General features: G+C 76.6%; 60 protein-coding genes and 1 riboswitch (2 of these 61 only partly in view). Of the genes, 28 read left to right on the top strand and 32 right to left on the bottom strand.

The genetic code is table 11. From position 1 onward, the window contains the following. Both ACI79L_RS07755 and ACI79L_RS07750 read left to right on the top strand, forming a co-directional pair. Positions 1 to 245: the end of a trypsin-like serine protease gene (locus ACI79L_RS07755; protein ID WP_456936220.1), read on the top strand. It extends 625 nt beyond the left edge of the window; only the last 245 of its 870 coding nucleotides appear in the window; its start codon lies beyond the left edge, outside the window; the stop codon is at positions 243 to 245. A 190-nt stretch (positions 246 to 435) separates the two neighbouring features. After that, positions 436 to 2490 carry a SpoIIE family protein phosphatase gene (locus tag ACI79L_RS07750; RefSeq protein ID WP_456936219.1) on the top strand — a complete coding sequence of 685 codons (2055 nt, stop codon included), beginning with the start codon at positions 436 to 438 and terminating at the stop codon, positions 2488 to 2490. A gap of 3 nt (positions 2491 to 2493) precedes the next feature. On the opposite strand, the gene ACI79L_RS07745 is transcribed toward ACI79L_RS07750, so the two are convergent. The 6 genes from ACI79L_RS07745 to ACI79L_RS07720 form a co-directional block, all read right to left on the bottom strand. Further along, positions 2494 to 2919, bottom strand: coding sequence for an ATP-binding protein (locus tag ACI79L_RS07745; protein WP_456936218.1), 426 nt, complete (start codon positions 2917 to 2919; stop codon positions 2494 to 2496). Positions 2920 to 3036: 117 nt separating this feature from the next. Beyond that, complete coding sequence (locus ACI79L_RS07740; RefSeq protein ID WP_456936217.1) at positions 3037 to 3618, bottom strand: thiamine phosphate synthase; 582 nt, start codon at positions 3616 to 3618, stop codon at positions 3037 to 3039. Further along, positions 3615 to 4388 (bottom strand): thiazole synthase, encoded by a 774-nt coding sequence (locus ACI79L_RS07735; protein WP_456936216.1) that lies wholly within the window; start codon positions 4386 to 4388, stop codon positions 3615 to 3617. The genes ACI79L_RS07740 and ACI79L_RS07735 overlap by 4 nt, the downstream gene beginning before the upstream one ends. 2 nt (positions 4389 to 4390) lie before the next feature. Further along, positions 4391 to 4591, bottom strand: a complete 201-nt coding sequence (thiS, locus tag ACI79L_RS07730; protein WP_456936215.1) for a sulfur carrier protein ThiS — start codon at positions 4589 to 4591, stop codon at positions 4391 to 4393. Further along, a complete protein-coding gene (gene thiO, locus ACI79L_RS07725; RefSeq protein WP_456936214.1) occupies positions 4582 to 5718 on the bottom strand; it encodes a glycine oxidase ThiO in 1137 nt (378 codons plus the stop codon). Before thiO ends, thiS begins: the two co-directional genes overlap by 10 nt. After that, positions 5715 to 7046 (bottom strand): purine-cytosine permease family protein, encoded by a 1332-nt coding sequence (locus tag ACI79L_RS07720; protein ID WP_456936213.1) that lies wholly within the window; start codon positions 7044 to 7046, stop codon positions 5715 to 5717. Before ACI79L_RS07720 ends, thiO begins: the two co-directional genes overlap by 4 nt. Before the next feature lie 134 nt (positions 7047 to 7180). Between ACI79L_RS07720 and ACI79L_RS07715 the strand changes: the two genes are divergently transcribed. The 8 genes from ACI79L_RS07715 to ACI79L_RS07680 all read left to right on the top strand — a co-directional run bounded on the left by ACI79L_RS07715 (position 7181) and on the right by ACI79L_RS07680 (position 13068). Next, entirely contained in the window at positions 7181 to 7762 is a 582-nt protein-coding gene (locus ACI79L_RS07715; RefSeq protein ID WP_456936212.1) for a thiaminase II/PqqC family protein, read from the top strand. Further along, on the top strand, positions 7759 to 8394 hold the full coding sequence (locus tag ACI79L_RS07710; RefSeq protein ID WP_456936211.1) for a TenA family protein: 636 nt from the start codon (positions 7759 to 7761) through the stop codon (positions 8392 to 8394). Before ACI79L_RS07715 ends, ACI79L_RS07710 begins: the two co-directional genes overlap by 4 nt. Beyond that, positions 8387 to 8483: riboswitch (TPP riboswitch) on the top strand. (Overlaps the previous gene by 8 nt.) Beyond that, on the top strand, positions 8476 to 9261 hold the full coding sequence (thiM, locus tag ACI79L_RS07705) for a hydroxyethylthiazole kinase (protein WP_456936210.1): 786 nt from the start codon (positions 8476 to 8478) through the stop codon (positions 9259 to 9261). (Overlaps the previous riboswitch by 8 nt.) Then, positions 9258 to 9893 carry a thiamine phosphate synthase gene (thiE, locus tag ACI79L_RS07700; RefSeq protein WP_456936209.1) on the top strand — a complete coding sequence of 212 codons (636 nt, stop codon included), beginning with the start codon at positions 9258 to 9260 and terminating at the stop codon, positions 9891 to 9893. The genes thiM and thiE overlap by 4 nt, the downstream gene beginning before the upstream one ends. Positions 9894 to 9913: 20 nt before the next feature. Then, positions 9914 to 10720, top strand: a complete 807-nt coding sequence (gene thiD / locus ACI79L_RS07695) for a bifunctional hydroxymethylpyrimidine kinase/phosphomethylpyrimidine kinase (protein ID WP_456936208.1) — start codon at positions 9914 to 9916, stop codon at positions 10718 to 10720. A gap of 49 nt (positions 10721 to 10769) precedes the next feature. Beyond that, positions 10770 to 11771: a GNAT family N-acetyltransferase gene (locus ACI79L_RS07690; protein WP_456936207.1), complete on the top strand. Its 1002-nt coding sequence runs from the start codon at positions 10770 to 10772 to the stop codon at positions 11769 to 11771. A gap of 31 nt (positions 11772 to 11802) precedes the next feature. Continuing rightward, the gene (locus ACI79L_RS07685; protein ID WP_456936206.1) at positions 11803 to 12438 is read left to right on the top strand and encodes a class I SAM-dependent methyltransferase; all 636 of its coding nucleotides are present in this window, start codon (positions 11803 to 11805) and stop codon (positions 12436 to 12438) included. 459 nt (positions 12439 to 12897) lie between these two features. Then, the gene (locus ACI79L_RS07680; RefSeq protein WP_456936205.1) at positions 12898 to 13068 is read left to right on the top strand and encodes a hypothetical protein; all 171 of its coding nucleotides are present in this window, start codon (positions 12898 to 12900) and stop codon (positions 13066 to 13068) included. Positions 13069 to 13081: 13 nt separating this feature from the next. Here ACI79L_RS07680 and ACI79L_RS07675 read toward each other — a convergent pair whose 3' ends face one another. From ACI79L_RS07675 to ACI79L_RS07665, 3 genes are all read right to left on the bottom strand, one after another. After that, a complete protein-coding gene (locus ACI79L_RS07675) occupies positions 13082 to 14374 on the bottom strand; it encodes an Nramp family divalent metal transporter (RefSeq protein ID WP_456936204.1) in 1293 nt (430 codons plus the stop codon). Between the two features lie 112 nt (positions 14375 to 14486). Continuing rightward, positions 14487 to 15212: a Mut7-C RNAse domain-containing protein gene (locus ACI79L_RS07670; RefSeq protein ID WP_456936203.1), complete on the bottom strand. Its 726-nt coding sequence runs from the start codon at positions 15210 to 15212 to the stop codon at positions 14487 to 14489. Continuing rightward, positions 15209 to 16669, bottom strand: coding sequence for an aminotransferase class I/II-fold pyridoxal phosphate-dependent enzyme (locus ACI79L_RS07665; protein WP_456936202.1), 1461 nt, complete (start codon positions 16667 to 16669; stop codon positions 15209 to 15211). The genes ACI79L_RS07670 and ACI79L_RS07665 overlap by 4 nt, the downstream gene beginning before the upstream one ends. Positions 16670 to 16789: 120 nt before the next feature. Between ACI79L_RS07665 and ACI79L_RS07660 the strand changes: the two genes are divergently transcribed. The 3 genes from ACI79L_RS07660 (at position 16790) to ACI79L_RS07650 (ending at position 18778) form a co-directional block, all read left to right on the top strand. Continuing rightward, on the top strand, positions 16790 to 17302 hold the full coding sequence (locus tag ACI79L_RS07660) for a VOC family protein (RefSeq protein ID WP_456936201.1): 513 nt from the start codon (positions 16790 to 16792) through the stop codon (positions 17300 to 17302). A 74-nt stretch (positions 17303 to 17376) separates the two neighbouring features. After that, complete coding sequence (locus ACI79L_RS07655) at positions 17377 to 18180, top strand: SDR family NAD(P)-dependent oxidoreductase (protein ID WP_456936200.1); 804 nt, start codon at positions 17377 to 17379, stop codon at positions 18178 to 18180. Between the two features lie 22 nt (positions 18181 to 18202). Beyond that, a complete protein-coding gene (locus ACI79L_RS07650) occupies positions 18203 to 18778 on the top strand; it encodes a GNAT family N-acetyltransferase (protein WP_456936199.1) in 576 nt (191 codons plus the stop codon). Here ACI79L_RS07650 and ACI79L_RS07645 read toward each other — a convergent pair. Continuing rightward, positions 18762 to 19196 carry a rhodanese-like domain-containing protein gene (locus ACI79L_RS07645; protein WP_456936198.1) on the bottom strand — a complete coding sequence of 145 codons (435 nt, stop codon included), beginning with the start codon at positions 19194 to 19196 and terminating at the stop codon, positions 18762 to 18764. The genes ACI79L_RS07650 and ACI79L_RS07645 overlap by 17 nt on opposite strands. Positions 19197 to 19322: 126 nt before the next feature. On the opposite strand from ACI79L_RS07645, the gene ACI79L_RS07640 reads away from it, so the two are divergent. Then, positions 19323 to 19988, top strand: a complete 666-nt coding sequence (locus ACI79L_RS07640; RefSeq protein WP_456936197.1) for a GntR family transcriptional regulator — start codon at positions 19323 to 19325, stop codon at positions 19986 to 19988. Then, the gene (locus ACI79L_RS07635) at positions 19972 to 20994 is read left to right on the top strand and encodes a 1-aminocyclopropane-1-carboxylate deaminase (protein WP_456936196.1); all 1023 of its coding nucleotides are present in this window, start codon (positions 19972 to 19974) and stop codon (positions 20992 to 20994) included. The genes ACI79L_RS07640 and ACI79L_RS07635 overlap by 17 nt, the downstream gene beginning before the upstream one ends. On the opposite strand, the gene ACI79L_RS07630 is transcribed toward ACI79L_RS07635, so the two are convergent. The 6 genes from ACI79L_RS07630 to ACI79L_RS07605 form a co-directional block, all read right to left on the bottom strand. After that, complete coding sequence (locus tag ACI79L_RS07630; RefSeq protein ID WP_456936195.1) at positions 20973 to 21173, bottom strand: hypothetical protein; 201 nt, start codon at positions 21171 to 21173, stop codon at positions 20973 to 20975. The two genes, ACI79L_RS07635 and ACI79L_RS07630, sit on opposite strands and share 22 nt — an antisense overlap. Positions 21174 to 21361: 188 nt before the next feature. Beyond that, the gene (locus ACI79L_RS07625; RefSeq protein ID WP_456936194.1) at positions 21362 to 21655 is read right to left on the bottom strand and encodes a DUF1622 domain-containing protein; all 294 of its coding nucleotides are present in this window, start codon (positions 21653 to 21655) and stop codon (positions 21362 to 21364) included. Further along, positions 21652 to 22050 (bottom strand): DUF1622 domain-containing protein, encoded by a 399-nt coding sequence (locus ACI79L_RS07620; protein ID WP_456930389.1) that lies wholly within the window; start codon positions 22048 to 22050, stop codon positions 21652 to 21654. Before ACI79L_RS07620 ends, ACI79L_RS07625 begins: the two co-directional genes overlap by 4 nt. Before the next feature lie 27 nt (positions 22051 to 22077). Then, positions 22078 to 22776: a serine aminopeptidase domain-containing protein gene (locus ACI79L_RS07615; RefSeq protein ID WP_456936193.1), complete on the bottom strand. Its 699-nt coding sequence runs from the start codon at positions 22774 to 22776 to the stop codon at positions 22078 to 22080. Then, entirely contained in the window at positions 22773 to 22979 is a 207-nt protein-coding gene (locus ACI79L_RS07610) for a hypothetical protein (protein ID WP_387991279.1), read from the bottom strand. Before ACI79L_RS07610 ends, ACI79L_RS07615 begins: the two co-directional genes overlap by 4 nt. A 29-nt stretch (positions 22980 to 23008) precedes the next feature. Further along, entirely contained in the window at positions 23009 to 24031 is a 1023-nt protein-coding gene (locus ACI79L_RS07605) for an NADP-dependent oxidoreductase (protein WP_456936192.1), read from the bottom strand. Positions 24032 to 24259: 228 nt separating this feature from the next. On the opposite strand from ACI79L_RS07605, the gene ACI79L_RS07600 reads away from it, so the two are divergent. Both ACI79L_RS07600 and ACI79L_RS07595 read left to right on the top strand, forming a co-directional pair. Beyond that, on the top strand, positions 24260 to 25177 hold the full coding sequence (locus ACI79L_RS07600) for a haloalkane dehalogenase (RefSeq protein WP_456936191.1): 918 nt from the start codon (positions 24260 to 24262) through the stop codon (positions 25175 to 25177). A gap of 12 nt (positions 25178 to 25189) precedes the next feature. Continuing rightward, entirely contained in the window at positions 25190 to 26305 is a 1116-nt protein-coding gene (locus ACI79L_RS07595; RefSeq protein WP_456936190.1) for a class I SAM-dependent methyltransferase, read from the top strand. Between the two features lie 12 nt (positions 26306 to 26317). Here ACI79L_RS07595 and ACI79L_RS07590 read toward each other — a convergent pair whose 3' ends face one another. From ACI79L_RS07590 to uraD, 5 genes are read right to left on the bottom strand one after another with little or no spacing between them, the layout of a single operon-like run. Beyond that, positions 26318 to 26752, bottom strand: a complete 435-nt coding sequence (locus ACI79L_RS07590; protein ID WP_456936189.1) for a GNAT family N-acetyltransferase — start codon at positions 26750 to 26752, stop codon at positions 26318 to 26320. After that, the gene (locus tag ACI79L_RS07585) at positions 26752 to 27246 is read right to left on the bottom strand and encodes a phosphoribosyltransferase (RefSeq protein ID WP_456936188.1); all 495 of its coding nucleotides are present in this window, start codon (positions 27244 to 27246) and stop codon (positions 26752 to 26754) included. Before ACI79L_RS07585 ends, ACI79L_RS07590 begins: the two co-directional genes overlap by 1 nt. A gap of 10 nt (positions 27247 to 27256) precedes the next feature. After that, entirely contained in the window at positions 27257 to 28162 is a 906-nt protein-coding gene (gene pucL / locus ACI79L_RS07580; RefSeq protein ID WP_456936187.1) for a factor-independent urate hydroxylase, read from the bottom strand. A gap of 56 nt (positions 28163 to 28218) precedes the next feature. Beyond that, positions 28219 to 28536, bottom strand: a complete 318-nt coding sequence (gene uraH, locus ACI79L_RS07575; protein ID WP_456936186.1) for a hydroxyisourate hydrolase — start codon at positions 28534 to 28536, stop codon at positions 28219 to 28221. Further along, entirely contained in the window at positions 28533 to 29030 is a 498-nt protein-coding gene (gene uraD, locus ACI79L_RS07570) for a 2-oxo-4-hydroxy-4-carboxy-5-ureidoimidazoline decarboxylase (RefSeq protein WP_456936185.1), read from the bottom strand. Before uraD ends, uraH begins: the two co-directional genes overlap by 4 nt. A gap of 45 nt (positions 29031 to 29075) precedes the next feature. Here uraD and aceB point away from each other — a divergent pair, with 45 nt between their 5' ends. From aceB to ACI79L_RS07545, 5 genes are all read left to right on the top strand, one after another. Then, on the top strand, positions 29076 to 30647 hold the full coding sequence (aceB, locus tag ACI79L_RS07565; RefSeq protein ID WP_456936184.1) for a malate synthase A: 1572 nt from the start codon (positions 29076 to 29078) through the stop codon (positions 30645 to 30647). 80 nt (positions 30648 to 30727) lie between these two features. Beyond that, complete coding sequence (locus ACI79L_RS07560; protein WP_456936183.1) at positions 30728 to 31954, top strand: DUF6986 family protein; 1227 nt, start codon at positions 30728 to 30730, stop codon at positions 31952 to 31954. Between the two features lie 21 nt (positions 31955 to 31975). Then, the gene (locus ACI79L_RS07555) at positions 31976 to 37039 is read left to right on the top strand and encodes a SpoIIE family protein phosphatase (RefSeq protein ID WP_456936182.1); all 5064 of its coding nucleotides are present in this window, start codon (positions 31976 to 31978) and stop codon (positions 37037 to 37039) included. A gap of 122 nt (positions 37040 to 37161) precedes the next feature. Then, the gene (locus ACI79L_RS07550) at positions 37162 to 38211 is read left to right on the top strand and encodes an anti-sigma factor RsbA family regulatory protein (RefSeq protein ID WP_456936181.1); all 1050 of its coding nucleotides are present in this window, start codon (positions 37162 to 37164) and stop codon (positions 38209 to 38211) included. 32 nt (positions 38212 to 38243) lie between these two features. Next, positions 38244 to 38747 (top strand): MarR family winged helix-turn-helix transcriptional regulator, encoded by a 504-nt coding sequence (locus tag ACI79L_RS07545; RefSeq protein ID WP_456936180.1) that lies wholly within the window; start codon positions 38244 to 38246, stop codon positions 38745 to 38747. Here ACI79L_RS07545 and ACI79L_RS07540 read toward each other — a convergent pair. Next, positions 38744 to 39757, bottom strand: a complete 1014-nt coding sequence (locus ACI79L_RS07540; protein ID WP_456936179.1) for an ATP-dependent DNA ligase — start codon at positions 39755 to 39757, stop codon at positions 38744 to 38746. The two genes, ACI79L_RS07545 and ACI79L_RS07540, sit on opposite strands and share 4 nt — an antisense overlap. 154 nt (positions 39758 to 39911) lie before the next feature. Then, entirely contained in the window at positions 39912 to 41387 is a 1476-nt protein-coding gene (locus tag ACI79L_RS07535; RefSeq protein WP_456936178.1) for a SulP family inorganic anion transporter, read from the bottom strand. 197 nt (positions 41388 to 41584) lie between these two features. Between ACI79L_RS07535 and ACI79L_RS07530 the strand changes: the two genes are divergently transcribed. Further along, a complete protein-coding gene (locus tag ACI79L_RS07530) occupies positions 41585 to 42157 on the top strand; it encodes an NADPH-dependent FMN reductase (protein WP_456936177.1) in 573 nt (190 codons plus the stop codon). Here ACI79L_RS07530 and ACI79L_RS07525 read toward each other — a convergent pair. Beyond that, positions 42123 to 42704, bottom strand: a complete 582-nt coding sequence (locus tag ACI79L_RS07525) for an NUDIX domain-containing protein (RefSeq protein ID WP_456936176.1) — start codon at positions 42702 to 42704, stop codon at positions 42123 to 42125. The two genes, ACI79L_RS07530 and ACI79L_RS07525, sit on opposite strands and share 35 nt — an antisense overlap. A gap of 46 nt (positions 42705 to 42750) precedes the next feature. Between ACI79L_RS07525 and ACI79L_RS07520 the strand changes: the two genes are divergently transcribed. Further along, positions 42751 to 43236: a DnaJ family domain-containing protein gene (locus ACI79L_RS07520; RefSeq protein WP_456936175.1), complete on the top strand. Its 486-nt coding sequence runs from the start codon at positions 42751 to 42753 to the stop codon at positions 43234 to 43236. 76 nt (positions 43237 to 43312) lie between these two features. On the opposite strand, the gene ACI79L_RS07515 is transcribed toward ACI79L_RS07520, so the two are convergent. Both ACI79L_RS07515 and ACI79L_RS07510 read right to left on the bottom strand, forming a co-directional pair. Further along, positions 43313 to 43675, bottom strand: coding sequence for a nuclear transport factor 2 family protein (locus tag ACI79L_RS07515; protein ID WP_456936174.1), 363 nt, complete (start codon positions 43673 to 43675; stop codon positions 43313 to 43315). A gap of 23 nt (positions 43676 to 43698) precedes the next feature. Further along, entirely contained in the window at positions 43699 to 44103 is a 405-nt protein-coding gene (locus ACI79L_RS07510) for a hypothetical protein (protein WP_456936173.1), read from the bottom strand. Between the two features lie 87 nt (positions 44104 to 44190). Here ACI79L_RS07510 and ACI79L_RS07505 point away from each other — a divergent pair, with 87 nt between their 5' ends. Beyond that, complete coding sequence (locus tag ACI79L_RS07505; protein ID WP_456936172.1) at positions 44191 to 45006, top strand: helix-turn-helix domain-containing protein; 816 nt, start codon at positions 44191 to 44193, stop codon at positions 45004 to 45006. 33 nt (positions 45007 to 45039) lie between these two features. Continuing rightward, a complete protein-coding gene (locus ACI79L_RS07500; RefSeq protein ID WP_387991213.1) occupies positions 45040 to 45207 on the top strand; it encodes a hypothetical protein in 168 nt (55 codons plus the stop codon). Between the two features lie 129 nt (positions 45208 to 45336). Here the strand turns inward: ACI79L_RS07500 and ACI79L_RS07495 are convergent, their stop codons facing one another. The 3 genes from ACI79L_RS07495 to ACI79L_RS07485 all read right to left on the bottom strand — a co-directional run bounded on the left by ACI79L_RS07495 (position 45337) and on the right by ACI79L_RS07485 (position 50022). Further along, on the bottom strand, positions 45337 to 45987 hold the full coding sequence (locus tag ACI79L_RS07495) for a DUF6308 family protein (RefSeq protein ID WP_456936171.1): 651 nt from the start codon (positions 45985 to 45987) through the stop codon (positions 45337 to 45339). An 88-nt stretch (positions 45988 to 46075) separates the two neighbouring features. Further along, positions 46076 to 47953 carry a hydantoinase B/oxoprolinase family protein gene (locus ACI79L_RS07490; RefSeq protein ID WP_456936170.1) on the bottom strand — a complete coding sequence of 626 codons (1878 nt, stop codon included), beginning with the start codon at positions 47951 to 47953 and terminating at the stop codon, positions 46076 to 46078. Then, positions 47953 to 50022, bottom strand: a complete 2070-nt coding sequence (locus ACI79L_RS07485; protein WP_456936169.1) for a hydantoinase/oxoprolinase family protein — start codon at positions 50020 to 50022, stop codon at positions 47953 to 47955. Before ACI79L_RS07485 ends, ACI79L_RS07490 begins: the two co-directional genes overlap by 1 nt. 483 nt (positions 50023 to 50505) lie before the next feature. On the opposite strand from ACI79L_RS07485, the gene ACI79L_RS07480 reads away from it, so the two are divergent. Beyond that, a complete protein-coding gene (locus tag ACI79L_RS07480; RefSeq protein WP_456936168.1) occupies positions 50506 to 51366 on the top strand; it encodes a GGDEF domain-containing protein in 861 nt (286 codons plus the stop codon). A 66-nt stretch (positions 51367 to 51432) separates the two neighbouring features. On the opposite strand, the gene ACI79L_RS07475 is transcribed toward ACI79L_RS07480, so the two are convergent. Both ACI79L_RS07475 and ACI79L_RS07470 read right to left on the bottom strand, forming a co-directional pair. After that, positions 51433 to 51861: a DUF1707 SHOCT-like domain-containing protein gene (locus ACI79L_RS07475; RefSeq protein ID WP_456936167.1), complete on the bottom strand. Its 429-nt coding sequence runs from the start codon at positions 51859 to 51861 to the stop codon at positions 51433 to 51435. A gap of 56 nt (positions 51862 to 51917) precedes the next feature. Beyond that, positions 51918 to 52331, bottom strand: coding sequence for a MarR family winged helix-turn-helix transcriptional regulator (locus tag ACI79L_RS07470; protein WP_456936166.1), 414 nt, complete (start codon positions 52329 to 52331; stop codon positions 51918 to 51920). A gap of 64 nt (positions 52332 to 52395) precedes the next feature. On the opposite strand from ACI79L_RS07470, the gene ACI79L_RS07465 reads away from it, so the two are divergent. Further along, positions 52396 to 54243: an ABC transporter ATP-binding protein gene (locus tag ACI79L_RS07465; protein ID WP_456936165.1), complete on the top strand. Its 1848-nt coding sequence runs from the start codon at positions 52396 to 52398 to the stop codon at positions 54241 to 54243. A 31-nt stretch (positions 54244 to 54274) separates the two neighbouring features. On the opposite strand, the gene ACI79L_RS07460 is transcribed toward ACI79L_RS07465, so the two are convergent. Continuing rightward, positions 54275 to 55185 carry the 3' portion of a winged helix DNA-binding domain-containing protein gene (locus tag ACI79L_RS07460; RefSeq protein ID WP_456936164.1) on the bottom strand. It continues 175 nt past the right edge of the window, so the window shows 911 of its 1086 coding nt (coding positions 176-1086); the start codon falls outside the window, past its right edge; it ends in the stop codon at positions 54275 to 54277.

Here is a 55185-nt window from a genome sequence, read left to right as displayed (position 1 = left end):
TCGTCGGCCAGAAGCTGACCCCGCAGATCCTGCAGGTCAACGGCAACGAGCACGACAACCGCGGCGGTGGCGGCACCTGCTTCGGCGACTCCGGCGGCCCGAGCTTCAACCCGGAGACCGGGCACGTCGTCACGGTGACCAGCTACGGCTACACGTCCAACTGCCGGTACATCGACGGCCTGCAGCGGGTCGACGTCCCCGTCGTCCAGGACTGGCTGGCCGGGTTCGGGGTCACGGCCGCCTGACGCCGCACCGCCCCACCGGGAGCCCCGGTCCGCGACGCGGGCCGGGGCTCCCGCGCGTCGGCACGCGGTGTCGACTCCGGCACACCGGTTGTCGTTCCGGGCCCCGGCATGGGAGAAAGGACGGCGGACCACCGCTCCCGCACCGAATGGACCCCCGCTTCCCGTGACCGTCCCCGAGCAGCGTCCGGGGTTGACGGGAGCGCCGGCCCGCCCCCTGTCGGTGCTGCCCGACGACCTCGAGGTCGCCCGGCTGCGCTTCGAGCTGGCGATCGACGCCGCCGGCATCGGCAGCTTCGACTGGGACCTCGAGTCCGGCCGGCTCGCCTGGGACGACCAGCTCCTGGCCATCTTCGGGCTGGAGGCCGACGGGTTCGGCGAGACGATCGGGGCCTTCGCCGACCGCCTGCACCCCGACGACCGGGACCGCACCCTCGCCGCCCTGCGGGAGGCGATCGACACCGTCGGCGCCTACGACGCCGAGTTCCGCATCGTGCTGCCCTCCGGTGAGACCCGGTGGGTGCAGGGCCGCGGCCGCGCGCTGGCCGACGACCGCGGGCGGGCGGTGCGGCTGCTCGGCGCCGGCATCGACACCACCGGCCTGCACGAGGGCGACGCCCGGGTGTCCCGGATCCTCGAGACGATGCGGTCGGCGTTCTTCGCCCTCGACCGCGACTGGCGCTTCACCTACGTCAACGCCGAGGCCGAGCGGGTGCTGCGCCGCGGCCGCGACGAGCTGGTCGGCGGGGACCTGTGGGAGCTGTTCCCCGCCGCCGTCGGCAGCGACTTCGAGGTCAACTACCGGGCGGCGATGGAGCGCGGCGAGGAGCGGGTCTTCGAGGCGTACTACCCGCCGCCGCTGGACGCCTGGTACGAGGTCCGCGCGTGGCCCGGTCCCGACGGGCTGTCGGTCTACTTCCTCGAGGTCACCGAGCGCCGCGCCGCCGAGCAGCGGGCCCGGGACAGCGCCGCCCGGCTGTCGCTGGTCGCCGAGGTCAGCGCGCTCATGTCCGCGTCGCTGGGCTCCGGGGGCGCCGAGGAGCCGGCGCTGCAGCGGGTCGCCGAGGCCGTCGTCCCCGTGCTCGGCGACTGGGTGATCCTCACGCTGTCCGCCGGCGAGGACGGCCGGATGCGCGACGTCGCGAGCTGGCACCGCGACCCGGCGATGCGGGCGGCCGCGGCGGCCTACGCCGACCTGCGGCTGGCGTCGGTCCCCGCCGACGCGCCCGTGCTGCGGGCGCTGCAGTCCGGCCGGCTGCTCACCGTCGACGACGTCCCGGCGGCCATCCGCCCGACGCTCCCGGACCAGGTCCGCGAGGTCTTCGACGCCCTCGCCCCGCGGACGGCGGTGACCCTGCCGCTGCTGGCCCGCGGGCGCACGCTCGGCGCGCTGAGCGTCTACCGCGGCGCCGACCGGCCGGCCGCCAACGCCGAGGAGGTCGCCGCCGCCCGCGAGGTCGCGGACCGCGTCGCCCTGGCGCTGGACAACGCCCGGCTGTTCGACCAGCAGCGGCGGCTGGCCGAGGCGCTGCAGCGCAGCATGCTCACCGCGCCGCCGCAGCCCGACCACGCCGAGATCGTCGTCCGCTACCAGCCGGCGCTGGAGGTCGCCCAGGTCGGCGGCGACTGGTACGACGCGTTCCTCCAGCCCGACGGCGCCACCGTGCTGGTCATCGGCGACGTCGTCGGCCACGACACCGAGGCCGCGGCGAGCATGGGCCAGCTGCGCGGCATGCTGCGCGGCATCGCCTACCGCGGCGACGTCCCGCCCGACGCCGTCCTGGCCGAGCTCGACGCCGCCGTCGACGCGCTCGGCATGCGCACGATGGCCACCGCGGTGGTCGCCCGCGTCGAGCAGACGCCGGAGCAGCGCGCCGCCGGGACGACGACCCTGCGCTGGTCCAACGCCGGGCACCCGCCGCCGCTGCTGCTCACCCCCGACGGGGAGGTGCACACGCTGGGCACCGAGCGCGGCCAGCTCATGCTCGGCGTCGACCCCGGCGCCCGGCGCAGCTCGGCCGCGGTGGAGGTCCCCCGCGGCTCGACGCTGCTGCTCTACACCGACGGGCTGGTCGAGGGCCGCGACCTGCTGCTCGACGACGGGATCGGCCTGCTGGGGACCGCCCTGGCCCGCCTCGCCGACCTCCCGCTGGAGCGGCTCGGCGACGCCCTGCTCGCCCGGCTGCGCCCCGAGGGCCTCCAGGACGACGTCGCCCTGGTCGCCATGCGCCTCCACCCCCAGGACTGAAGCTCAGCGCGGGGGGAGCACCGCCCAGACGGTCTTGTGGCCGTCGTCCGCGTACCAGCCGTGCGCCGTCGACAGCTCGGCGATGAGGTACAGCCCCAGGCCGCCCTCGGAGGGGTCGCGGTCGACCGCCGGCGTGGGCGGGGTGCCGGCGGCGCCGTCGGACACCGCGACCAGGAAGGCGTCCCCGGTGTGGCGCACCACCGCCTCGACCGCGCCGCCGCCGTGGCGCAGCGCGTTGGAGGCCATCTCGTCGAGCACGAGGACCAGCCGGTCGCGCACGTCGGGCGAGTCGGGCACGACGTGCGACCGCCGCAGCTCCTCGCGCACCCGGGGCAGCTCGGCGACGTCGGACAGCTCCCAGGACAGCCCGTCCCGGGCAGGCGGAGGCGACGCCGACGGCCAGCCAGGACCGGCCGTTCCGCGTCTCACCCCGTGAACTCCTCGTGTCGGCGCCCCGTCGTGGACGCGAAGTCGAACACCTGCGTATGGCTCGCGGATCGGTTCCGTAAACCCGGCTGCGACCAGCGTCACACGTCCGGGCCAGGATCACCCGGCGGGGAGGGCCGCGCGGTAGGCCGCGACGACGGCCGGGTCGCGCATCACCGGCCCCATGACGGCGACCCCGTGCGCCCCGGCGGCCAGGCACCCGGCCACGTCCCCGGGCCGCACACCGCCGAGCGCGAGCACCGTCGGGGCGCTGCCGACCAGCGCGGCCAGCCCGGCCGCGCCCAGCGCCGGGCCGTGGCCGGGCTTGGACGGGGTGGGCGCGAAGGGGGACAGGGTCACCCAGTCGCAGCCCTCGGCCGCCGCCCGCGCCAGCTCCGCCGCCGAGTGGCAGGAGCGGCCCAGCAGCGGCGGGCGGGCGGCGGGGACCGGGTCGGCGGCGGACAGGTGCACCGCCGTCGCCGCCGGCGCTCCGGCCGCGCCGCCCCACACGAGCAGCCCGCCCACCGGGTCGAGCACCGCCCGCAGCTCGCGGGCCAGCGCCGCCCGCTCGGGCAGCGGCAGGTCCTTGTCCCGCAGCAGCACCGCCCGGGCGCCGGCCGCGACGGCGTCCGCGACCACCTCGGGCAGCGGGCCGCGCGCCTGCGTCCGGTCGGTGACGACGAGCAGGCGGGGGACGGTCACAGCGCGGGCAGTCCCTCGAACGGCGTCGACGCCTCGGCGTGCCAGCGGCGCGGGATGCGCCCGGCCAGCTTCGCCAGGCGCCCGGCCTCCACCGCCTGCCGCATGGCCAGCGCCATCCGCTCGGGGTCGCGGGCGCGGGTGACCGCGGTGGCGAGCAGCACCGCGTCGCAGCCCAGCTCCATGGCCAGCGCGGCGTCCGAGGCGGTGCCGATGCCGGCGTCGAGGACCAGCGGCACGTCGACGGCCTCCCGCAGCAGCGCGATGGCGTGCGGGTTGCGGATGCCCAGTCCGCTGCCGATCGGCGAGCCCAGCGGCATGACCGCGGCGCAGCCGGCGTCGGCCAGGCGGCGGCCGAGCACCGGGTCGTCGGTCGTGTAGGCGAGCACGGTGAAGCCCTCGGCGACCAGCTGCTCGGCGGCGTCGAGCAGCTCGACGGCGTCGGGGAGCAGGGTGACGTCGTCGCCGACGACCTCGAGCTTGACCCAGTCGGTGGCGAACGCCTCGCGGCCCAGCCGGGCGGTGCGCACCGCCTCGCGGGCGGTCATGCACCCGGCGGTGTTGGGCAGCAGCCGGACGCCGGCCCGGTCGAGCACCTGCATCATCGAGCCGGTCGCGGACGCCTCCACCCGGCGCAGCGCCACGGTCACCACCTCGGTGCCCGAGGCGCGCACCGCGGCCTCCAGCGCCTCCAGGCTGGGCACCCCGCCGGTGCCGAGCAGCAGCCGGGAGCCGAACGTCTCGCCGCCCAGCTCGAACGGGTCCTCCAGCACGGTCAGCCTCCTGCGGTCGGGGCGAGCACCTCGACGGCGTCGCCGGGGGCCAGCGGGGTCTGCGCCCAGCTGCTGCGCGGGACGACGTCGCCGTTGCGGGCGACGGCCACGCGGTCGTGCCCCGCGGCGCGCTGGGCGACGAGGTCGGCCACGGTGGCGCCGTCGGCCAGGTCGGCCGGGGCGCCGTTGACGGTCAGCTGCACTGCGTCCTCCTCGGAGGTCCGATCCCGAAGCGGTCGGCGGTGAACGGGGCGGCCACCGCGGGCAGTGCGCCGGTGGCCAGCAGCTCGGCGGTGGCCTCGGCGGTCACCGGGGTGAGCAGCACGCCGTTGCGGTGGTGGCCGGTGGCCAGCACCAGCGCGGGCAGCGACGAGGGCCCGAGCAGCGGCGCGTTGTCCGGCGTCCCCGGCCGCCATCGGGCCAGCGTCTCGGTGAGCTCCAGCTCCGAGACCTCCGGGACGACGTCGATCGCGTCGTGCAGCAGGTCGTGCACGCCGCCGGCGGTGACCCGGGCGTCGAAGCCGCGGTCCTCGCTGGTGGCGCCCACGACCAGCCGGTCGCCGGCGTAGGGGACGAGGTAGACGGGCCGGCCGCGGACCAGCGCCCGCACGGTGCCCTCGAGCAGCCCGGCCGCGCCGGCCAGCCGCAGGACCTGGCCCTTGACCGGGCGCACCGGCAGCGGCGGGACGCCGGGCAGCCGCCCGCTGCGCGCGCCGAGCGCGAGCACCGTGGCGCCGGCGGTCAGCACGTCCCCGGACGCCAGCCGCAGGCCGGCCGCGCGGCCGCCGTCGACGACCACCTCCGCCACCCGGTCGCGCAGCAGGGTCACCCCGGCCGACACCGCGGCGGCCAGCAGCGCGGCGTGCACCGCCCGCCCGTCCACCGAGTGGTCACCCTCGACCAGCAGCCCGCCGCGCACGCGGGTGGCCAGCGCCGGCTCGCGGCGGCGGGCCTCGCGCGGGGTCAGCCGCCGCGCGGCCAGGCCGAGCTCGCCCTGGAAGGCGTGCAGTGCGTCGAGCTCGCGGACGTCGTCCTCGTCGAACCCGACCACCAGCGTGCCCGCGGTGCGCAGCCCGACCGGCGTCCCGGCGGCCGCCTCGAGCTCCGCGGCGAACGCCGGCCAGCGGGCGAGGGAGTCCAGGCCCAGCCGCAGCAGCGGCTCCTCGCGGTACCCGGCCTCCGTGACCGGCGCGAGCATCCCGGCCGCCGCGGCGGAGGCGCCGCTGCCCGGGGCGTCGTCGACGACGGTCACCGACAGCCCGCGGCGGGCGGCCCGCCAGGCCACCGCGAGCCCGACCAGGCCGCCTCCCGCGACGGCGACGTCGGTCACCGCCGGCGGCCGGCCAGCACGAGCGGCACGGTGAGCACGACGGCCACGGCCAGCCCCACCAGCGACGCCGACCAGCCGTTGGCCGGGTCGATGCCGAGGCCGGCCTGCCGCGCGCCCCACCACGCCGTCCAGCCCGCCCCCGGGCCGGGGAAGTACGTGGGCAGGGTCAGCTGGTAGGCGACGAACCCGGCGGCCCACGGCAGCAGGTACAGCGGCCGGGCGGGCGCGGCGTCGGAGGTGTCCCAGCGCCCGCGCGGGGTCAGCCAGTAGGCCACGATCAGCACCCCGGCCAGCGGCACGAACACCGCGCCGATGAGGAAGAGGAACGGCTCGTAGGCGGCGACGTCGAAGGTCAGCGCGAGCAGCGTCGCGACCGCGCCCACGACGACGGCGAGCACCCGCCGGTCCAGCCGCGCGACGACGTTCTGCGCCGACACCGCCGTCGAGTACAGGTTGGCGAACGCCTCGTCGAGCTCGACGGCGACCAGCACCAGCACCGCCACGGCGCCCAGCGGGACGGCCAGCAGCGCGCCGATGACGTCGAGGCCCGCGCTGCCGTAGGCGGCCAGCGCCAGCACGCCGAGGGTGAACATGACGACGGTGGCGGCGCCGTAGCCGACCGCCGACCCGACCCCGGCCGCGCGGGCGCTGCGGGCGTGGCGGGTGTAGTCGGCGGCCAGCGGCAGCCAGGACACCGGCAGCGCGATGACGATGTCGGCGGCGGTCCAGAACGACGTCGCCCCGCCGCCCTCCAGCGGCGGCAGCGACTCGGCCAGGACCTGCACGAACAGGTAGGCGACGGCGGCCAGCGCGGCCCAGACGGCGTACCGGGCGAGCACCCGCACGACGCCGAGGGGCCGCAGCGCCATCGCGGTGGCCAGCACCCCGGCGGCGACGACGAACGGCCAGCGCGGCGCGTCCAGCACCCGGGCGGCGGCCTCGGCGATGACCACGATCTCGAACGTCGCCCAGCCGACGCACTGCACGAGGTTGAACGCCGTGGGCAGCCAGGAGGTGCGCCGGCCGAGCAGCCCGCGCAGCAGCACCATCCCGGGCACGCCCTCCCGCGCGCCGGCGGCGGCGACCAGCCCGAGCAGCGCCGACCCGAGCACGGCGCCGACGACGACGGCGGCGAGCGTGACCGCCAGCGACCGCCCCGGCAGGACGACGAACACCGCCGCCACCGGCAGCAGCAGGCTGACGCCGAGGTTGGCCCACAGGCCGAGGTTGGCGGCTAGGCCCAGCGTGCGCGGCGGCGCCTGGTCGAGGGTGAGGGGTGCGTCAGCCGTACGGACGGCGTCGGTACGGACAGGGTCCGCCGTGCTCATGGTCGCTCCCTACGCCGGCATTACCCGGTCAGGTTCCAGCGGTCGGCGGCGCGCTCAGCCGCCCTCTCAGCCCGGTTGTCCCGAGCTCCCGCACATGGCGGCGCCACCATAGCCACCCCGTAGGGTCGGGCGCCGTGCCGGTCGCCGACCTGCTCGCCCGCCACGCCGACGCCTGGGGCCGAGCCACCCGCCACCCGTTCCTCGACGCCGTCCGCGACGGCACGCTGCCGCCCGCCGCCTTCGACACCTGGCTGGTGCAGGACGCGTACTTCGTCGCCGACCTGCTGCGCTTCCAGGCGCGGCTGCTGGCCCGGGCGCCGCGCGCGGCGCAGGGGGTGCTCGCCGCGGGGTGCGTGGCGCTGGTCGCGGAGCTGGACTGGTTCGCGGAGCAGGCCGCCGCCCGCGGGCTGGACCTCGACGCCCCGCAACTGCCGGCCACCATCGCCTACGGGGACCTGCTGTACCGGCTCGACGCCGCCGACCTGCCCACCGCGCTGACCGCGCTGTGGACGATCGAGCGGACCTACCTCGACGCGTGGTCGGCCGCCCGGCCCGGCGCGGAGCCGTACCGGGAGTTCGTCGAGCACTGGACGGCGCCGGGCTTCGCCGAGTACGTGGCCGGGCTGGAGGCGGTGGCCGGCGGGGCGCCCGACTCCGTCTTCCTCGAGGTGGTCGCCGCGGAGACCGCGTTCTGGCAGATGGCGCTGGACGCGTGACCCTCGCGGCGGACCTCTGGGCGGGCAGCGCCGACCTCGCCGCCGCCGCGCGCGAGCACCCGTTCGTCACCGGGATCGCCGACGGCACGCTGCCGCGCGAGCGGTTCGCCGGGTACGTCGCCCAGGACGCGTTCTTCCTCGAGGCCTTCGCCCGCGCCTACGCGCTCGGGGTGGCGCACAGCCGCGACCGGGCGACGCTGGAGTCCTTCGCCGACCTGCTGGCCGGCGTCCGCGAGGAGCTGCGGCTGCACGACGGCTACGCCGCCCGCTGGGGCATCGACCTGACCGCCGTCGCCCCCGCCCCGGCGACGCTCGCCTACACCGAGTTCCTGCTGGCCACGGCTGCGCTCGGCGACGTCGGCGAGGTGGCCGCCGCGATGACGCCGTGCATGCGGCTCTACGCGCACCTGGGCCGGGCGCTGGTTCCACGTGCAACAGGGCCCTACCGGGAGTGGGTCGACACCTACGCCGACCCGGGCTTCGAGGAGCTCGCCGCCACGCTCGAGGCGCTGCTGGACCGGCTGGCCGCCGACACCCCGGCCGTGCGCCGCGCCTACCGGCGGGCGATGGAGCTCGAGCTGGCCTTCTTCGACAGCGCCTGGCGGACCGGGGGTAGCGTCGACGGGCAGTGACTCGGGGTGTCCGCCGGCCGGCGGGCTGAGAACACACCCGTCGAACCTGTCCAGGTCATGCTGGCGAAGGGATGTCACGGCGTGGATGCCGCTGCTCTGACCGCTGCCCGTCAGGCGCTGACGGGCGCCGCACCGCTGGTGCACTGCCTGACCAACACCGTCGTGCAGACGCTGACGGCGAATGCGCTGCTCGCCGTCGGCGCCGCCCCGGCGATGGTCGACGAGCCGCTGGAGGCCGAGGGCTTCGCGGCCGTGGCCTCGGCGGTGCTGGTGAACGTCGGCACCGTCAACCAGCGCACCGCCGAGGCGATGCGGCTGGCCGCCCGCTCGGCCGCGGCCGCCGGTACGCCGTGGGTGCTCGACCCCGTCGCCGTCGGCGCGCTGCCCTACCGCACGGGGCTCGCCGCCGAGCTGCTGGAGTCGCGCCCGGCCGTCGTCCGCGGCAACGCCTCCGAGGTCATGGCGCTGGCCGGCGCCGGGACCGGCGGCCGCGGCGTCGACTCGACCGACAAGGCCGACGAGGCGCTCGACGCCGCCGTCGCGCTGGCCGGGCGCACCGGGGGAGTGGTCGCCGTCAGCGGCGAGGTCGACGTCGTCACCGACGGGACCCGCACCGTCCGGGTGGGCGGCGGCTCGGTCCTGCTCACCCGCACCACCGGCGCCGGCTGCGCCCTGGGCGCCCTGGTCGCGGCCTACGTCGCCGTCACCGACGACCCGCTGACCGGCGCCGTGGCCGCGCACGCGCACGTCGCGCTGGCCGCCGAGGCCGCGGCCGCCGCCGCTGCCGGGCCGGGCACCTTCGCCCCGCTGTGGCTCGACGCGCTCGACGCGGTTCCCGACCTGTCCGCCGCGGAGGTGACCCGGTGAGGCCGGCCCTCGACCCGACGCTCTACCTGGTCACCGACACCGCGCTGGCCGGGCCCCGCGGCGTGCCCGACGTCGTCCGGGCCGCGGTGGCCGGCGGGGTGACCGCGGTGCAGGTCCGGGACAAGACGGCGTCGTGCCGGCAGCTGTACGCGCTGACGCTCTCGGTCAAGGAGGTCCTGGCCGGCACGGGCGTGGCGCTGTTCGTCAACGACGACGTCGAGGTCGCCCTGATGGCCGGCGCCGACGGCGTGCACGTCGGCCAGGACGACACCCCGGCCGCCGAGGTCCGCGCGCGGATCGGCCCCGACCGGCTGCTGGGCCTGTCGGCCGGGTCCGACGACGAGCTGGCCGTCGCGCTGGCGCTGCCGCCGGGCACCGTCGACGTCGTCGGCATCGGGCCGGTCTGGTCCACCCCCACCAAGCCCGACGCCGGCACCGGCCTCGGGCCCGAGGGGGTGGCCGCGCTGGCGGCGAAGGCGGCGGCCGGCGGGCTGCGGTCGGTGGCGATCGGCGGCATCGACGTCGAGCGCGCGCCGCTGGTCACCGGCGTGGACGGGATCTGCGTGGTCTCGGCGGTGTGCGCCGCGCCCGACCCGGCCGCCGCGGCCCGGGCCCTGCGGGCGGCCCGGTGACCGGGCGGGCGGGGGTGCCCGTGGCGCTGACCGTCGCCGGCAGCGACCCCAGCGGCGGCGCCGGCATCCAGGCCGACCTCAAGACGTTCAGCGCGCTCGGCGTCTACGGCACCGCCGTCCTCACCGCGCTCACCGCGCAGAACACCCGCGGCGTCACCGGCGTGCACCCCGTGCCCGGGGCGTTCGTGGGCGAGCAGGTCCGCACCCTGCTCGACGACGTGACCGTGCACGCGGCCAAGACCGGCATGCTCGGCACCGCCGACGTCGTCCGCGAGGTCGCCGCGGCGCTGGCCGGCCGCGCCGCCGGGCCGCTCGTCGTCGACCCGGTCATGGTCGCCACCAGCGGCGACCGACTGGTCGACGAGGACGCTATCGCCGCCGTCCGCACGGAGCTGCTGCCGGTGGCCGAGCTGGTCACCCCGAACGTGCCCGAGGCGGCCGCGCTGCTGGACACCGCGCCCGCGACGTCGGTCGACGAGCTCGCCGCGCAGGCGGAGGCGCTGCTGGAGCTCGGGCCCGGCGCGGTGCTGGCCAAGGGCGGGCACCTCGGCGGGGCGGAGAGCGTCGACGTCCTGGCCACCGCCGACGGCGTCGAGGTCACCCGGCGGCCGCGGGTGGACACCACCGCCACGCACGGCACCGGCTGCACGCTGTCCTCGGCGATCGCGGCGCTGGTGGCCCGCGGCGTCGGCGGGCCGGGGCAGTGGGAGCCGGTGGTCGAGCAGGCCCGCGACCACCTCCAGCGGATGCTGGAGGCGGGGGAGTCGCTGGGCATCGGCTCCGGCCACGGCCCGGTGCACCACTTCGCCGGCATCTGGCCCGCCTGAGCCCCGCCGTCCGCCGGGATCCCGTTGCGGCGGGCGGTACGACGGACGGGTGGAGATCGTGCGGACCGGCCCGGACGACGCCCGGTTCGCCGCCTGGTGCGCGGTGTGGGCGGCGGCCCAGCGCGCCGACCGTCCCGGCGAGGCCCCGCGCCCGGCGAGCGACCACGTCGCGCTGGCGCGGCGGCTGACCACCCCGGGCGGCGCGATGTCGGGCACCCACCGGGCCGCGGTCGCCGACGGGGCCGTCGTCGGCGCCCTGCGCCTGCTGCTGCCGGTGCGCGACAACACCGCGGTGGCGCACGTCGACGTCGCCGTGCACCCCGCCGCCCGCCGGCGCGGCATCGGCACCGCGCTGCTGGCGGAGGGGACGCGGCTGGCCGCGGCGGCCGGGCGCTCGTCGCTGGTGGCCGAGGTCGACGAGCCCGGGCCGGGCACGGCCGGCCGCGCCTTCGCGCGGGCGCACGGGTGGGTCTGTGGTCTGCAGGAGACCCGCCGGGACCTGCTGCTGCCCGTGGACGAGGACCGGCTGGTGGCCCTGGAGGCCGAGGCGGCCGCCGCGAGCGCGGGCTACGAGGTGCGCACCTGGCGGGACCGGACGCCGGACGAGCTGCTCGAGGACCGGGCGCTGCTCGGCCGCCGGATGTCGACGGACGCGCCGAGCGGGGACGTGCCGGTCGGCGAGGAGCAGTGGGACGCCGCCCGGGTCCGCGAGCAGGAGACCGTCGTCCTGGACCGCGGCCGCACCGTCCTGTCGGCCGGTGCGCTGCGGAACGGCCGGCTGGTCGCCTTCACCGACCTGCACGTCCCCCTCGCGCAGCCGGAGCGGGCCCACCAGGGCGGCACGCTGGTGCTGCGCGAGCACCGCGGGCACCGCCTCGGCGCCCGCGTCAAGGTGGCGGTCCTCCGCGAGCTCGCCGCGACGCTGCCGCAGGTGCGGCGGATCAGCACCTACAACTCCGACACCAACCGGCCGATGGTCGCGGTCAACGAGGCGCTCGGCTTCCGGCCCGCGGGCGGGCTGTCCACCTGGTCGACCCGCCTGCCCGCTTGACGCGGTCCCGGCGGTGCCGGGACCGTGCCGCATGGCGACCGACCGCCCCCACCCCGTCTTCAGCCGCTGCTACGACCGGCTGAGCCGGCGCCTCGAGGGCGCCGGCATGGCCGACCTCCGCCGCGAGCTGCTCGGCGGGCTGACCGGCGTGGTCGTCGAGGTCGGCTGCGGCAACGGGCTGAACTTCCGCCACTACCCGTCGGCGGTCACCCGCGTCGTCGCCGTCGAGCCCGAGCCGCGGCTGCGGGCCGCCGCCGAGCGGGAGGCGGCGACCGCCGCGGTCCCCGTCGAGGTGCACGCCGGCACGGCCGACGCGCTGCCGCTGCCCGACGGCGCCGCCGACGCCGCCGTGCTCTGCCTGGTCCTGTGCAGCATCCAGGACCGGGCGACGGCGCTCGCCGAGCTGCGCCGGGTGCTGGGCCCCGGCGGGGAGCTGCGGTTCCTCGAGCACACCGTCGCCGAGGACCAGCGGCTGCGGCGGGTGCAGCGCCTGGTCGACGCCACCGTCTGGCCGCTGTTCGCCGGGGGCTGCCACACCGCCACCGACCAGGTGGCCGACATCGAGCGCGCGGGCTTCACCGTGCGGCGGGCGCGGCGCTTCGACTTCCCGCCCGCGCGCATCCGCGTGCCGGCGAGCCCGCACGTGCTGGGCGTGGCGGTCGCCTGATCAGCCGCCGTCGCGCGGGCCGAAGAGCCGGTCCAGCCGGTGGCCGACCACGGTCAGGGCGTCCTCGACGTCGCGCTGCTGCCCGAGCACGCTGCTGACCAGGCCGTTGGTGAGCGCCGGTTCGCCACCGCCTACAGCCCGCGGGTGCCGGCGATGCGCAGCAGCGCGGCGGTGAGGCGCCGCCGCCGTTCGTCGTGGTCGACGCGTCGCGGCACGGGCACCTCCTCGGGGGTACGACCGTGTCCCCGCCGACCGGCCACGAGGGCGGGCGAGGCGCGATCGAGATCCGTTCGTGCCCGGACGGCGAGGGGTGCTCTTGCGGTGTTCCCGCCGCTCTTGCGGTGTCGCAGCACCGCAGGACCACCCGGGGCACCGCAGGAGGGCCGACGACGTCCGGGCCACCGCCGACCTCGCCGCCGCCCGTCGCGCGGAACGGGGACCCGCTGGTTGACTCGGGGGATGGTCGCGCCCATCCCCGAGCCGGACCCGCCCCTCGACCCGACCGAGCCGGTCCCCGACGACCCGGGCGAGCTGCTCCCCGACGCGCCGGAACCCCTGCCGCCGGCGCCGGTCGAGCCGACGCCGGACGACCCCGGCGGTGACCCCGGCGGCGTCCCCGAACCCGCCTGAGGATCGCGGCCGGTCAGAGGACCAGGCCCACCAGCAGGTGGGCGTTGAGGCCGATGATCAGCAGCGCGACGACCGAGCCCGCCACCGTGGTCACCCGCCGGTTCACCCAGCCGCCCATGAGGTCGCGGCGGCTGGTCAGCCACAGCAGCGGCACCAGCGCGAACGGGATGCCGAAGCTGAGCACGACCTGCGACCAGACCAGCGCCGTCGTCGGGTCGCCGCCGAGGACGAGCACCGCGAGCGCCGGGGCCAGGGTGACCAGCCGGCGGACCAGCACCGGGACGTGCCGCTTGAGGAACCCGGCCATCACGACCTGGCCGGCGTGGGTGCCCACCGAGGAGGAGGCGAACCCGCTGGCCAGCAGCGCGACGGCGAAGGCCAGTGCCGCGCCGGTGCCGAGCTGGTCGCCGAGGCCCGCGTGCACGCTCTCCAGCGACGCGATGCCGTCGTCGGCGGTGAACAGCTGCGCGGCGATCACCAGCATCGCCGCGTTGACCAGTCCGGCCAGCCCCATCGCGACCAGGACGTCGATCCGCTGGGCCCGCAGCAGCCGGCGCCGTCCCTGGTCGGTCCGCCCCGCGGTGACGACGTCGCCGTAGCGGCCCGGCGTCAGCGCGGAGTGCACGTAGATGACGTGCGGCATGACCGTGGCACCGAGGATGCCCGTGGCCAGCACCAGGCTCTCCTGGCCGTCGAAGGAGGGCACCATGCCGCCGGCCAGCCCGCCGACGTCGACCCCCGACCCGACCAGCGTGTAGCCGAAGCCCAGCCCGATCACCAGCAGCAGCCCGGTGATGACCCGCTCGAACGGCCGGTGCCCCCGCGACTGGGCGCCGAGCAGGACGAAGGCGACGACGGCGGTGATCACCCCGCCGATCGGCAGCGGCACCCCGAACAGCAGGTTCAGCGCGACCGCGCCGCCGACGATCTCGGCCAGGTCGGTGGCGATGGCGACCGCCTCGGCCTGCAGCCACAGCCCCCGGGTGACCGGCCGGGGCAGCCGCTCGCGGCAGTTGGTGGCGAGGTCGCGGCCGGTGGCCAGGCCCAGCTTGGCGGTGAGGCTCTGGATGAGCATCGCCATGAGGTTGGCCGCGACGATCACCCACAGCAGCGTGTAGCCGAACGAGGCGCCGCCGGAGAAGTTGGTGGCGAAGTTGCCGGGGTCGACGTAGGCGACGGCGGCGACGAAGGCCGGGCCGAGCAGCGGCCAGACCCGCCGTCGCCCGGTGGCGGCCGGTGGGGGCGTCTTCGGGGTGCCGACGAGCGTCGTCGGCAGGACGGCGGCCTCGGTCTTCGACAGGTACACGGGGGCCTCACAGGGGACGGGAGGGGGTTCCTGCCCCCTCGCACTGCCCGCCCGGGGTGTCACGGTGGGGCCAGGACGTGGCCCCCGCGGGCCGAGGTGAGGCTGTGCCGGGTCACCCGGCGGTGAGCCGCCGCGCGCGCTCGACGAGGGCGTCGATCCGGCGGGCGTGCGCCCCGCGCCAGTAGACGCGGCCGCAGCGCGGGCAGCGGGAGAAGTCGGTCGCGGTCCGCCGGGTGCCCGGCTCCAGCTCCCCGGCCACCTCGGCGGCGTCGACGGCGACCGGCACGCCGTTGCAGGCCGGGCAGCGGGTGAGCGGCGCCAGCGGCGGGCGGAAGCGGTCGAGGACGTCGGCGAGCTGCTCGTCCGGTGCCGCGCCGCGCACCCACGCGCCCGCGGGCAGCGCGCGGCGCATGAGCAACCCGCGGTCCTGGGTGAGCAGCACCCGGTCCTCGGCGACCGCGGCCGCGACCAGCTCGGCGTCGTCGGCGTCGGGGGCGCGGGCCTCCGGCGACCAGGCGGCGTCCAGGCCCAGCAGCCGCATCCGCCGGGCCAGGGCGCCCAGCCCGACGTCGAGCAGGAAGCCGCCGGGCGGCACCGGCTGGGGCCGCGGCGCCGGCCGGACGACGACGGTCGCGCCGGGCGGCGGCCGGGCGTCCCGGGGCCGGGGGACGCCGTCGACCAGCAGCTCGCCCACCTCGGTCAGCGGGACGCCGGTGGCCTGCACCAGGTGGCCCGCGGTCGCGTCCGGGTCGGCGGCGAGCACCCGCCGGCACGACGCCCGGTCCCGCGCCGGCAGCAGCGGGCGCAGGGCGTCGTCGACCGCGACCGTGACCGTCACTCGATGACGACCCGCAGGCTCTTCATCGTCGGGTCGGCCGCGTCCGGCACGAGCATCCCGGCCTCGACCCCGCTGGTCAGGTAGTCCAGCGCCTCCTGGCTGACCCGCTCGCCCGGCGCGAGCACCGGCACGCCCGGCGGGTAGGGGCTGACCAGCTCGGCGACGACGCGGCCGGCCGCCTCCGCGATCGGCACCTGCCCGACGCGGCCGAAGAAGGCGTCCCGCGGGGTCATCGCGTTCTCCAGCTCCAGGGCGCGCGGCTCGGGCAGCTCCACCCGCGGCGGGCGCTCCATCGACGCCGCGCCGTCGGCCAGCGCGCGCAGCGCCTCGACCAGCGTCCGCTCGGTCTCGTCGTCGTCGGCGTGGGTGAGGCGGGCGCTGATCCGGCAGGCGTCGGCGGAGCCGACGTCGACGTGCCGCTCGGCGCGCAGCCGGTCCCCGGCCTGGTAGCCGGTGATCCCCAGCTCCCGGACGTCGATCGTGAGCACCAGCGGGTCGAGGTCGTAGGCCATCCCGGGGCCGACCACCTCGCGGCCCATCAACCGCATCCCGGGCAGCTCCCGGATCCGCTCGGCGACCCGGCCGGCCCGCTCGATCGCCGCGCCCAGCAGCTCGCGGCCGTGCTCGACCATCTGCCGCCGCCAGCCGTCGAGGGTCAGGTAGACCAGCGCCGAGGAGCTCGTCGTCCCCAGCAGGTCCCCGCGCTGCTCCAGCACGTCCGGGTCCACCCGGTCGCCGCGGAGGTGGAAGACCGAGGACTGCTCGACCGCCCCGCCCATCTTGTGCACGCTCGTGACGACGACGTCGGCGCCGGCGTCCATGCCCCAGGCCGGCAGGTCGGGGTGGAAGGGCAGGTGGGCGCCCCAGGCCTCGTCCACGATCAGCGGCAGGTCGCGCCCGTGCAGCACCTCGGCGACGCCAGCGATGTCGGCGCAGGTGCCCCAGTCGGTCGGGGTGATCAGCAGCATGCCCTTGGCCTCGGGGTGGGCGTCGAGCGCGCGCCGGACGTCCTCGGGCTCCGGCGGGTGGGCCAGCTGCCGCTCGGCGTCGAGGTGCGGGTGCACCCAGACCGGCCGGATGCCGCTGATGATCAGCCCCGCGATCACCGACTTGTGCGCGTTGCGGCTGACCAGCATGGTCTCGCCCGGCCCGGCCACGGAGATCATCGCGCTCTTGACCGACAGCGAGCTGCCGCAGGTGGAGAGGAAGGCCCGGTCGGCGTCGACGGCGTCGGCCATGAGGTCCTCGGCCCGGGTGACCACGCCCTGCGACTCGCGCCGGTCGTCGAGCCCGTTGAGCGACAGGACGTCGCTGCGGAAGACGTCGGCGCCGACGACCTCCAGCACCCGCGGGTCCACGCCGCGGCCCTGCTTGTGCCCGGGCGGGCCGTAGACGACGTCGCCGCGACGGCGGAACTCCTGCAGGGCCTCGAGGACGGGTGCGTGTGAGTGGTCCATGGCGGGCCCTCTACCCCGTCGCCCCGCCGGGCAACTGCTTGAACGTTCATCGACCCGCGCGCACACTGGACGTGCACCTCCGCGGAGGTGCCCAGGTCCTCCCCGCACCAGGAGCCCGCGATGCCGGTCCAGCGCCTCAACCACGCCGTCCTCTACGTCCGCGACGTCGAGCGCAGCACCGCCTTCTACCGCGACGTGCTCGGTTTCCGGGTGAAGGCGGAGATCCCCGGCCGGGCGGTGTTCCTGCAGGCCGAGGGGTCGACCAACGACCACGACCTCGGCCTGTTCGCCGCCGGCGCCGGCGCCGGCCCGTCGCAGGCCGGCCGCGCGACCGTCGGGCTGTACCACCTGGCCTGGGAGGTGGACACCCTCGCCGAGCTGGCCCGGGTCCGCGACGCGCTGGCCGCCGCCGGGGCGCTCGTCGGCGCCTCCGACCACGCCACCACCAAGGCCCTCTACGCCCAGGACCCCGACGGCCTGGAGTTCGAGGTCTCCTGGCTGCTCCCGGCCGACCGGATCACCGACGACGTCCGCGCGCAGGCCATGACGATCCGCCCACTGGACCTCGACGCGGAGATCGCCCGCCACGGCGGCGACACCCGCGGCGGGATCGGGGTCTCCGCCGCGGTCTGAGCGGATGGGTCGGCCCCCGCCGGATCGGGCATGACCGGGGCGACCGCAGCCCGCGACCGACCCCGGGAGCCCCCGTGACCCTGCCCACCGACCGCCCCCTCGCCCTCGTCACCGGCGCCTCCAGCGGCATCGGCCTGGAGCTGGCCAAGCAGTTCGCCGAGAACGGCTTCGACCTGGTGATCGCGGCCGAGGACGACGAGCTGGACGCCGCCGCCGAGACGCTGCGGGGGATGGGCGCGCACGTCTCGCCGGTCCGCGCCGACCTGTCGCGGTACGAGGGCTGCGAGCTGCTGGTGGCGGCCGTCCGCGGCTCCGGGCGGCCGCTGGACGCCGCCGCGCTGAACGCCGGCGTCGGCGTCGGCGGGGCGTTCACCGACACCGACCTGGCGCGTGAGCTGGAGATCGTCGCGCTCAACTGCGGCTCGACCGTGCACGTCGGCAAGGCCGTCGCGCAGGACATGGCCGCCCGCGGCGAGGGCCGGATCCTCATCACCTCGTCGGTGGCCTCGCAGGCACCCCAGCCCTTCCAGGCCGTCTACGGCGCGAGCAAGGCGTTCACCCAGCACCTGGCCCTGTCGCTGCGCGAGGAGCTGTCCGACCGCGGCGTCAGCGTGACCGCCCTGCTGCCCGGGCCCACCGACACCGAGTTCTTCGACCGCGGCGACCTCACCGACACCCGGCTGGGCGCCACCGACGCCAAGGACGACCCGGCGCAGGTCGCCCGGCAGGGCTTCGAGGGCCTGATGAAGGGCGAGGCGTCGGTGTTCGCCGGGTCGCTGGCCAGCAAGGCGATGGGCCGGCTGTCGGCGATCACGCCGGGCAACGTGGCGGCCAAGCTCAACCGGAAGATGGCCGAGCCGGGCTCCGGGGAGGACTGAGCCCTCCGGCACGATCGGGGGCGTGACCGATGTCGTCCCCGCCCCCGTCGAGGTGCCCGCCGGCCCGCTGCGGCTGCGCCCGTGGCGGGCCGGCGACGCCGGGGCCGTCCACGCCGCCCTCACCGACCCGGCCACGACCGTGTGGAGCAACCCGGGCCGGGTGGCCACGCTCGAGGACGCGCGGATCTGGGTGGCCCGCCGCGCCGACTGGAGCAGCGGGCGGATCGCCGCCTGGGCCGTCGTCGACGCCGCCGGCGGTGAGCTGCTCGGCTCGGTGAACCTGCACTCCATCGACCTGGACCAGGGCGACGCCGAGGTCGGCTACTGGACGGTGCCCGCCGCGCGCGGCCGCGGGGTGGCGCCGCGCGCCGTCGACGCCGCGCTGCGCTGGGGTTTCGCCGCGCTGCCGGTCGACCGGGTCGAGCTCGTGCACGCCGTGGAGAACCCCGCCTCGGGCCGCGTGGCGGACAAGGCCGGCTTCACCTTCGAGGGCCGGCTGCGCCGCTCCTTCCGCTACGGCGACGGCGTCAAGCACGACGAGCTGCTGTGGGCCCGCCTGGCCGACGACGACGTCCCCGACCTCAGCACCCGCAGCTGACCGGCGCGGTCAGCGGGTCGACGTCCGGGCGGGTGAGGCCGTCCGCGGTCGCCACCGGCAGGCCCTCCCGCGCCCAGTACTCGAAGCCGCCGATCATCTCCCGCACCCGGAAGCCGAGCAGGGCCAGCGCCAGCGCCGCGCGGGTGGCCCCGTTGCAGCCCGGGCCCCAGCAGTAGGTCACCACCGGGACGGACCGGTCCAGCTCGGTCTCCGCGCGCGCCGTGACCTCCCGGCCGGGCAGGTGCACCGCGCCGGGCACGTGCCCCTGGTCCCACGCCTCCCGGCTGCGGCTGTCGAGCAGCACGAAACCCGGCTCGCCGGACTCCAGCGCGGCGTGCACGTCGGACACGTCGGTCTCCACGGCCAGCCGGCGGGCGAAGTGCGCGGCGGCGTCGGCGGGGGCGGTGCTCCAGTCCATGCCGGTGATCGTGGACGGCGGGCCCCGCCCCGACGAGGCCCACGCCTGCCACGGAGCGCCGGTTTCCCGCCTGTCGTGCCCCGGAGGGGGTTGACGCCGGAGCGTCTGACATCTGAGATGTCAGTTGTGGCCGCCCCGCTCGTCCCCGTCGGCCGCGTGCTGCTCCGCGACCAGGCGCTGGCCCGCATCCGGTCGGCGATCGTCAGCGGTGACCTGGCACCCGGCGCCGTCGTCAAGGACACCGAACTGGCCACCCGCCTCGGCCTGTCGGTGGCGCCGGTCCGCGCCGCGCTGGCCAAGCTGGTCGACGAGGGACTCGTCGAGGCCAAGCCGCAGAGCCACACGCGGGTCACCCCGCTGCGGCCCCGGCAGGTGCGCGACGCCGCCGTCGTCGTCCGGGCGATGCACGAGCTCGCCGCCCGGGAGGCCACCGGCCGGGTGACCGGCGACGACGTCGCCGCGATGCGCGCGGCCAACGAGCGCTTCGCCGCCGCCGTGGACGCCGGCGACCTCGACGCGGCGCTCGCCGCCGACGACGAGCTGCACGGCGTGCTGCTCGACCGGGCCGGCAACACCGCGCTGACCGCGACCGTCGAGCGGCTCACCCCCGCCATCCGCCGCCTGGAGCGGGCCCGGTTCGCCGCGGCGCACGGCCGCGGGTCCGTCGCCCTGCACGACCGCCTGATCGCCGCCTGGGCGGCCGCCGACGCCGACGCCGCCGTCGCCACCACGACCGAGATCTGGACCGCGCTGCTGTCCGAACTGGAGGAGACCGATGACGAGCCTCGCTGACTTCCCCCGCACCCCGCTGCTGTTCGGCTCCTCGCCGGTGCACCGGCTGGACCGGCTCACCGCGCACCTCGGCGGCGCCGCGGTGTGGGCCAAGCGGGAGGACTGCAACTCCGGCATCGCCTACGGCGGCAACAAGACCCGCAAGCTGGAGTACCTGGTCGCCGACGCGCTCGCCCAGGGCTGCGACACCCTCGTCTCCATCGGCGGCGTGCAGAGCAACCACACCCGCCAGGTGGCCGCCGTCGCCGCCCACGTGGGGCTGTCCTGCGTGCTCGTGCAGGAGAGCTGGGTGGACTGGCCCGACGCCGTCTACGACAAGGTCGGCAACATCCTGGTCAGCCGGCTCGCCGGCGCCGACGTGCGGCTGGTCAGGGCCGGCTTCGGCATCGGGTTCAAGGAGAGCTGGGAGGCCGCGCTCGCCGAGATCGAGGCGCGCGGCGGCAAGCCGTACGCCATCCCGGCCGGGGCCAGCGACCACCCGCTCGGCGGGCACGGCTTCGCCAACTGGGCGCTGGAGGTGGCGCAGCAGGAGGCCGAGCTCGGCGTCTCCTTCGACACCGTCGTCGTCTGCTCGGTCACCGGGTCCACGCAGGCCGGGATGGTCGCCGGGTTCGCGCTGCTCGAGGAGCAGGGCGGCCGGCCGCGGCGGGTGCTCGGCGTCGACGCCTCCGCCAAGCCCGCCGAGACCCGCGACCAGGTGCTGCGCATCGCCCAGCGGACCGCGCGCGCCATCGGCGTGCAGCGGGAGCTGACCCTCGATGACGTGGAGCTCGACGAGCGCTTCCACGGCGGCGTGTACGGCATCCCCGACCAGGCGACGATCCGCGCGATGGAGACCGCCGCCCGCACCGAGGGCATGGTCACCGACCCGGTGTACGAGGGGAAGTCGATGGCCGCGGTGCTCGACCTGGTCGGCCGCCGCGAGATCGACCCGTCGTCCACGGTGCTCTACGCCCACCTCGGCGGCCAGCCCGCGCTCAACGGCTACAGCGCGCTGTTCTCCTGACGACCGGGTCCGCCGTCCGCGCGCGGGAGGCCGACCCCGGCCCCGAGCAGGCCGGCGGCGGTGCCCGGCAGCCGGTCGAGGGCGGCCGCGATCCGGCGCTCCTCGGAGGAGAGGTGCGACTCGACGATCGCGGCCGGCCCGTCGAGCTCCCCGGCCAGCCGGGGCGAGGCGCCGGTCACGGCCGGCTCGCGCCGGTGTGGTGGGCGGTGAGCACGGCGCAGAAGGCCGGGCAGTGCGGGGGCAGCGTGCGGCGGGAGTCCGGGGGAGCGCCGCCGGCCGCGGCCGCGCCCGCCGCGGGCTCACCCGGCGGCCGGGGACCCGATCCGTGCGCGGCGCGAGGCCGACCCGGCAGTCACGGGCGCGGAGGTCAGCGGTCCGGGCCGGGCCGTGACACGACCGGCGGGGACAGCGCCCGGCCGCCCGCCCGCAGGCCCGCGCCGATCACCCGGCGCAGCGCCACGACGGCGGCCGCGGTGCCCACCGACGACCAGGTCGGCTCGACGGCCAGGCGCAGCAGCCCGGCCGCGAGCAGGAGGTCCAGGAACACCGCCAGGGCGAGCCGGGGCCGCCGGGTGCTCGCGAGGGTCACCGCCCCGGCGACCAGGGCGAGCCCGCTGACGGCGAGGGCGAGCAGCCCGGGGGCGGGGCCGAGCGAGGTCACACCCCGCGCCCGCGGTGCTCGGCCGACGCCGGGTCGGGCGCGGGCGCGCCGGTCTCCTCGGCGACCTGCCGCCGCTCCTCGGCGATCTCCTTGGACAGGAAGTAGTTCAGCGCCGTGCGGATCGCCGCGACCGCGGCCAGCTGGCCCAGCTCGCGGAAGCTCGGCGCGACCGCCGTCCGCAGCACGTCGCTGGCCAGCTGGAACTCCAGGCCCAGCGCGAGGAACCGGCCCAGGGTGAGCCGGACCGGCACGAAGGCCGACGTCCCGCCGCGGCGCAGCCCCACCCACAGGAAACGGGCGAAGGCCCACAGCGCGCCGGCGAAGATGACCACGGCCCCGCACGCCTCGACGACGGTGACCATGACGCCGACGACGTCGGCGAGCACTTCCTCCACGCGCGCTCCCTGTCCTCGGTCCCCGCCTCACAGCGGGACGGCGAGCCCCTCCCCGTCCGGGGCGCCCAGAGCGTCCCCCAGGTCGGCACGCCACGGGGCCAGCCCCGCCCCGGCCAGGACGACGTCGCGGACCAGCGCGTGCCACCGGCCGACCCGGCGCACCATGCCGTGCCCGCCGGGCAGGGTGAACCGCGCGACCCGCGCCCCGGCCCGGTGCGCGCGCACGGCGAAGTCCGCCGACAGCCGCGCCGGCACCCAGCGGTCGCCGCGGCCGTGGGCGAGGACGACGGTGCGGCCGCGCAGGTGGCCGACCGGCTCGCCCGGCGGCGTCCACGGCGCGAGCCCGCAGACCGCGGTGACCGACGGGTCGTCGCCCGCGCGCAGCACCGCCCGGCCGCCCATCGAGTGCCCGACCAGCACCACCGGGACGTCGCCGTGCCGCTCGCGCACGCGGTCCAGCGCCCAGCGGACGTCGGCGTGCGCGTCGGCGGCGGCCCCGTTCCAGCCCGCCACGCGGTAGCGGACCAGGTAGGTCTCGACGCCCCGCCCGCCCGCGGCGCCGGACACCGCCTCCTGGATCGCCCGCATCCGCACCAGCGACAGCGCCCGCTCCCGCGGCGGCTCGACGCTGCTCACCGTGCCGCCGTGCGCGAAGACGGCGACCGCGCGGGTGGGCGCGGTCGCCGGGGTGTGGTCGAGGGCCGGGACCCGGGCCGCGGTGGTCACCGGCGCCGTCGGCCACCGCCGCGCAGCCGCGCCCGCGCGCGGTCGCCGAGGTCACCGGCCCGCAGCAGCCCGCGGCTGAGCTGGGTCGGCCCGGTCCGCCGCTCGAGGGCGAGCCCGGCGCGCCGGAGCAGCCCGGTGCCCAGCGGGACGAGGACGGTCACGATGAACCAGACCCGCAGTCGGCGGGTGAGGAGCAGCCACATCCCCGGCCCCTTCCCGGTGCCGTGCCGCCTCAATCCGGGTCGGGCGCCAGCCGGACGACCATCTTGCCGGTGTTGGCCCCCTTGAGGAGGTCGAGGAAGGCGGGGACGGCGTTCTCCAGTCCCTCGTAGACGGTCTCGCGGACGGCGAGCTGCCCCGACCGGATCCAGCCGGACACCGTCTCGGTGAACTCGCCGTGCAGGTCGGTGTGGTCGCCGACGAGCAGCCCGGTGACCGCGAGCCGCTTGGCGATCATCAGCGAGCTGAAGTTCTTCGGCCCGGGCACCGACTCGGTGGCGTTGTAGCCGGAGATGGCGCCGCAGATCGCCACCCGGCCGTGCACGTGCAGCGCGCCGAGCGCGGCGTCGAGGTGCTCGCCGCCGACGTTGTCGAAGTAGACGTCGATGCCGTCGGGCGCGGCCTCCGCGAGCAGGTCCCTGACCCGGCCGTCGTGGTAGTCGAAGGCGGCGGTGAAGCCGATCTCGCGCAGCCAGGCCACCTTGTCCGGGCTGCCCGCGCTGCCGACCACCGCCGAGGCGCCGCGCAGCCTCGCGAACTGGCCGACCGCGCTGCCCACCGCCCCGGCCGCGCCGGAGACGAACACGGCGTCGCCCTCGCGGAAGGCGGCCACCCGGAACAGCCCGGCCCAGGCGGTCAGCCCCGGCATGCCGAGGACGCCGAGCGAGTAGGTGAGCGGCAGGTCCTCGGTCGCCGGCAGCTGCCGGACGTGGCGGGCGTCGAGGACGGCGACGTCGCGCCAGGCGGCGTCGGTGAGCACGAGCGCGCCCTCGGGCACGTCGGGGGAGCGGGACTCGACGACGCGGCCGACGGCGCCGCCCTTCATCACCTCGCCGACCTCCCACGGCGCCGCGTACGAGGGGCCCAGCCGCATCCGCCCGCGCATGTAGGGGTCGACCGACATGGCGACCATCCGCACCACCACCTGGCCCTCGGCCGGGTCCGGGTGCTCGACCTCGACCAGCCGGAAGTCGTCGGGTGTGGGCTCGCCGTGGGGGCGGGCGGCCAGGTGCCACTCGCGGGCGGTGACGGTCACGGTCGCTCCCTGCGTCGTCGATCCGGGTCCGCGGGTGATCCTGCCGCCGTCCCGACGACGCCGCCCCGCCGGGGTGGCGCGGTGCCGAACGGGGACTGCCCGGTGCACGCGACCGGCGGAGGCTGCCCGGTCGGCCTCCCCGGCGTCTGGGGTCCCAGGCATAGGAAGCTCTACGCACGTCCTGGGCGCCGGGACGTGCGCCGAGCTTCCTTCGCCCCAGGGGGTCCCATGGACGTCGTCCGCACGCCGGAGGAGCGGTTCGCCGCGCTGCCGGACTTCCCGTACCCGCCCACGTACGTCACCTTCGACGGCGGGGACGGCACGCCGCTGCGGGTCGCGGTGGTCGACGTCGGCCCGGCCTCGGGCGAGGTCGTCGTCCTGCTGCACGGCGAGCCGTCCTGGTCCTTCCTCTGGCGGCACGTGATCCCGGAGCTCACCGCCGCCGGCCTGCGCGTGGTCGCCCCCGACCTGGTCGGCTTCGGCCGCTCGGACAAGCCCACCGACCCGGGCGCCTACAGCTACGCGGCGCACGTCGAGTGGATGCGGCAGACGCTGTTCGAGGGCCTCGGCCTCGTCGGCGTCACGCTCGTCGGGCAGGACTGGGGCGGGCTGATCGGCCTGCGCCTGGCGGCCGAGCACCCCGACCGGTTCGCCCGGCTCGTCGTCGCCAACACCGGCCTGCCCACCGGCGACGCCCCGATGAGCGAGGCGTTCCTCGCCTGGCAGCGGTTCGCCGCCACCGCGCGGGCCTTCGACGTCGGCCGGGTCGTCGCCAACGGCACGGTCACCGACCTGCCGCCCGAGGTGGTCGCCGCCTACGACGCGCCGTTCCCCGACGAGGCGTCCAAGGCCGGCGCCCGGGTCTTCCCGAGCCTGGTGCCGACGGCGCCCGACGACCCCGCCGCGGCCGCCAACCGGGCCGCGTGGGAGGTCCTCACCCGCTGGGAGAAGCCGCTGCTCACCGCGTTCTCCGACTCCGACCCGATCACCGGCGGCGGCGACCGCGTCTTCCGGCGGCTGGTGCCCGGCGCCCAGGGCATGCCGCACACCACCCTGCGCGGCGGCGGGCACTTCCTCCAGGAGGACGTCGGCCCGGAGCTGGGCCGGGTGGTCGCCTCCTTCGTCGCCGCCACACCGGTGTCCTGACGAGCGGCAGAAATGGCCATTTCTGCCGACGAGGTCCTGGCGCAGCTGCGGCGGGAGCCCGACGTCGAGGCGCCCGACCTGGTCGCCGTCGACGCCACCGACCGGCTGCTGCTCGACACCGCGGAGGACCTGCCCGGGCAGCGGGTGGTCGTCGTCGACGACGCGTACGGCGCCCTCACCCTCGGCGCGGTAGCGGCCGGGGCGCGCGACGTGCGGGTGACCCAGGACCTGCTGGTCGGCGAGCGGGCGCTGGCCCGGAACGCCGGGCGCACCGGGCTGGCCGGCACCTACCGGACCGGGGACCTCGACGCCGCCCTGTTCGACGGCGCGACGCTCGTGCTGGCCCGCGCGCCCAAGGCCCTCGACGCGCTGCGCGAGCTGACCGAGCTCGCCGCGGCGGCCGCCGCCCCGGACGTCACCGTGCTGGTCGGCGGGCGGGTCAAGCACATGACCCTCGGCATGAACGACGTGCTGCGCACCGGGTTCGGCGAGGTCTCGGCCACCCTCGCCCGGCAGAAGTCGCGAGTGCTGGTCGCCCGCGGGCCGCGGCCCGGCGTCGCGCCGTCCTTCCCCCGCTGCCGGCACGACGACGCCTTGGACCTCGACGTCTGCGCGCACGGCGCCGCGTTCGCCGGCGCCCGGGTCGACGAGGGCACCCGGCTGCTGCTCGCCGCGCTCGAGGGCGCCGCCCCGGACGCGCGCACCGCCCTCGACCTCGGCTGCGGCACCGGCGTACTGGCCGCCGTCCTCGCCCGCTCCCGGCCGGACCTGGCGGTCACCGCCACCGACCAGTCGGCCGCCGCGGTCGCCTCCGCGCGGGCCACGCTCGCCCGCGCCGGGCTGGAGGGGGTGCCCGTCCTGCGCGACGACGCCGCCGCGACCGTGCCCGACGCGAGCGTGGACCTCGTCGTCTGCAACCCGCCGTTCCACCTCGGCGCCGCCGTCGTCACCGCCGCCGCCGACCGGCTGTTCGCCGCCGCGGCGCGGGTGCTGCGGCCCGGCGGGGAGCTGTGGACGGTCTACAACAACCGGCTGCCGCACCGGGCGGCGCTGCGGCGGCTGGTCGGCCCGACCCGCGCGGCCGCGCACGACCGCCGGTTCACCGTCACCGTCTCCACCCGCCGCTGACCGCCGGGCTCGTCAGAGCGCCAGTGCCAGGACCGGCTCGTCGTCGGCCATCTCGCCGGTGCGGACGAAGCCGAGCGAGCGGTAGAAGGGCTCCGGGCCGCCCTCTCCGTCGACGACGCTCACGCGCAGCTCCGGCACGCCCTGCGCCCGTACGTACGCGGCCACCTGCCCGACCACCTCCCGGCCGATCCCGCGCCCCTGGGCGCCGGCGTCGACCATGAGCCGCCACAGCATGTGCCCGAGCTCCTCGGCGGAGTCCCACAGCATCACGAAACCCACGAGCCGTCCGTCCGCGCGGACCGCGCGGCACCAGGCCTGCGGGTACACGTACGCCTCGGCGATCGAGACGGCGTTGGGCGCGACGAAGGACTCCTGGCCGGGCGCGACGCGCAGCTCGCACACCGCCCGCACGTTCTCCGGGGTGAGCGGTTCGAGCTCGACGTGCATCAGTGGGCGGGACGGTCGCTGCGCGTGCGCACCGGCGGCAGCGACGACCACGGGAAGTCGATCCAGCGGTCGGTGCGCTTCCACACGTAGTCGCAGCTGACCACCGAGCGCGGCTTCTCGTAGACGACCGCCGTCCGCACGTCGGAGACGTAGCCCGCGCAGAAGTCGCGGACCAGCTCCAGCGTCTTGCCGGTGTCGGCGACGTCGTCGGCCACCAGCACGTCAGCCCCCGTGAGGTCGACGGCGTCCAGCGTCGGCGGGAGCACCACCGGCAGGTCCAGCCGCTCGTCGACGCCGGTGTAGAACTCCACGTTCATCACGAACAGGTTCTTGACGTCGAGCGCGTAGCCCAGCGCCCCGCCGAGGAACAGGCCGCCGCGGGCGATCGACAGGATCAGGTCGGGCTCGAAGCCGTCGTCGGCGACCTGCTGGGCCAGCTCCCGCGCCGCGGTGCCGAACAGCTCGTAGGTCAGGACCTCGCGCTCGTCGCTCACGGGGCCCACCTCAGCAGAAGCCCGGCGTGCCCAGCCACGCGACCTCGGCGGGCGGGACGTCGTCGCGGAGGACGGCGCCCTCGATGAGCCCGTAGGGCCGGTCGTCGGCGTGGTAGACGACGGGGGAGCCGGTGCCGGGGGTGTTGTCCAGGCCGTACGCCGAGAGGTCCTGCAGGAAGTGGTGCCGGTTCGGCATCGACATCCGGACCTCGGCGACGTCGGGGAAGCGCGCGAGCACCGCCTCGCCCATCGCGTAGAGCGTCTGCTGCAGCGCGAGGGAGTGGGTGGCGGCGAACGTCTCGAGCAGGGTCGTCCGGACGCCGGCGAACGCGGCGTCCCAGTCGAGGTCGGCCGAGAGGTAGCGCCAGCGCGCGGTCACCGCGGTGGCGAGGATGCGGTCGCGGGTCTCGGCCAGCGTCGTGTACCGGTCGCGCGGGAAGCCCCAGAACTCCGAGCCGGTGGTCTTGAGGACGACGAGGTCGGTCAGGCCGGCGAGCACGTGCACGTCGTCCCCGGCCACGGTGACCACCGCCGTCCGCACTTCCCCACCGGGCCGGCGGAACGCGTGGTCGTGCGGCTGCCCGCCGACGGCGATCCGCTCCCAGCCGTAGGACTCCACGGCCACCCGGGCGCCGGTGATCCAGTCGTAGGACCCGGCGAGGTGGCGGGCCAGCCGCAGGCCGAACGCCTCCGGCGAGCCGACGCCGTCGCGGGCGAAGGCGAACACGGTGTTCTTCTGCGCGTCGGTGGTCAGCACGTGCGCGTTGTCGCCGTGCGTGTGCGCGGCGGTGAAGTCCCCGCGCAGGCTGGTGCTCACGTTCAGGTCGACGAGGTCGTGCCGGGGGGAGCTGCGGTCGACCGCGACCACGCGGACCTCCGCCTTCCCGTACTGGTTGGGTCCGAGCACGATCGCCATGCGCGCAGCCTGCCGCACAGCCGTTGCGCCGGTGTTGCACGTGGAACCGGCGCGCCTCAGCTGCCCCGGTACGTCGAGTAGGCGAACGGCGAGAGCAGCAGCGGCACGTGGTGGTGCTCGGCGGGCGCGGTGACGGCGAAGGTCAGCGTCACCTCCGGCCAGAAGGCGTCCACCCCGCGCCCGGCGAACCAGGGGCCGGTGGCGAACACCAGCCGGTGCGGGCCGGCGACGGTGGCGTCCTCGGTGAGCCGGCAGCGGCCGTCGGCGTCGGTGGTGCCCTCGGCGAGCAGGTCCTCGCCCGCGAACAGCCGGACGGCGATCCCGGCGGCCGGCCGCCCGGCGACGGCGTCGAGCACGTGGGTGGAGACGCTCACGAGACCAGCCCGCGCACCCGCAGCTCGCTGATCTGCGCCAGCTGCTCGACCACCTCGGCCCGCTCGGCGTCCTCGGCGTTGCCCAGCCGGCGGCGCAGCTCGGCGAGCATCTCCTCCGGGGAGCGCCCGGCCGCGCGGATCAGGTAGACGTGCCCGAACCGCTCCTCGTACGCGCGGTTGCCCTCGACGATCGCGGCGCGGGTGCCGTCGTCGGCCCCGCCCATCGAGCCCTGCTCCCGGCGGGAGGCCTGCGCCTCGGCCGAGGAGCCCTGCACCCGGTCGCCGATCCGCGGGTGCGCGGCCAGCGCCAGCTGCACCTCGTCCCACGGCAGCGCCCGCGCCACCTCCCCGGCCCGGCGGACGAGGGTGTCGGCGTCGGGGAACGGGCGGCCGGCGACCAGCTCGGCGGCGAAGCGCGGCGCGGCGTTGCAGCCGCGCAGCTGCTCGACGGCGGCGTCGGCGGGCTCGCTGTTGAACTCGTCGAGGCGGGACACGGTGACAGGATGGCAGCCCATCCCGGCCGGCAGAGGGGACCAGCGGTGAGTGACGTGCGCGTGGAGGGCCCCGACGTCGAGCGGTCCGGGGAGGTGCTGACCCCCGACGCGCTGGAGTTCGTCGCCGACCTGCAGCGCCGGTTCGGCCCGCAGCGCGACGCCCTGCTCGCCGCCCGCGCCACCCGCCGCGCCGAGATCGCCGCGGCCCGGTGGGCGGACTTCCGCCCCGAGACCGCGGAGATCCGCGACGGCGACTGGCAGGTGCCCCCGCCGCCGCCCGGCCTGGTCGACCGCCGCGTGGAGATCACCGGCCCGACCGAGCCGAAGATGGCGGTCAACGCGCTCAACTGCGGCGCCGACGTGTGGCTCGCCGACCTCGAGGACGCCAACACCCCGCACTGGCGCAACGTCGTCACCGGGCAGCTGGTGCTCCGCGACGCCGTCCGCCGGCAGCTCGCGTTCACCACGCCGGAGGGCCGGGAGTACCGGCTGCGCGAGGACGGCGACCTGCCCACGATCGTGCCGCGCCCGCGCGGCTGGCACCTGCCCGAGCGGCACCTGCTGGTCGAGGGGCAGCCGACCGTGGGCGCGCTGGTCGACGCCGGGCTGTACCTGTTCCACAACGCCGCCGAGCAGCTGTCCCGCGGCAGCGGGCCGTACTTCTACCTCCCGAAGATGGAGGGCCGGCTCGAGGCGGGGCTGTGGAGGCTGGTCTTCGACCACGCCGAGCAGGTGCTGGGCCTCCCCGCGGGCTCGATCCGCGCCACCATGCTCATCGAGACCATCCCGGCCGCGTTCGAGATGGAGGAGATGCTGCACGCGCTGGGCAGCCACGCCACCGGCCTCAACGCCGGGCGCTGGGACTACCTGTTCAGCGTCATCAAGGTCTTCCGCGAGGCCGGCCCGGACTTCGTGCTGCCCGACCGCGCCGCCGTCACCATGACCGCGCCGATGATGCGCGCCTACACCGACCAGCTCGTCGCCGCCTGCCACCGCCGCGGCGCCATGGCGATCGGCGGCATGGCCGCGGCCATCCCCAGCCGCAAGGACGCCGAGGCGAACGAGCGGGCGCTGGCGAAGGTCCGCGAGGACAAGACCCGGGAGGCCGGCGACGGCTTCGACGGCTCCTGGGTGGCCCACCCCGACCTGGTGCCGGTCTGCCGCGAGGCCTTCGACGCCGTCCTCGGCGACCGCCCCAACCAGCTCGACCGGCAGCGCCCCGAGGTGTCGGTGACCGCGGCGCAGCTGCTCGACGTCGCCGGGGTCCCCGGTGCCCGCACGATGGCCGGCCTGCGGGCCAACGTCGAGATCGCGATCCGCTACCTGGCCGCGTGGCTCGGCGGCAACGGCGCCGTCGGCATCCACGGCCTCATGGAGGACGCCGCCACCGCCGAGATCAGCCGCTCCCAGGTGTGGCAGTGGGTGCACGCCGGGGTGGAGCTCGACACCGGCGAGACGGTGACGGAGGAGCTGGTGCGCCGCGTCGTCGCCGAGGAGGTCGAGGGCATCGGCGAGCTGCCCCGCCTCGACGACGCCCGCCGGCTGTTCGAGCAGGTCGCGCTGGCCGACGAGTTCCCCGACTTCCTCACCCTCCCCGCCTACGAGCTCATCGACTGAGGAAGGACCCCCGTGCCCCCCACCACTCGCGAGCTCGCGGCGGGCCCCTGCACGAGGGCCGAACTCATCCGAGCTGCGCCGTGACCCTGGACGAGGGGGTCTACGGAGAACTCGACCGGCGGCTCGCACCCGTCGACGCCGCCCGGGCGGCCGCGTACCCGGGGGAACGGCCGGGCCGGCAGCCGGTGCACACCTGCTACGTGCCCGCCGACGCCGTGGTCCCCGGCCTGGCCGCCGACTGGGGTGCCGCGGCGCTGTCCGCGCTCGACGAGCACGGCCTGCCCGACCTCGGCCACGACCCGGCGCTGCTCGAGCAGGTGCTGCCCCGGGTGCGCGCCAAGCTCGCCGCCGAGCCGGTCGAGGACCTGCGGGTCGACGCCGAGGACGGCTACCGCGGCCGTCCCGACGCCGAGGACGGCGACGTCCTGCGCGCGGCCGAGGCGGTGGCCGGCGACCTCGACGCCGGGGTCGCGCCGCCGTCGACGGGCATCCGGGCCAAGTCGCTCGAGGGCCCGACCCGCCGCCGCGGCGTCCGCTCCCTCGACCTCTTCCTCGGGGCCGTCAGCGCTCCGCGGGCCACCGTCACCCTCCCCAAGGTGACCGACGTCGAGCAGGTGCGGGCCTTCCTGCCGGTGCTCGACGCGCTGGAGGCCGCGCACGGCGTCGCCCTCGACCTCGAGCTGCAGGTGGAGACGCCGCAGGCGGTGCTCGGCGCCGACGGCGCGGTGACCCTCGCGCGGATGGTGCACGCCGCCGGCCCCCGGCTGACCGGCCTGCACCACGGCACCTACGACTACAGCGCGGCACTGGGCATCGCGGCGGCGCACCAGTCCTCCGACCACCCGGCGCTCGACCTCGCCAAGCAGCTCATGCAGGTCGCCGTCGCCGGGACCGGCGCGCGGGCGGTCGACGGCTCCACCAACGTGCTCCCCGTCGGCTCCCGCGAGCAGGTGCACGCCGGCTGGCGGGTGCACGCCGGGCTGGTCCGCCGGGCGCTGGAGCGCGGCCTCTACCAGGGCTGGGACCTGCACCCCGCGCAGCTGGTCACCCGGTACGCGGCCACCTACGCCTTCTTCCGCGGCGCCCTGCCGGCCGCGGGCGGGCGGCTGGCGGCCTACGTCGAGCGGGTCGACGGCGGGGTGCTCGACGAGCCGGCCACCGCCCGCGCGCTGGCCGGCGTGGTGCTGCGCGGGCTGGACTGCGGCGCCGTCGACCCGGCCGAGGTCGCCGCCGCGACGGGGCTGGACCGCGCCGCCCTCGACGCCCTGGCCGGGCGGGACGCGGCGGGTCCCGGGAGCAGCGCCTAGGCTGCCCTGCGTGGTGGCGCGGTGACCGAGGACGCGCTCACCTCGCTGTTCTCCGGCGGTGGCGAGGTGGGCCGGGAGATGGCCGCCCGCGACTGGTCCGGCACGCCCGTCGGCCCGCCCGGGCGGTGGCCGTCGGCGCTGCGCAACCTCGTCCGGATCGTCCTCACGTCCCGGTTCTCCATGTGGGCCGCCTACGGCCCCGAGCTGACCGCCTTCTACAACGACGCCTACCAGCGCGACACCCTGCAGGGGAAGCACCCGTGGGCGCTGGGCCGGCCGGCCCGCGAGATGTGGGCGGAGATCTGGGACGACATCGGCCCCCGGATCGAGTCGGTCCTCGCGACCGGGATCGCCACCTGGGACGAGGACCTGCTGCTGTTCCTCGAGCGCAGCGGCTACCCGGAGGAGACCTACCACACCTTCTCCTACAGCCCGGTCGCCGACGACGAGGGCCGCACGGCCGGGATGCTCTGCGTCGTCACCGAGAACACCGACCGGGTGCTGGCCGAGCGGCGGATGGCCAGCCTGCGCGACCTGGCGACGGCGGTGGCCGCGACGCGCACCGAGGCCGACGTGCTGGCCGCCGTCGGCGAGCAGCTCGCCCGCAACGACGCCGACCTGCCGTTCTCCGCCACCTACCTGGTCGACGAGGACGGCACCGCCCGGCTGGGCACCGCCACCGGCCTGAGGCCGGGCTCGGCCGCGGCGCCGCGGACGCTCGCGGACGACGCGGTGTGGCCGCTGTCCCGGCTGCGCGCGGGCGAGCAGGTCGTCGTCGACCGCCTCGACCGCCTCCCCGGCCTGCCGACCGGCGCCTGGGACCGCCCGCCGGAGCGGGCGCTGGCCGTGCCGATCTCCTCCCCGCTGCCCGACGCCGCCGGCATCGCCGGCTTCCTGGTCGTCGGCCTCAACCCGCACCGCGTCCTGGACGAGGCCTACACCGGCTTCCTCGAGCTGGTCGCCGGCCAGATCGCCTCGGGCCTGGCCAACGCGGGCAGCCACGCGGCCGAGCGGCGCCGCGCGGAGGCCCTCGCCGAGCTGGACCGCGCCAAGACCGACTTCTTCAGCAACGTCAGCCACGAGTTCCGCACGCCGCTGACGCTGATCATGGGGCCGGTCGCGGAGCTGCGGTCCTCCCCGGTGGTCACGGCCGACGCCCGGGTCGCCGAGGAGCTCGAGGTCGTCGAGCGCAACGCGCTGCGGCTGCAGAAGCTGGTCAACACCCTGCTCGACTTCTCCCGCATCCAGGCCGGCCGCATCGACGCCCGGTTCGAGCCGGTCGACCTCGCCGCGACCACCGCGGAGCTGGCCAGCGTCTTCCGCTCCGCCGTCGACCGGGCCGGGCTGCGGCTCACCGTCGACACCCCGCCGCTGTCGCAGCCGGTGCACGTCGACCGGGACATGTGGGAGAAGGTCGTCCTCAACCTGCTCTCCAACGCCCTGAAGTTCACCTTCGCGGGCGGCATCACCGTGCGGGTGCGCGAGGAGGACGGTGCCGCCGTCCTCACCGTCGCCGACACCGGCACCGGCATCCCCGCCGCGGAGCTGCCCCGGCTGTTCGAGCGGTTCTCCCGCGTCTCCGGCGCCCGCAGCCGCTCGGGGGAGGGCAGCGGCATCGGGCTCGCGATGGTCCGCGAGCTGGTCGGCCTGCACGGCGGGTCGATCGAGGCGGAGAGCACCCCCGACGTCGGCACCGCCTTCACCGTCCGCGTGCCGCTGGGCACCGCGCACCTGCCCGCCGACCGCCTCGCCCCCGCGACGGCCGAGGCGCCGGTGATCTCGCCCGGCGCCACCCCGTTCGTCGCCGAGGCGCTGCGCTGGCTGCCGGGGGAGTCCGACGACGCCCCCGCGGCGGCACCCGGCGCGCAGGGTGGCCGCGCCGGCCGGGTCCTGGTCGCCGACGACAACGCCGACATGCGCGACTACGTCGTGCGGCTGCTCGCGCCGCTGCACGAGGTCCGGGCGGTCGGCGACGGGCAGGCGGCGCTGGAGGCGGCCCTGGCCGACCCGCCGGACCTCATCGTCAGCGACGTGATGATGCCGCGGCTGGACGGCATGCAGCTGCTGGCCGCGCTGCGCGCCGACGCCCGCACCTCCCGCGTGCCGGTGGTCCTGCTCTCCGCCCGCGCCGGCCAGGAGGCCGCCGTCGAGGGCCTGGCCGCCGGGGCCGACGACTACCTGGTCAAGCCGTTCTCCGCGCAGGAGCTGCTCGCCCGCGTCGACGCCCACCTGCAGCTCGGCCGCGCCCGCCGGGAGGCGGAGGAGCGGTTCACGACCATGGCCGACCTCGCGCCGGCGCTGATCTGGGTCGCGGGCGACGACGGCCGGCGGCAGTTCCTCAACGCGGGGTGGACCGCCTTCACCGGCCGTGCGGTCGAGGAGGAGCTCGGCGAGGGCTGGCGGTCGGGGCTGCACCCGCAGGACGCGCAGCGCTACGCGGGCACCGTGGCCGCCGCGGTCGCCGCCGGGGAGGGCTGGGAGGTCGAGTTCCGGCTCCGCCGCGCCGACGGCGCCTACCACTGGCTGCTCGAGCGCGCCGTGCCGATCGGGGGCACCGCCGGCGGCTGGGTGGGCAGTTGCACCGACATCAACGCCCGGTACCGGGAGACCGAGCGGCAGACCCTGCTCGCCGAGGTCGGCACCGCGCTGGACCGCGAGACCGAGACCGAGCGGCAGCTGACGGGGCTCGCGCGGCTGCTGGTCGACCGGCGGCTGGCCGACGCCTGCACCGTCCGCGTGGTCGGTGACGACGGGCGGCTGCGCTACGCCGGGCGCGCCGGCGTCGACGGCGACGTCCGCGCGGCGCTCGCCGGGCTGGAGCCGCACGGCGGGCTGGGCCGCGAGGTGCTCGAGACCGGGCGACCGGTGCTGCGGCCGCTCCTGTCCGGGGCGGGGGACGGGGGCGTCCGGCTGGACCTCCGCTCGGCGCTGGTCGTGCCGCTCACCGTCCGCGGCCGGGTGCGCGCGGTGCTGGCGATGGGCCGCCGCGACGACGCCCCGCCGTTCCACGACGACGACCGCGCGCTGGCCGAGGAGATCGCCACCCGGGCCGCGCTGGCCCTGGACAACGCGCTGCTGCTGGCCGACGAGCGGGCCACCGCCCGCCGGCTGGGGCTGCTGCAGCGCGTCACCGCCGAGCTGTCGGCCGCCACCACGCCGGTGGAGGTCGCCGAGGCGGCGGCCCGGCACGTCGAGGCCCTGACCGGCCGGGGCAGCGCCGTGGGCGTCTACGAGATCGACGACGCCCGGCGGGCGCTGCACCTGCTGTGGAGCAACGCCGGCGACCAGGACGCGCAGCAGTGGTCGGAGATCCCGCTCGGCGCGTCGCTGGCGGTCACGCGGGCGGCCGCGGAGCGGCGTGCGGTCTGGATCGAGGACACCGCCGCCTCGCCCGGCGTCGAACCCGTGCCCGGCGGTCCGGGCGCGGTGGTCGCGCTGCCGCTGCTGGTCGCCGGCCGCGTCGTCGGTGTCGTCGGCGTGGGTGCGCCGGCGGCCCAGCGGTTCCGGGCCGTGGAGCGCGGCATGCTCCTCGCCGTCGCCGAGCAGTGCGCCTCGGCGCTGGAGCGGGCCCGGCTCTACCGCGCCCAGCAGGACATCTCCTCCACGATCCAGCTCAGCCTGCTGCCCGCCGCGGTGCCCCGGCTGGAGCGGCTGGCGCTGGCCGCGGAGTACCTCCCCGGCGCCGTGGGCACCTCGGCCGGCGGCGACTGGTACGACGTCGTCGAGCTGGGCCGGAGCCGGGTGGCCATCGCCGTCGGCGACGTCGTCGGGCAGGGCCCGGCCGCCGCCGCCGTCATGGGGCAGCTGCGCAGCGCGCTGTCCACGGCGCTGCTGCAGGGCAGCTCCCCGGCCGAGGCGCTGGAGCTGCTGGACCGGTTCGCCGCGCGGCTGCCCGGCGCCCTGGCCTCGACGGCGGCCTGCCTGGTGCTCGACTGGGCCGCCGGCACCGTGCGGTGGGCCCGCGCCGGCCACCCGCCGCCGCTGCTGGTGGCCGACGGCGCGGCGACCTTCCTCGAGGCGGGCGCGGGCGCGGTCCTCGGCGCGCCGGGCCGGCGGCCCTACGCCGAGGGCAGCACCCCGATCACCCCCGGGACGACGCTGCTGCTCTACACCGACGGCCTGGTCGAGCGCCGCCGGGAGCCGCTGGACACCGGCCTGCGACGGGTCGCCGACGCCGCGGCCCGGCTCTCCGACGTCGAGCCGTACCGGCTGACCCGCGCGCTGCTGGCCGAGGTGCTCGACGACGACGCGCTCCCCGACGACGTCGCGGTCATCGCCGCCCGGCTGGTCCCGCCGCCGCTGCACGAGGTGCTGCCGGCCGACCCGTCCCGGCTGCGCGGCGTGCGGCGCACCGTGACCGCCTGGGCGCGGGCGGCCGGGGTGGCCGGGGACTGCCTCGACGACCTGCAGCTGGCCCTCGGCGAGGCGCTGGCCAACGCCGTCGAGCACGCCTACGCCACCACCGCCGGCGAGGGCCGCTGCGAGTACCGGCTCGAGCGCACCGCCGACGGCAGCGTCGACGTCTGCGTGCGGGACGAGGGCGTGTGGCGCCCGGCGCCGGCCGACCGCGGGTACCGCGGCCGGGGGCTGGAGCTGATCTCGGCGCTGGCCGACGACGTCGAGGTGGCCCGCTCGGTCGACGACAGCGGCGCCGAGGGCGCGGGCACCACGGTGCGCTTCCGCTTCGTCCCGGCCGGCCCCGGGCCGGGGGAGCCGGTGCCCCGGCGCGCCGTCGCCCGCACCGACGCCGGGCCGGCCCGCCTGACCGTGCGCCGGGGCCCTGGCACCGGGGGCTCCGGCGGCGTGCGGCTCGAGTTCGCCGGCGACGTCGACCTGGCCGCCACCCCGGTCCTGCGTGCCGAGGCGCTGCAGGCGCTCGACGGCGTCGCGGCCGGGTCGCGGGTGGTGCTGGACCTGCGGCAGGTGCCCTACCTGGCCAGCGCCGGCGTCGGGCTGGTGCTCGAGCTGATCCGGCTGGCCGAGCAGCGCCGCGCGGTCCCCGAGGTGCGCACCGCGGAGGGCTCCGCGCCGGCCCGCGTGCTCGCCCTCGCCGGGGTCCCGGCCGTCCCGTCGCCCGCGCCGTAGTGCCGCCGGCCCACCCGGACGGGGCCGTACCGGGCACCCCGCGAGCGGGCTCCCCGCACCGTGCCCCACAATCGGGAGCGATGGGCCGGAGCAGTTCCGGACCGGAGACGGTCGAGGGGCCAGTGGAACCTGGGACGGAAGCGGCCGTCACGCGGTCGGCACCGACGAGCGGCGCGGCGGCGCAGGGCTCGTCCACCACCCCGTCCCGGTCGGCCTTCGCCCACACCGCCGCGCTGGTCCGCGGGCACGACGAGGCGGTGGCCGTGGCCGCCGCCTACCTGGACGAGGGCCTGGCTGCCGGGGACCTGTCGGTCCTCGCCTGCCCGCCGGAGACCGTCGCGGCGGTCCGCCGGGCGCTCGGCATGCGGTCCGACGAGCTCGAGGACGACCCCCGGATCTTCCTCGTCGGCGCCCGCGTGCCCGACGCCTTCGCCGTCATCCGGCAGCGCGTCGAGCACGCCGCCACCCGCGGGTCGGGCCGGCTGCGCATCCTCGCCGAACCGCTGTACGGGTCGGTCCGGCGGCGCTGGCGGGAGATCCTCCGGTACGAGGCGGCGTCGAACGCGCTCGTGCAGGGGACGCCGCTGTCCTGCATGTGCGTCTACGACCGGGACCGGGCGCCGGCCGAGGTCCTCCGGAACGCGCGGCACACCCACCCGGAGCTGTGGATGGGCGGCATGCGGGTGAGCAACTCCGAGTACCGCGACCCGGTCGCCTGCCTGCAGGACCTCGCCGCCGTCCGAGAGCCGGTCGAGGCCGGGGATCCCGTGTACGCCGTCGACGGCGCGCCGGCGCTGGCCGGTCTGCGCGGCGAGCTGCGGCGGGTGTTCGCCGAGGTCGTCCCCGACGAGGACCAGCGCGCGGACCTCCACCTGGGCGTGAGCGAGGTGGCGGCCAACGCCTTCCGGCACGGCCGGCGGCCGATCTCCGCCCGCGTGTGGGCCGACCGCGACACCCTGGTGGTCACGGTCACCGACTCCGGCACCGGCTTCGCCGACCCGCTCGCGGGCTTCGTGCCGGCGCACGGCGACGACCTCGCCGTCGGCGGCATGGGCCTGTGGCTGGCCCGCAAGCTGTGGGACGCGGTCGACCTGGTGGCCGGCCCGGCAGGGCTCACCGTCCGGCTGGCCTCCGGCCTGGTGGAGCCCGCGGCGCGGCGCGGCGTGGCTTGACGCTGCCGTTCTCTCACTGCTGAGGTACCTGCGTGGAGGACGCGGTCGACCTCATCCTCGAGCAGTGGGCCCGGGAGCGTCCCGATCTCGACTGCTCGCCGATGGGGGTCATCGGCCGGATCACCCAGCTGCAGCGGGAGGTCCACCTCGCCCAGCGCGCGACCTTCGCCCGGCACGGCCTCGACGCGCCGTCCTTCGACGTGCTCGCCGCGCTCCGGCGCGCCGGGGAGCCCTACCAGCTCACGCCGACGGCGCTGATGCGCACCGCGCTGGTCACCTCCGGGGCGATCACCCAGCGGCTGGACCGGCTGGAGGAGAAGGGGCTGATCACCCGCACCCGCAGCGAGGCCGACGGGCGGGCCGTCGTCGTCACGCTCACCGACGCGGGGCGGGCGGCGCTGGACGCGGCGCTGCCGGACCACCTGGAGACCGAGCGCGGCCTGCTGGCCGGTCTGTCCGAGGACGAGCTCGCGCAGCTGGCCTGCCTGCTGCGCCGGTTCCTCGTCTCGCTGGGCCGGGTGCCGCAGCGGCCCTAGTCCGCGGGCGGCACGTCCGCGGGGCGCAGGTCGGGGCGGACCCGGACGAAGCGCAGCGGGTGCCGGAACACCCCGGCGGTGAGCGCGGCGTCCGCGCTGACCTCGACGACGGCCGTCGGCTGCACGCGGGTGAGCGCCACCGACAGCCGCCCGCCGCCGAACCGGCCGGTGCCGATCCGCTCGGGCCAGGGGTGGTCCTCGCCGGCGGGGGTGAGGACGGCGGCGAGCTCCGCCGACTGCGCGGGGGAGAGGGGCCCGGTGCGGCCGACGACGACCAGCTCGCCGTCCCGCCAGCGGCCGGCGACCAGCTGGCTGGGGCGGTCGACCGGCCCGATGACGCCGCCGGCGAGCACCTCCGTCGTCTCCCAGGACTTGACCTTGAGCCACTCGCGGCGCCCGCCCGCGTACCGGGTGGCCGCGCCCTTGGCGACCAGGCCCTCGACGCCGAGCGGGCGCAGGTCCGCGGCCCAGCCGCGGGCCTCCTCCGGGTCGGCGGTGACCGGCGAGAGCTGCAGGGGCGGCGCCCACCGCCGCGCGAGCTCCTCGAGGGCGGCGCGGCGGACGCGGAACGGCCGGCGGCGCTGGTCGGCGCCGCCCGCGGCGAGCAGGTCGAAGGCCACGTAGGAGGCGGGGTGCGCGGCGGCCAGGGCGGCCATCCGGGAGGGGGCGGTCGCCATCCGGCGCTGCAGCAGCCCGAAGTCCAGCCGCTCGCCGTTCCAGACGACGACCTCGCCGTCGAGGACCGTCCCGGCCGGGACCTGGGCGAGCGCGGCCGCGGCGAGGTCGGGGAAGCGGTCGGTGAGGTCGCGGCCCTGCTTGGACCACAGCCGGGTGCCGGCGCGGCCGCGGACCACCACCAGCCGGTAGCCGTCCCACTTGGGCTCGTAGCGGCAGCCGCCGGGCAGCGCGGACGCGACGGGGAGGTCCCGCACCGGCCGGGCCAGCTCCACCGCGACCGGCCCGGCGAGGTCCGGCGGCAGGTCCGGCAGACCGGGAGCGGAGAGCGGCACCGGGACAGCGTCGGGGGTGTGCGCCCCCGGCGCAGGCCCCTGAGCTGCGAACTCACCCGTTCAGGGTGGGTCGCCACCCTCCGCGACGACTCCGGCCGGAGGCACGACGCGGGTGCCGCCGTCCAGGCACGATCGGGTCACGGCAGCCGCCGGCTCAGTGCGTCCCGGTGAGCTGCCCCGAGTGCCGCTCGTAGCGGGCCGCCGAGTGGGGGTCCAGCCCGGTGATCTCCACCGTCGTGCCGTGCGCGGCGTAGCGCTGGGTGAGCGCGTCGAGGGTGGCCACGGTGGAGGCGTCCCAGACCGAGGCGGCGGAGAGGTCGACGACGACGCGGTCGGGGTCGCCGGCCACGTCGAACCGGTCGAGCAGGTCGTTGCTGGAGGCGAAGAACAGCGCGCCCGAGACGCGGTACACCCGGGTGCCGTCGGGCGCGGTGTCCGGGGTGACCCGCACCAGGTGGGCCACCCGGCGGGCGAACAGCACGCACGCCACGAGCACCCCGGCGCCCACGCCGATGGCCAGGTTGGAGGTGGCGAGGACGACGGCCACGGTCGCGAGCATGACCGCCGTCTCGCTGCGCGGCATCCGCGGCAGCGTGCGCAGGCTGTGCCAGTCGAAGGTGGCCGCGGAGACGAAGACCATGACGGCGACGAGCGCGGCCATGGGGATCACCGCGACGACGTCGCCGAGGGCGACCACCAGCACGAGCAGCAGGGCCCCGGCCAGGAAGGTGGACAGCCGGGTGCGGGCGCCGGAGCGCACGTTGATCATCGTCTGGCCGATCATCGCGCAGCCGCCCATCCCGCCGAACAGGCCGGTGACGACGTTGGCCACGCCCTGGCCCCACGACTCGCGGGTCTTGTCCGAGCGGGTGTCGGTGAGGTCGTCGACCAGTCGCGCCGTCATCAGCGACTCCATGAGCCCGACGAAGGCGACGCCGAGCGCATAGGGCGCGACGATCCGCAGCGTCTCCCCGGTCAGCGGCACGTCCGGCAGCGCGAACCCGGGCAGGCTGTCGGGCAGCGCACCCTCGTCGCCGACGTCGGGCAGGTCCCAGCCGGCCAGCACGGTGACCGCGGTGAGCAGCACGATCGCCACCAGCGGCGCCGGGACGGCCGTGGTCAGCCGCGGCAGCAGCACGATCACCGCCAGGCCGGCGGCGACCAGCGGGTACACCAGCCACGGCACGCCGACCAGGTGCGGCACCTGCGCGGCGAAGATCAGGACAGCCAGCGCGTTGACGAAGCCGACCATCACGCTGCGCGGCACGAAGCGCATCAGCCGGGCCACGCCCGCCACCGCGAGCAGCACCTGGAACACCCCGCCCAGGACGACGGCGGCGAGCAGGTACTGCAGGCCGTGGTCGTGCACGAGCGGGGCGACGACGAGGGCGACCGCCCCGGTGGCCGCGCTGATCATCGCCGGCCGGCCGCCGGTGAACGCGATGACGACGGCCATGGTGAACGAGGCGAACAGGCCCACCTGCGGATCGACGCCGGCGAGCACCGAGAAGCTGATCGCCTCCGGGATGAGCGCCAGCGCGACGACGAGACCGGCCAGCACCTCGGTGCGGGCGACGCGGGCCGACGTCAGCCAGGCGGGACGGGACGGGCGCGGGGCAGGGGAGGACATCGGGTCCGTTCGGGTCGCGGGTGCTCGGGTGGGCACGCGCGCGCGTCGTCGGGCCGGTGCACTCGGGCGACCATCCTCCCCTCCCGGAGCAGCGCGGTCCGTGCGGCGCTCGTCACCCTCCGGAGGCGGAAGCAGTTGGTCGCCGCAACGGTTGAGTCGCTCAACGAGCCTGTCCCGTCGTCGTCCCGGAGGTCCCGGTGTCCCGTCCCGTCCTGCAGGTCATCGCCGCCAGCACCCGCCCCGGCCGCCGGGGCATCGCCGTCGCCCGCTGGGTGCAGCGCCTGGTGCAGGAGCACGGCGGCTTCGACGTCGAGCTGGTCGACCTCGCCGAGGTGGGCCTGCCGGTGTTCGACGAGCCGAACCACCCCCGCCTGCAGCAGTACACCCACCAGCACACGAGGGACTGGAGCGCGACGGTCTCCCGCGCCGACGCGTTCGTCTTCGTGACCCCGGAGTACAACCACTCCTTCCCGGCGTCGCTCAAGAACGCGCTGGACTACCTGTCGGTCGAGTGGGCCGACAAGGCGGCCGGGCTGGTCACCTACGGCGGCGTCTCGGCCGGCCTGCGGGCGTCGTCGGCGGTCAAGCCGGTGCTCGGCGCGCTGCGGCTGCACACCGTCCCCGAGGCGATCTCGGTGCCCTTCTTCGCGCAGTTCCTCGACGACGAGGACGAGTTCGCGCCCAACGCCGAGCTCGAGGCCGGCGGCAAGGCGATGCTCGACGAGCTCGCCCGCGTCACCCCGGCGCTGCGCTCCCTCCGCGCCGCATGACGGGGTCGGCTCCGGCGCGCTGGTAGGCCCTCAGCAGGAGCAGGGCCCAGGCGGCGAGCGAGGGGCCGTCGGTGAACCGGCCGTCGCGGACCATCGCCCGCAGCTCGGCCTCGGGCACGAATGCCGCCACCATGTCGGCCTCGGTCACCTCGCGGGCGGTCGGGCCGGGCGTGAGGTCGGTGGCCAGCCAGACGTCGAACTCCTGCGTGGACAGCCCCGGCGCGAGGTCCGCGTGGCCGAGGTGCTCCAGCCGGCCGGCCCGCAGCCCGGTCTCCTCGGCCAGCTCGGCGCGGGCGAGCTCCTCGGGCGTCCCGCCCGTGCCCGCTGCCCAGGTCCCCTGGGGGAACTCCCAGGCCCGGCGGCCCAGCGGGTGGCGGAACTGCTCGACCAGCCAGAAGCCGTCCCGCTCGGCGGCGATGACGATGGCGAAGTCCGGCTTCTCGACGACGGAGTAGACGCCGGTGGAGCCGTCGACCCGCTCGACGGTGTCCTCGCGCACCCGGATCCACGGGTTGCGGTAGACCTCCCGGCTGCCCGTCGTCCGCATGCACGGCAGCCTGGCAGAGGCGGAGCATGGAGGCGGAGGTGGGAGGGTGACCCAGCGGAAGCCGCCCGGGGTGTCGTTCGAGACCTGGGTCGAGCGGCAGATCGGCCAGGCCCAGGACCGCGGCGACTTCACCGGGCTGCGCGGCGCCGGCAAGCCGCTGCCGGCGTTCGACCCGAACGAGACCGCCTACGACTGGGCGGTGGCCAAGGCCCGCCGCGAGGGCGTGGCGCCCGCGGACATGCTGCCGCCGGGCCTGGCGCTGCGCCGGGAGCGCGACGAGCTGCCCGCGCGGGTCGCCGCGCTGCCGGCGGAGGACGCCGTGCGCGCCGTCGCCGAGGACTACAACGCCCGGGTCGAGGCCTTCTGGCGGCGGCCGGCGGAGAGCCGCTGGTCGCCGGTGCCGGGCCTGGCCGACGTCGACGCGCTGGTGGAGGGCTGGCGCCGCGACCGCCCGCCGCCCGCGCCCGAGCCGCCGGTCGCCGCGGCGCCGCCCACGCCGCAGCGCCGCCGCTGGTGGCAGCGGCGGCGCTGACCCCTTCCGCGATCATGGCGCCGTGACCGTCGTCCGGGGGGTCCCGGTGGTCACGGCGCCATGATCGCGGCGTCGTTCAGGCGGGCACCCGGTCGAGGAAGCCGAGCACGGTGCGGATGCGGCCGTCCCCGTCGGTGACGGCGACGTCGAACCCGGTGACCGGCGGCTCGGCGCCGTCCGGGCCGAGGTGCCACGTGAAACGCACCTGGCCGTGGTGGGCGTCGGCCGGGCCGGCGAGCCGGAAGACGGAGCCCGGGAACTGCGCCTGGACGGCGGCGATGGTCGCGTCCAGCCCGTCGCGGCCGGCGACGTCGGCCAGCGGGTCGGTGTAGGTGACGTCCTCGGTGAACAGCGCCTCGACCAGCGCCCGCCGGGCGGCGGGGTCGGTCTCGTTCCAGGCGGCGAGGTAGCGGTCGGCGAGGTCGGGCGTGGCGGTCATGGCGGTCTCTCCTGTTCGTGGGATCAGCGGGTGTGGAGGGCGGTGAGCTGCAGGGCGGCGAACCCGGCGACGACGGCGGCCTGGAGCAGCACCCAGACCGTCCCGGCGGCGGTGAGGTCGAAGCGGCCGGCGACGACGACGGCGACGCTGCCGGCGGCCCACAGCGCGTTGGCGCCGACGACGACCTCCGTGGCGCCCCGCGGGACACGGGGACGGGCGGCGACGAGCGCGACCCCGGCGGCGAAGACGGCGAGGAAGGTGCCCAGCCCGCGCAGCGCCCCGGCGGGGACGCCGAGCAGGCCGGACAGCAGCGGTGCGGCGGCCAGGTAGGCCAGGCCGTTGGCGCCGGTGACGACGGCGTCCAGGCGCAGCGCCACGCGGAGCAGGTCGAGGGAGGGGCGGGGAGGAGCGGTGGCGGTGTTCGTCATGGCGCAGACGCTCCCGCCGGCGGGGAAGGGCGTCGATTACCTCGCGGGTAGGCGACGCGGGGCGCCGGCGTCGCTAGCGTCCGCGCCGTGACCACCGTGGTGCGCCCGGACGTCGGGGAGCTGCTGCGCGGCTGGCGGCAGCGCCGCCGGCTGTCCCAGCTGGACCTGGCCAACGACGCCGGGGTCTCCGCCCGGCACCTGAGCTTCCTGGAGACCGGCCGGTCGCGGCCGAGCCGGGCGATGGTGCTGCGGCTGGCCGAGCGACTGGAGGTGCCGCTGCGCGAGCGCAACGACCTGCTGCTGGCCGCGGGCTTCGCCCCCGCCTACGGCCGCCGGGGCCTGGACTCGCCCGACATGGCCGCCGTGTCCCGGGCGCTGGACCTGGTGCTCGCCGCCTACGAGCCCTTCCCGGCGCTGGTGGTCGACCGGTCGTGGGAGCTGGTCACGGCGAACGCAAGCGTGGCGCCGCTGCTCGACGGCGCCGCCGGGCACCTGCTCGAGCCGCCGGTCAACGTGCTGCGGCTGAGCCTGCACCCGGAGGGGCTGGCGCCGCGGATCGCCAACCTGCCGCAGTGGCGGGCGCACGTCCTGCACCGGCTGGGCCGCGAGGCGCACCTGACCGGCGATCCGCAGCTCGCCGACCTGCACCGCGAGCTGGCCGCGCTCCCCGGCGGCACCGACCGCTCGACGCCGGACGGCATCGCCGTGCCGCTGCGGCTGCGCGCCGGCGACACGGTGCTGTCCTTCCTCAGCACGGTGACCACCTTCGGCACCGCCGTCGACCTCACCGCGGCCGAGCTGTCGGTCGAGGCGTTCCTGCCCGCCGACGAGGCCACCGCCGCGGCCCTGCGCGCCCCGTTCACCGGCGGCGAACCGGCGCCTGCCCGGGCGGCGGCGGGGTAGGGGACCGGCACGCGACGACGAGGGAGGACGACCATGACCGAGGTGCCGGGCACCGACCGCGAGCAGGCCGAGGAGCAGGTGCTGGAGGAGACGCCGATCCGGCCGGAGGGCGTCGAGGAGGACACCTCCACGCAGGGCGACGAGGGCCAGACCGGCGACAGCGCCAAGCCGGGGGCCGGCAGCACCGACCCCGTCACCTAGTCCGCGGCTGCTCGTGCTCTGCCCACAGACGTGGGCAGAGCACGAGCGTGCCACGAGTCGGTCGGACGGCCCTCGCGAGTCGCGAACGGACCGGCTCGGCCCGCGGGTGGCCGGTGCACGCCCGACGGTTCAGGCGCTGTTCGGGCAGGAGTGCGTGCGGTGGTGCCAGATGACGATGTCAGCGGTCCGCAACAACGAGAGAGGGCGCCCGTCGGGAGTGCGCCGACGGGCGGCCAGGTCCGCCAACCACTCGCGGTTGGTGTCGATGTCGGAGTGCAGGGCTCGGTAGAGGACCGGGCGGTTCGGACCGGCCCCGTAGAACGCGCTCACCTCGGAGTCGACCACGGGGACGAGGGCGGGCCTGAGACGGTGGAGGACCTTGGAGACGGTGACTGCGGTCCAGTTCCGGACCTTCGGTTCCGTCTCGGTCGCATCCGTCGCGGCGCAGGCAGCGCGGAAGTAGGTGAACGGCGCCTCGTCGATCGATGAGAGGTCCTCGAAGGACTCCCCGCCCTCAGCCGGCACCTCGTCGAGCACGCGCTGCAGGGCCGCGAGCAGCCGGGTGGCCGGCGTGTCACCGCGCGCGAAGAGAGGCACCACGTCTGGCGCGGTCAGCCGCAGGCTGAGGCAGTTGGCCATGAAGACCTCGGCGGGCGTGATGCGGTCCGGGGAGCGGTCCCACCACGAGTCGTAGGTGACGAAGGCGCTGCGACCGGCTGGATCGGTGTAGGCGTCGAGGTGACCCTCCGCGCAGTCCCGCAACGTCTCGATGCTCGTCATGGCCTTCTCCGTCCCCCTCGTGGCATCGGCGCCTCTGGTCGCCTCGGCCACGATGACCGACGCGTCGGCCGACCTCGCGGAGGGCCGCCTACAGGACGTCGAACTCGTTGCAGGCCGCGCCGCCGGAGAGCAGGGCGTAGCCCGGGCCGCGGTCGAAGAACGGCTCGTCGCCGGTGCGGGCGGCGCGCATCTCGTCGCGCAGCGCCTCGGTCGCGGCGTCGTCGGCCGACCCGTCCTCGAGCACGACCACGCCGTAGTCCTCGCGGGCGCCGGTGACGCTCACCTTGCGCCAGGCGACGTCGCGGAGGACCTCCTCGACCGGCCGGTCCAGCGGGTCGCCCCACCCGCCGCCGCCGGTGGTGCGGATCCGCACCACCGTGCCCGCCGGCAGCGGCTCGGCGTCGGCCAGCGCGTCGACGTCGTGCTCGTCGGGACCGCCGGGGTCGACGGTGACCTGGAACGGCCGGCCCGCGCGACCGCCGTTGACGCCCCAGCAGGACAGGATCGAGCGGTCGGCGATCGACATGAAGTGCGCGTCGCGCAGCACCCGGATGTGCTTCTCGTAGCCGCAGCCGCCGCGGTACCGGCCCGGGCCGCCGGAGTCCAGCGCCAGGCCCAGCCGCTCGACCCGCAGCGGGAAGCGCGACTCGGTGAACTCGGTGGGCAGGTTCCGCGAGTCCGGGACGACGTGGATGGTGTCCTCGCCGTCGGCGTACCAGCGGCCCCCCGAGCCGCCGCCGAGCACCTCGCGCATGAGGTAGGGGTTGCCGTCGAGGTCGGTGCCGTAGACGCCGGTGTAGCGGATCGTCTCCTGGTCGGCGGGCATCCGGCCGCCGGTGGCCTTGGCCAGCACACCGGCCAGGACGCCGAGCAGCCGCAGGATCACGAACGTCCGCGCGTTGGTGGGCGCCGGGAAGACCGGCGTGAGCAGCGTGCCCTTCTCGGGAAAGCGCATCTCGATGAGCGGGACGACGCCCTCGTTGACGTCGAGCTCGGCCATCCGCTCGGGCGTCTCGGCGAGGTTGCGCAGGATCGGCGCCAGCCACTTCTTGAGGAAGTTGCCGTCGGCGTAGTCGCCGCAGTGGTTGATCGGGCCCTTGGCCTGCGGGCCGGTGCCGGTGAAGTCGATGACCAGCGGCGTCTCGCGGGTCGAGTCCATCGTCAGCGTGATCCGCTGGCGGTGGAGCTTGGGCTCCTCGACGCCGTCGTGCTCGGCGTAGTCCTCCCAGACGTAGGTGCCGTCGGGGATCTGCGACAGGATCTCCCGCCGGTACACCTCGGTGGAGTTGGCCAGGATCGCCTCGAAGCAGGCCTCGACGGCGGCCACGCCGTAGCGGTCGAACAGCTCGCCCAGGCGCCGGGCGCCGGCCAGGCACGCGGAGCACTCGGCGTCGAGGTCGGCGGCCAGCGAGTCGGGCATCCGCGAGTTGCGGGTCATGATCTTCAGGGCCGACTCGTTCGGCACGCCGCGGTCCCACAGCTTGATCGGGGGGACCATCAGCCCCTCCTCGTACACGCTGGTCGCCGCCGACGGCATCGAGCCGGGCACCGCGCCGCCGATGTCGTCGTGGTGGCCGAACGCCTGGATGAAGGCGACCACCTCGGGCTCCCCGGTCTCCGGCGACGCCGCGAACACCGGCACGGTCACGCACAGGTCGGGCAGGTGGCCGATCCCGCCCTCGGACAGGTAGACGTCGTTGTGGAAGAAGACGTCGCCGACGTTCATCGTCTCGATCGGGTAGTCGCGCACCACCGGGTGCACGAGCGCCGAGTACGAGCGGCCGGTGAGCTTGCGCAGCCGCCGGTCGTGGATGCCGGCGCGGAAGTCGTGCGCGTCGCGGATCATCGGCGACCGCGAGGTGCGCCCGATGGAGGTCTCGACCTCCTTCTCGATCGCGGCCAGCGTGCCGGCGACGATCTCGACGAGGACCGGGTCGGCCTCGACCTTGCCGTTCGTCAGGGTCATCAGGACTCCTTCGTGAGCAGCAGGTTGCCGTGGGCGTCGACGGTCGCGGCGAAGCCGGGGTGCACCGGGACGGTGGAGCCGAACTCCTCGATGACCGCGGGGCCGCTGACCACGTCGCCGGCGCCCAGCCGGGTGCGGTCGTAGGTCGGGGTGTCCACCCAGTCGTCGAAGAAGACCCGGCGGGAGCCCGTGACGGCCCGGTCCGTCCCGCCGTCCCGCTCGGGCAGCCGGACGACGTCCGGACGGCGGATCGGCCCGATGCCGCTCACCCGCAGGTTCACCCACTCGACGGCCTGCCGCGGGTCGGTCGCGAAGTCGTAGCCGTAGAGCTGCCGGTGCGCGGCGTGGAACGCCTGCGCGACGTCCTCGGCGGCCGCCCGGTCGAGCTCGCCGTCGGCCACCGGCACCCGCACCTCGAAGGCCTGGCCCACGTAGCGCAGGTCGGCGGTCCGCTGCATGCGCTGCTGGTCGCGGGCGAAGCCCTCGCCGTCCAGCGCCGTCCGCGCCTGCGCCTCCAGGTCGGCGTAGACCGACCGGACCCGCTCCAGGTCCAGGTCGAGGTGCCGGGAGACCACGGTCTGCACGTAGTCGTTGCGGACGTCGACGGTGAGCAGCCCGAAGGCGCTGACGTTCCCCGGGTTCGGCGGCACCAGCGTGCGGGGCAGGGAGAGGATGTCCATCAGCCGGCAGGCCAGCAGCGAGCCCGAGCCGCCGAACGTGGTGAGCGTGAAGTCCCGGACGTCGAGGCCCCTGGCCACGGTGACCTGGCGCAGCGCGTTGGCCTGGTTCCACGCGGAGATCTCGAGGATGCCGGTGGCGGTGCGCTCGAGGTCCATGTCGAGCTTCGCGCCGAGCTGCTGCAGCCCCTCGCGGGCGGCGTCGACCGACAGCGGGATCTCGCCGCCGAGCAGGTGCGGGGGGATCCGGCCCAGGACGACGTGCGCGTCGGTGACGGTGGGCTGGTCGCCGCCGTCGGGGTAGCAGATCGGCCCGGGATCCGCGCCGGCCGACTTCGGCCCGACCTTGAGCGTGCCCTCGGGGGAGAGCCAGGCGATCGAGCCGCCGCCGGCGCCGACCGTGACGACGTCGATCATCGGGATCTTCGACGGGTAGTCGCCGACCGAGCCCTCGGTGGTGAGCGCCGGCTCGCCGTCGATGACCACGGTGACGTCGGTCGAGGTGCCGCCGCCGTCGCAGGTGAGCACCCGGTCGAAGCCCGCGGCCCCGGCGATCAGCGCGGCGCCCAGGGCGCCGGCGGCCGGGCCGGACAGCATCGTGGTGATCGGCTGGTGCACGACCTCCTGCGCCGACAGGACGCCGCCGTTGCTCTTCATCACGTAGAACGGCACGCCCGGGGCGATCTCGTCCAGCCGGGTGCGGATGTTGGTGACGTAGGCGCCGACCTTCGGCTTCACCGCGGCGTCGACCAGCGTGGTCACCGAGCGCTCGTACTCGCGGTACTCGCGCAGCACCTGCGAGCTGATGCTGACGACGGCGTCCGGGTGCTCCTCGCGCAGCACCTCGAGCATCGCCCGCTCGTGCGCGTCGTCCGCGTAGGAGTGCAGGAAGCAGACGCCGATCGTGGTGATGCCGGCGGCGCGGAAGAAGCGGGCCGCGGCGACGGCGTCGTCGCGGTCGAACGGGCGGACCTCGGCGCCGGTGTGGTCCAGCCGCCCGCGGACGGTGCGCACGAGGTCGGCCGGCACGATCCGCGGCGGCTTGACCCAGAAGTAGCTGTTGCCGTAGCCGTCGGGCACCGACTGGCGGGCGATCTCCAGCACCGACTCGTAGCCCTCGGTGGTGACGAAGCCGATCCGGTCCAGCTTGCCCTCGAGCAGCTGGTTGGTGGCGACCGTGGTCCCGTGGCTGACCGCGGTGACCGCGGAGCCGTCCAGGTCCAGGAGGCCGAGCACCTTGCGGACGCCGGCGAGGAAGCCCTCGGCGGGGTCGGCCGGGGTGGACGGCGTCTTGGTCGTCGTCGTCCGCCCCGTCTCCTCGTCGACGGCGACGACGTCGGTGAACGTGCCTCCGGTGTCGATCCCGATCCGGACCCGGCGCGCCGCTGCCATGGGCAGATACCTTAGCGCTGAGGGATCTCGGCGGGAAGGGACGCGCCCCGAGTCGCACCCGAGCCCGGTGCCAGCCCCGGTGGCGACGGTCCTGGGCGTGGCCCGACCCTGCCTGCGCGCCGCTCCGCTGTCCGCCGGGCTGCTGCTCGTCCTGGTGCCCGTGCTGGTCACGGTCGACCTGGCCACGGGGGAGGTGACCGACTCGGGTCCGCTCTGTCCCGGGGGGCCGATCTCGACCACCTGCGGCTCACCGCCGCCGGGGCCGTCGCCGTCGGCACGTGCGAGGGCCGCGCCGAGGGCCTGTGGGTGGTCCGGTGAGCCGGCGGGACCGGACGGTCCGGGACCGTACCGATCGACGGGTGTCGTCCGGGCGTGCTGTGATCGCCTGCGCGGGGCGTCTCGTCCCGCCGGCGCGGGGAGGGAGGCGGCCCGGGGTGCACGGCAGCAGCGGGGACCGGCCCTCCGGGGTCCGGTAGCGCCCGGGTGGACGGCCGGCTGGCGCACGAGTTCGTGGAGGGCACCGACGCCCTCGTCTGCGTCGTGGACGGGGAGGGCCGCATCCTGCTGGCCAACCCGGCGCTGCAGCGGTTCACCGGGCGCACGCTCGACGAGCTGGTGGGACGCTCCTTCGTGGACGTCTGGGTGGTCCCGGAGCACCGCGCCCTCGCGGTGGACGCCGTCGCCCGGGCCGTCGCCACCGGCCGCGCGTTCCCGCAGGAGGGCGACTGGCTGACCGCCGACGGCACCCGCCGCCTGATCTCGATGCAGAACAACGTGCTCACCGGCGCCGACGGCCGCCCCTACGCGGTCGCGTGCGTGGGCATCGACGTGACCGACCAGCGGCGGCGGGAGGCGGTGCTGTCGGAGTGGGCGCGCACCGACCGGCTGACCGGGATCCTCAACCGGGGCGCGCTCTTCGAGGAGCTGACGCGCCGCCTGGACCCGGCGGCCGGCCGCGACTGCGGCGTCCTGTTCTGCGACCTCGACGGGTTCAAGGTGGTCAACGACGTGCACGGGCACGCCGTCGGCGACGCGGTGCTGGTCGAGGTCGCCGCCCGGCTGTCCGCGGAGGCCGGGCCCGACGGGGTCGTCGCCCGGTTCGGCGGGGACGAGTTCGTGGTCCTGTGCCCCGGCTGCGAGGAGACCGCGCTCGCCGACCTCGCCGCCGGGGTGCGCGAGCGGGTCGGCGCTCCGGTGCCCACCGCGGCCGGCCCGGTGGTGGTCGGCGTCAGCGCCGGCTGGGCGGTGGGCCGGCCCGGGGCCGCGCCGGACGAGGTCATCGCCCGGGCCGACCGCGCGATGTACGGCGCCAAGACCCGCCAGCGCCGCCGCTCGGAACGATGAAGGACCCCGTCCCTCTCACCCCACTCGCAGGCTCGCGGCGAGCCTCCGGACGGGGCCGGACGAGCCCTATCTCCTGGGCCGGCCGATCCCGGTGGCGTAGAGGACGGCGAGGACCGCCCCGGACGGGGCGAACCAGATGAACCACGGGTAGGCCGGGTCGCCGCTGCCCAGGGAGACCAGCAGCCAGACGACGACGTTCACCGCGACCGCGGCGGCCCACACGATGGTGAGCACCCGCATCGCCGTGCCGCCGCCGGTGTCGGAGAAGACCCGGTGCCGCGGCGCCGGGCGCGGCGGGGGCGGCGGCACGGGCAGGTCGCGGGTGATCCGCTCCAGCTCGCCTCGGGTGCGGGCGGCCCAGGCCGCCGTGACCCGCTCGTCGAACTCGTGCAGGTCGAGCTGGCCGGCGCCGACCGCCCGGTGCAGCCGGTCCTGCACGATCCGCCGCTCGACGTCGGAGACCCGCAGTTCCTCGGCCCGCACCGGCTCGCCCATGCGCCTGATCGTGGCACCGCCGGTCGCCCCGCGGGGTCCGTCGAGCGGTGGACCGCTCAGTCCGCGACGGCGCGCAGCAGGCGGCTCAGCTCGGCGCGCTCGGCGGCGGTCAGCCGGGCGAACAGCTCGCGGGTGTCGGCCCGGCGGGCGGCGTCCACCTCCGCCTGCACCCGGCGCCCCTCGGCGGTCGCCCGCAGCAGCACGGCGCGGCGGTCGGTCGGGTCCGGCGTGCGCTCCAGCAGCCCCCGCTCCTGCAGGGCGTCGGCCACCTCGGTCGCCGAGCGGGGCGCGATGTGCAGCGCCTCGGCCAGGTCGGACAGCCGCACGCCCTCCTGCAGCACCACCACGCGCAGGGCCCGGGCCTGGTGGGGGGACAGCGCCCACGGTGCCAGGACGTCCCGCCAGCGCCGGCGCTGGGTGCGGGCGGCGCGCATCACCAGCTCGCCCAGCTCGGCGCCCTCGTCGTCCACGGGGGAATGCTACCGGCGATGGTGCGGTTACCGGAACGTGAGGTAGCCTCAGCAACCACGGGAGGTGGTCACCATCGAGGAGACGGGGAGTGGTCGCGGGAGGGGCGGGTCCGGGCGGACCGTCGACCCCGCGGACCGGGCGCAGCTGGAGCGCGCGCCGGTCTCGCTGCGCCGGGTCGCGGCGCTGTTCCGCCCCTACCGCTGGCAGGTCGGGACCGTGGTGGCGCTCATCGTCGCCTCCTCGGTCGTCGCGCTGGCGACGCCGTTCCTCGTCCGGCTGGTCATCGACGAGGCCCTGCCCCGCCAGGACGTGCGGCTGCTGGTGTGGGCGGTCGCCGGCATGGTCGCCGTCACCGGCGTGACCGCCGTGCTCGGCGTGGTGCAGACCTGGCTGTCCACGACGGTCGGCCAGCGGGTCATGCACGGCCTGCGGACGGCGGTGTTCACGCACCTGCAGCGTCAGTCGCTCGGCTTCTTCACCCGCACCCGCGGCGGCGAGGTGCAGTCGCGGCTGACCAACGACATCGGCGGCATGCAGTCGGTGGTCACCTCGACGGCGACGTCGCTGGCGGCCAACGCCACCACCGTCGTCGGCACCGTGGTCGCGATGGTGGCGCTGTCCTGGCGGCTGTCGCTGCTGTCCCTGGTGGTGCTGCCGCCGGCGATCGCGCTGACCCGCAAGGTGGCGCGGATGCGCCGCGCGGTCACCGCGCAGCGGCAGCGGCACCTCGCCGACCTGCACGGCCAGGTCGAGGAGGGGCTGTCGGTCAGCGGCGTGCTGCTGGGCAAGACCCTCGGCGCGGGCCCGGCCGCCTCCCGCCGGTTCGCCGCGACGTCGGAGGACCTGGTCGGCCTCGAGGTCCGCTCACAGCTGGCCGGACGCTGGCGGATGGCCTCGATGAGCGTCGTGTTCGCCGGCATCCCCGCGCTGATCTACCTGTTCGCCGGGCTGCCGGCGACCTCGGGCGGCATGACCATCGGCACGCTCGTCGCCTTCACCGCACTGCAGGGCACGCTGTTCCGCCCGCTCATGGGCCTGCTCGACGTCGGCGTCTCGGTCACCAGCTCGATGGCGCTGTTCAGCCGCGTCTTCGAGTACCTGGACCTGCCGGTGGAGATCGACGACCCGGCGTCCCCGGTCGAGCTGGACCCGGCGGCGGTGCGCGGCGAGGTCCGCTGGGAGGGCGTGGACTTCACCTACCCCGACGGCGCCCGCCCGGCGCTGCGCGGCGTCGACGTCGCCGTCCCCGCGGGCACCACGCTGGCGCTGGTGGGGGAGACCGGCTCGGGCAAGTCGACGATGGCCTCGCTGGTCGCCCGGCTGGCCGACCCGACCGCCGGCCGCGTGACCATCGACGGCGTCGACCTGCGCGACCTGCGGCTGGCCACGCTCGCGCAGGTGGTCGGCGTCGTCTCGCAGGAGACCTACCTGCTGCACGCCACCGTCCGGGAGAACCTGCGGCACGCCCGCCCCGGCGCCACCGACGCCGAGATCGAGGCCGCCGCCCGCCGCGCCCGGGTGCACGACGTGATCGCCGCGCTGCCCGACGGCTACGACACCGTCGTCGGCGCCCGCGGGCACCGGTTCTCCGGCGGGGAGAAGCAGCGGCTGGCGATCGCCCGCACGCTGCTGCGCGACCCGCGGGTGCTGGTGCTCGACGAGGCCACCAGCGCGCTGGACACCGCCACCGAGCGGGCGGTGCAGGCGGCGCTGGACGAGGCCCGCCGCGGCCGGACGACGATCACCATCGCGCACCGGCTGTCCACCGTGCGGCACGCCGACCGGATCGTCGTCCTCGACGCCGGCCGGGTGGTGGAGTCCGGCACGCACGCGGAGCTCGTGGCCCGCGGCGGCCGCTACGCCGAGCTCGTGACCGCCGGCGACGACGCGCAGGACCTGCTCGCCGCCTGAGCCCGGATGGCAGAGATGGCCATTTCTGCCGCTAGGAGACCTCGACCGCCTTCAGGCGGACGCCGCGGAAGGCGGCCAGCCGCTCGGCCTGCTCCTCCACGGCGGCCCGGACGGCGCGGGAGAACGGCGCCCACGGCTCGACGGCGACGGTCAGCGACGAGCCGGCCTTGCGCGGCCGCCACAGCCCGGCGAGCGCGCCGTCGGCGAGCACCGCGCCGGGCCGGCCGAGCACCGGCCACATGGCCTTGCGGCGGTCGGCGTCGGGCACCAGCGTCTCGCGGTCGCGGCCCTGCAGGAGGAGGTCGAACGGGCCGAGCAGGCGGACCCCCCGGGGAGCGCCGGCGCCCAGCCGGCCGGCGTCGTCGGCCAGCACCCACCGCCGCTGCCCGTCGACCTCCACCTCGACGGCGTCCTCGGGCCAGCGCGCCCTGACGTCCCTCACCGCCCCGTCGAGGTAGCCGGCGACGTGCTGCGGGGTGGCCGGGCCGAGCAGGTGCAGGTACGCGCGGACGACGTCGAGCCGGCCGGGGACGCTGCCGGCGGGCGCGAACCCGGGCACCGGCTGCAGCACCGGCGGCGAGGTGCCCGGCTGCAGCTCCAGCCCGGCGCGCAGCGCGGCCAGGCGGAACGGCTGCTCGTAGAGGTGCACCGCGTCGCACGGGCGGCAGTAGCGGTTGTAGGGCTCCTCCATCGCGTCCGACAGCCGCCGCGACATCTCGCCCTTGACCGTCGGCGCGGTGACGATCTCCCGCATCCGCCCGGCGATGGTGTCCAGCGCGGTGAGCACCGGGATGCCCGCGGCCCTGAGCGGCTTCGCGGCGTCGAAGACCCGCTTGGCGGCGTCGGCCTCGGAGAAGGGCGCGGTGGCCGCGGCGACGGCGGGCAGGTCGGCGCGGCGGTACAGGTGCGGGGCGCCGCGCAGCGTCCACGCGGTGGCCAGCT

It is taken from the genome of Geodermatophilus sp. SYSU D00684 (assembly GCF_054050455.1).
This window is presented reverse-complemented; position numbering and strand designations above follow the sequence as displayed.

Excerpts from the sequence above, each read along its gene's own strand:
- ACI79L_RS07525 (WP_456936176.1), bottom strand. The coding sequence starts at position 42,704 with ATGCGGACGACGGGCAGCCGGGAGGTCTACCGCAACCCGTGGATCCGG.
- ACI79L_RS07495 (WP_456936171.1), bottom strand. The coding sequence starts at position 45,987 with ATGACGAGCATCGAGACGTTGCGGGACTGCGCGGAGGGTCACCTCGAC.
- ACI79L_RS07680 (WP_456936205.1), top strand. The coding sequence starts at position 12,898 with ATGGTCGCGCCCATCCCCGAGCCGGACCCGCCCCTCGACCCGACCGAG.
- ACI79L_RS07485 (WP_456936169.1), bottom strand. The coding sequence starts at position 50,022 with ATGGCAGCGGCGCGCCGGGTCCGGATCGGGATCGACACCGGAGGCACG.
- ACI79L_RS07490 (WP_456936170.1), bottom strand. The coding sequence starts at position 47,953 with ATGACCCTGACGAACGGCAAGGTCGAGGCCGACCCGGTCCTCGTCGAG.
- pucL (WP_456936187.1), bottom strand. The coding sequence starts at position 28,162 with ATGGCGATCGTGCTCGGACCCAACCAGTACGGGAAGGCGGAGGTCCGC.
- ACI79L_RS07685 (WP_456936206.1), top strand. The coding sequence starts at position 11,803 with ATGGCGACCGACCGCCCCCACCCCGTCTTCAGCCGCTGCTACGACCGG.
- ACI79L_RS07515 (WP_456936174.1), bottom strand. The coding sequence starts at position 43,675 with ATGACCGCCACGCCCGACCTCGCCGACCGCTACCTCGCCGCCTGGAAC.
- ACI79L_RS07665 (WP_456936202.1), bottom strand. The coding sequence starts at position 16,669 with ATGGACCACTCACACGCACCCGTCCTCGAGGCCCTGCAGGAGTTCCGC.
- ACI79L_RS07510 (WP_456936173.1), bottom strand. The coding sequence starts at position 44,103 with ATGACGAACACCGCCACCGCTCCTCCCCGCCCCTCCCTCGACCTGCTC.
- ACI79L_RS07590 (WP_456936189.1), bottom strand. The coding sequence starts at position 26,752 with ATGCACGTCGAGCTCGAACCGCTCACCCCGGAGAACGTGCGGGCGGTG.
- ACI79L_RS07475 (WP_456936167.1), bottom strand. The coding sequence starts at position 51,861 with ATGGGCGAGCCGGTGCGGGCCGAGGAACTGCGGGTCTCCGACGTCGAG.
- ACI79L_RS07645 (WP_456936198.1), bottom strand. The coding sequence starts at position 19,196 with ATGGACTGGAGCACCGCCCCCGCCGACGCCGCCGCGCACTTCGCCCGC.
- ACI79L_RS07595 (WP_456936190.1), top strand. The coding sequence starts at position 25,190 with ATGGCCATTTCTGCCGACGAGGTCCTGGCGCAGCTGCGGCGGGAGCCC.
- ACI79L_RS07660 (WP_456936201.1), top strand. The coding sequence starts at position 16,790 with ATGCCGGTCCAGCGCCTCAACCACGCCGTCCTCTACGTCCGCGACGTC.
- ACI79L_RS07635 (WP_456936196.1), top strand. The coding sequence starts at position 19,972 with ATGACGAGCCTCGCTGACTTCCCCCGCACCCCGCTGCTGTTCGGCTCC.
- ACI79L_RS07720 (WP_456936213.1), bottom strand. The coding sequence starts at position 7,046 with ATGAGCACGGCGGACCCTGTCCGTACCGACGCCGTCCGTACGGCTGAC.
- ACI79L_RS07535 (WP_456936178.1), bottom strand. The coding sequence starts at position 41,387 with ATGTCCTCCCCTGCCCCGCGCCCGTCCCGTCCCGCCTGGCTGACGTCG.
- ACI79L_RS07610 (WP_387991279.1), bottom strand. The coding sequence starts at position 22,979 with ATGTGGCTGCTCCTCACCCGCCGACTGCGGGTCTGGTTCATCGTGACC.
- ACI79L_RS07600 (WP_456936191.1), top strand. The coding sequence starts at position 24,260 with ATGGACGTCGTCCGCACGCCGGAGGAGCGGTTCGCCGCGCTGCCGGAC.
- ACI79L_RS07500 (WP_387991213.1), top strand. The coding sequence starts at position 45,040 with ATGACCGAGGTGCCGGGCACCGACCGCGAGCAGGCCGAGGAGCAGGTG.